This is a genomic window from Hyphomonas sediminis (assembly GCF_019679475.1).
GTDB classification, from domain to species: Bacteria; Pseudomonadota; Alphaproteobacteria; order Caulobacterales; family Hyphomonadaceae; genus Hyphomonas; species Hyphomonas sediminis.
Map to the genome: position 1 here is coordinate 394962 of NZ_JAIEZP010000001.1, position 54470 is coordinate 449431.

Consider the following 54470-nt stretch of genomic DNA (forward strand, 5'->3'; position numbering starts at 1 on the left):
AAGATCGAGCCGGGAGATGAGCACGAAATCACGAATGGAGACAGACAGTAGCATGGGGCGCTCATACCATGAGAACAAAAGCGGAACAACAAGATTCCTGCAGGCAACAAGAGGCTTGCATGCAAGGGCGGCTTGGCCCCATCCTGATCGCTCGCGCCCTGGGGAAGCGAAGCAGGAGGCGGGGTGCAGATCCGTCGCATACAGATCATGAAGTTCCTGAAAGGTGCGGGGCTGACGCTGGCCGCCCTCCTGATCGTTTGTTTCTGGTATATCGCTGCTGCCTGGATCTCTGGGAAACTCCCGGTCGGCGGACGCCCGCAGATCCACGAAGCCGGCCAGCTACCGACTTATCTGTGCGAAGCCCCGTTCCATACCGACATCGCCCTGCCGCTCTACGATCCAATGTTCGCATGGACCGGCGAGCTGAAGGATGAACTGCCGACATGGATGCCACCGGACACATATGTGCTCTTCGGCTGGGGCGACTCCGTCTTTTTCACCAGCGTCCTTCAACCCGAAGACATGACCCCCGGACGCGTCCTCAGCGCGCTTGCCGGCTTCAATCAGACAGCTGTCCGTATCGTTCCAGTCGATGGAGGCTCGGTTGAGGAATATTGTGAGCCCATCCCGGTCGACACCGAAGGCCGCGCCGCGCTGATCGAGCATATCCGCGAGACTTTCCTGCGTGACAACGAAGGTGAGCTTCACACCCTGCCAACGCCCGTCCCTGGTGAAATCCTGGTCAAGGCGAAAGGCCGCTATTCGATGTTCAACACCTGCAACCAGTGGACGGCCGCCGCTCTGGGCAAAGCGGGCCTTCCCCGCTCCCTGTTTGCGCCTTTCGCATGGAACGTTACGTCACCCTTGCAAGGACTGGAGGAGCCGAGTACCGAGGAGGTAACACTATACAACTAGATTAATGTGGGAGGAATGAAATGATTGGTCCAAATGGCCGCCAGTGTCCCGAATGGTTTGCCAAGCCGCAGCTGGGAATCTTTATCCACTGGGGCATGTTCGCCATTCCCGCATGGGCGCCGCGCGGTCGGGCCATCCACGAACTGTACGGCGAAGACTATTACCGCAGCGCCGTCATGACTCCCTATTCGGAATGGTATGATAATGCTGCCCGAGTTGACGGCAGCGAGACCCAGCTACGCCACAAGAAGCTTTATGGTGATAAACCGTACAAGGATTTCTTTCCGGAATTTGATGCAGCTTCGCAGAAGTTCGATGCCAACGCGTGGGCCGACTTCTTCGTCGAATGCGGCGCGACCCACTGCGTCTTCGTCACCAAGCATCATGATGGCCTCTGCCTCTGGCCAACGGAAGTCGAAAACCCCCACCGCCCCGGCTGGCATACAGAGCGCGACTTTGTCGGCGAACTCGCCGATGCCGTGCGCGCCCGCGGCCTGCGTTTCGGCCTCTATTATTCCGGCGGCCTCGACTGGACCTTCCGCGACACGCCGATTGCCAATATGGGCGACATGTTCGCCGCCGTACCCACCGAGCAGGACTATCGCGACTATGCCCTTGCCCAGGCCAAGGAACTGATTGACCGCTACAAGCCATCAATCTTCTGGAACGACATCTGCTGGCCCAATGGCGAGGATGTACCTGCCCTGCTGGACTATTATTACAAGGCCGTGCCCGATGGCGTCACCAATGATCGCTGGTTTGCGTCAGAGGATTTCTTCAATTCCCTGCGCGATGAAGGCTCCCGCAAGAGCTTCAATGATCTCATGAAGGCCCGCTCCGCTGAGCCGCAAGAAGAACATCCCGCCCCGTATGCGGACTATCGCTGCGTCGAATTCGGCCTGGGCGTCGTGCCGAAGGAACACAAATGGGAAGCCTGCCGCGGCCTTGGTCTCGGCTTCGGTTACAACTCTGCCGAAATCCCGGAAGACTATATGACCAGCGAAGACGTGATCGCCCTCTACAAGGACGTCACTTCAAAGCGCGGCAACCTGCTGATCAATATCGGCCCGCTGGCCGATGGCACGATCCCGGATCTGCAGAAGACGCCGCTGCGGGCCCTGGGCCAGTATCTGAAAGGTTGACGGCGGGGGGCCTTACCCCGCCTGCTCCACAATATCCGCCACCGGCCGGCGCCGCGCGCCGTGCCGGCCTTTGAACCGCACCCTCTGGCCCACCCGCACCGGTGTCCATCCGGGTGCCAGCCGAAACTGCACGGGGCTTTTCACGCGGTCACACCGGATGAGGCCCAACGCCTTGTACCGGTCCAGATGGATCACATTTCCGGAAACCCATTCCTCCGGGTCGAGTCCCGACCGCCGCGCCCTGACGCTCCGTGCGCCCTTTTCCAGCAATGCGGCACCAGCAGGAACCACCGTTTCGCTCTTTGCCGCGCCGGACGCAGCCCCCTCCTTACCCGATTTTCCCGCCGTCAGCCGCGCAATCACGATCAGCACCAGCTGCACCATCACGCCCGCCGCCAGAATGGCCAAAAGCAGCCGCAGGTCCTCACTCCAGCCCGCAGGCAGAAGCCCCATCGCAGGCTCCAGTATTTTCTGAATTTCCAAGTCTGCCTCCCTTAAGCAAACCCAGAATTAGACTGCCGCCAGCGCGCGCCAATGATCCGGTCACGATTTTCCAGCCAGAAAGAACACCCTGCCCGAAAATCAGGCAGAGACGGGTCCTTCAATGTCCCTCACCGCAGATACGGTCCATTTGAACCTGATAGTCTGCAAACGGAAGATCGATTCCGTAAGCCCGTCTGCGTAAGTCAACTTCATCGGCAGGCGCCTCAATTTCATTTGCCTCCCACGGCCTACCTGGCCGACAGGAGCCCTGCGTCCCGAAACGCTGCGGGCGGTTTGCCGCAGAGGCTATCCTGTCGGAAAGATAGGCCACGCTGGCGCCCTGAATTTCTCCTTGCTCAACCAGGGGCTCCATCAGGGAAAGCGCTTCCCGCTGGAAATCTCGGTCGGCATCGGCATGCTGAACCATCAGCCATACCTTGTCCGACACATCACGCCCCACCTCCGAAATGGTCCACCACATCCCATTTCGCATGGCCAGTTCCTGTTTGAGGAACGCGGTATTGCCCGCGTCGACATCCATCAGGCTGTAGAACAGGCGTTGCTGGAAATTGCGCGCCTGCGCCGGGTTCAGCTCCACGCCCAGCCCGACTGCCTGCTGGCCGGCCTCCTCGGGTGTAAAGGCGATGGCATAGCGGCCATATTGTTCCAGCGCCACGCGCGAATAGACTTCCTTCACGAAAGGGTCGTCGCTCTCCTCGGCCGCTTCCTCAGACGCAGCGTCCTCGCGCTCGCCTGCAAAGGAAGGCGCCGCAAAACCACCGAGCGCTGCCATCACCAGACCAATCAGGTGATACTTCATTCCTCAGTCTCCTGTGCCCGACGAGTATCAATCTAGCCGGACACACCCCCAAAACAAGGAAATATTTACTACCTTAGCGATCAATTATGATGCCTCAAACAAAAAACGCCCCAGCCTTCTGGGCCGGGGCGATTGGATATTTTCCAGGGCGGCAAAATCAGATTTTCGCACACGCCTTCTTCAGCCAGTCTTTCACCTCGCCCTCAAGCTTGCGGCCGAGCAGTTTCAGAACGCGCTTGTGATAGTCGTTCACATATTTGCGCTCATCCTTCGTCAGCATCTTCACATCGATCAGATCTCTGCTGAGCGGCGCGAAGGTCAGGCATTCAAAGCCGAGCATCGCAATCTCGCCGCCCGGAATATCCTCCGCAGGCGTTACATATTGCAGGTTCTCGATGCGGATGCCGTATTCGCCGGCCTTGTAGAAGCCCGGTTCATTGGACACGATCATGCCCGGCATCAGCGGAACAGCGTTCCACGGCTTGGCGATCCGGTGGGGGCCTTCATGCACGCCGAGATACACGCCGACGCCGTGGCCCGTACCGTGCTGGTAATCGAGCCCTGCCTGCCACAGCGCATGGCGTGCCAGCACATCAAGGTGTGTGCCCGTCGTGCCCGGTGGGAAACGCACCGCCGCCAAGGCAATGTGCCCCTTCAGAACGCGCGTATAATTGGCGCGCATTTCATCCGTCGGCGTACCGATGGCAACCGTGCGCGTCACATCGGTCGTCCCGTCGAGATATTGCCCCCCGGAATCGATCAGGAAAAGCGATCCCCGCTCCAGCTTGCGGTCGGACGCGGTAGAGACGCGGTAATGCGGCAGCGCGCCATGCGGCCCTGCCCCAGAGATCGACGGGAAGGATAGATCGTTCAGAGTGCCGAGTTCCTCGCGCAGGGTCTCCAGCTTGATCGTCGCCTCAATCTCGGTCACCTCGCCGCTTTGAGCTTCGGTATCGAGCCAATGAAGGAATTTCGTCAGCGCCACGCCGTCGCGCGCATGGGCCGCGGTCGTGCCCTTGATCTCGGCGGCATTCTTGCAGGCACGCGGGATCGCCACCGGGTCGCGCTGGCGCAGCACTTTGGCGCCGGCCGCTTTCAGCGCGTCGAAGAACCACGCAGAGGCGACATCCGGGTCCAGGCTCACCGTCTTGCCAGCCAGACCTTTCAGGCCTTCTTCCAGATTGCTCAGGGGGCGGAGCGTCACGCGGTTGCCCAGATGGCGGCGCAGCGCGGCGTCGGTCTTGGCCTCATCGATGAAGAGCTCAGCCGACCCGTCCGCATTGAGGATCGCCCGGCCAAGCGGCAGCGGCGTGCAGCTTACGTCTCCCCCGCGAATGTTGAACGCCCAGGCGAGCGAGGCCGGCGAAGTCAGCACGGCGGCGTCCGCCCCATCGCGGGCGAGCTGCGCGCCAACGGCTTCCAGCTTGTCAGTGTGGGCCATGCCGGCATGTTTGACGCTATGGGGAACCACCATCGCCATCGGCTGCGGCGGGCGATCTGCCCAGGCAAGGTCGATCGGGTTTTCTGCAACCGCCACCAGTTCGGCGCCGGCCTTCGCTGCGGCGGCGGCCAGCACAGCCACGTCATTCGGGCTCATCAGGCGTGGATCATACCCGACCTTCTTGCCCTTGAAGCTTTGCTGCGCCAGCCAGCCAAATGGCCCGGGGTCTGGAATACCCGCTACCTCAAACAGCGCCGGATCGGTCTGGTCGCCAGCCTGCAGCGTGTAGCGGCCATCGGCAAACAGCACCGCCTTGTCGGCGAACACGAAGGCAGAACCAAACGAGCCGGTAAAGCCGGTCGCCCAGGCCAGACGTTCATTCGCGTCGGGCAGGTACTCGTTCTGGTACTCATCGTCATGGGGCACGTAGAGGCCATCGAGGCCCTGGCGCTCAAGTTCGCGGCGAAGAAGCGGAAGATGGGCCCGGCCGTCCTGCGGCCCGCCCTTGATGTCGAATGTCTGTCTCATGGTTCCTTCTTAGCCTTTTAAGCAGGCACCGGAAAGCAAGCGAGCTATGCGAATTTACATAGAAAAATCGCGTTTCGTATACTGTTTTGTTTCACCTGCAACCTATATAGGCGGCATACAAACAAATGTTGCGCCGCAGCATTTATAAAAAAACAAGGGACTACCAATGAAAACCGAAATCAGCCTGTCCTCCACCACCGATATGGTGATCGAGAACGTTCTGCGCCCCGCCATGGTCAATGAACTGACCGGCGCAGCACCGGCTGCCCGCCGCCCGGCTCCGCAAGCCGAACCGGAAGTAAAACGCCTGCACATCCTGGCCCGTCGCCAGGAACGCTGGGACCGCCGCGCCGCGCGCGCCTGATCTCGCCAGCAATAAACGAACCCGCCTTCCAGCGTCCCCTCCCAGGAAGGCAGTCAGACCGCCCGAAGCCAGTCCTCCTCCCCCTCGGCGGCGCGCGGTCCCCTCCATGCCCATCCCCTTCCCGGGATGGGCCGGAGGGTAAGGGGCCCCTCGAAAACTAGGCTTTCTTCCGGAAAACGAGGCTCGACCAGCCGTCGCGCTTGATGCGTTTCTGGAACAGCATGCCATGGCCCTCAAAGGCGGCGCGCACCGGCGCTGCCTGATGGTGCAGCAGACCCGAGAGAATGATCACCGCGCCGGGCGCCGAAAGCCGCTCGATTTCCGGCGCAAGGCCGATCAGCGGCTTCATCAGAATATTGGCGAACACGGTGTCGTAAGGCCCGAGCCGGCGCATGTCCGGATTGTTGGCCCCGCGCACATGGTGGACGAAGAAGCGGCTGACATGGTTTTTCTTGCCATTCTCGCGCGCCACGAACACCGAGTCCCGGTCGATATCGGAGCCAACAGCCAATTCGGCGCCAACCTTCAGCGCGGCAATTGCCAGAACGCCCGACCCCGTGCCCAGGTCCAGCACGCGCCCCGGCTTGCGGTAGCGGCGCGCCTCGGCCAGCGCCAGCAGGCAGCCCAGCGTCGTGCCGTGATGGCCCGTGCCGAAAGCCGGGCCCGCTTCGATCAGCACGGAGATCTTTCCCGGCGAGGTTTTGGCCAGCGCATGGCTGCCCGCCACCACAAAAGGCCCTGCATTCACCGGCGGCAGGCCCTCCAGCGACATGGTCACCCAGTCGCGCTCCACGATTTCCTCGATCCGGGCGATCAGCTCGGGCGCGGCTTCCTGGATGATGGCGACGCACTCTTCGGCCTCTTCCATCGTTTCGCAGAAGGCGTCGATCCGCCATGCGCCGCGTGCATCTTCCTTGGCATCGACCGCGCCTGCGGGCGAGGGGTCCACCCAGGCGAGCGCGTCCCATGCCGTTTCCACTGGCCCCCGCGGGCCTCTTGCCGTGATCTGGTACATGGCCGCGGCCCTTAGCAGGCCACCCGGATATTGGGAAGCGCCCCGCGCCGCGTCAGGGCGCTGTGCCTTCCACGATCATCAGGCGCGAAACCGCGTTCTGGTGCCTCAGCGCGGCAATGGCGGCATATTCCGGCGAGTCGCTGAACCGCCGTGCCGCTTCAACACTGGGAAACTCCAGCACAACGATCCGCCCGCGCGGGATGTCCCCTTCCCGGCCTTCAGCCGCGCCACCGCGCACCACATAACGCCCGCCAAACGCGGCCACCATCGGCGTCACGGCCGCCACATATTCCTTGTAGGGCTCCGGATTGATCACCTCGATCTCGGCGATGATATACTCCTTCGCCGTCGCGGCAGGCTCCGCCTCCGGCGCCGGAGCGCTGACGCAGGCCACCAGCATGAAAACGGTTGCGGCCATCGCTGCCTGAACGATCCCTCTCATTGTCCCCTCCCGGACGATCTGTCGTCCAACCCTCTCACGCCCGCCCCCGCCTAACAATAATTAACACAACTCCCCGGTGCCCCATGCGTTGGTCCGGTACAGCAACCCCGAAAAGGAGGCCTAAAAATGCCGACCCAATCCGGCCATACCACCGCCATTCCCGCCAGCCGCACCATCGGCACCAGCGTTTTCAACTCTTCCGGCGACAAGATCGGCAAGGTTGAGGATGTGATGCTCGACAAGACGGACAATTCGATCCTCTACGCCGTTGTCGGTTTCGGCGGCTTCCTGGGCATGGGCGAAAAGTACCATCCGATCCCGTGGTCAACGCTCGACTACAGCAAGGACAAGGAAGGCTATGTCGTGCCCTTCACCAAAGACCAGCTGGAGAAGGCGCCCGCCGACTCGATCGAGCAGCTGACCCGCAATGACGGCCACGCCGCCCGGGATGCCGCCTACACCTACTACAAGGTCCAGCCTTACTGGCTCTAATCCCCTGCCAGCGGGCCTGGATAAAGGCGGCGGCTCCGGCTGCCGCCTTTTCCTTGTTGGCCGCAAGATCGGGCCTATCAAAATTTTTGCCGTTTTTCGATAAAAACCCTCTGGAAACTGCCTGCCGGGCTCCTATATGATTATCGATAAGACAAGGAGGAGCCGTAGCAACAATGGCCTTCACGACCGAAGACATGATCCTGATCGAGCAGCGCGCTGCCAATGAGAAGAAAAGCGCAGGCGCCGCCTACCTGCTCTGGTTCTTCCTGGGCTGGATTTCCGCGCACCGCTTCTATCTGGGCAAGCCTGTCACGGCCCTCCTCCAGATCGTCAGCTACTTCTTCCTCATCGGCTTTGTCTGGTGGCTTCTGGACCTGTTCCTGATCCCCGCCATCATTGACCAGAAGATGGATGCCGCCCGCTCGGACGCGGCCCACGCCATCCGCCGCGGCCGCTACGCTTACTAACGCCGCTGTCCTCCTCCCGCAGCGCGCGCTCAAGGCCCCGGAGTTCCCCCCACTCCGGGGCCTTTCACATCTGCCACTCTCGCTTGCCGTGACCGTGACGCGCCTGCGCCGCATGTTTCCGCTTGATCTTTTATTTTCACTTTTGTAGAAATATTATCACTTTAGGAAAGGAATAGGCCATGTCTGACCTTTACCGCGGAAAAGGAATTTCCAGCGCGCTTTGCTATGTTGATCCGAATGCGGCGTTTCGCTGGCTGGAAGAGGCGTTCGGGTTTGAGCCGCTGATGGTCATCCTCGACGAGAATGAACGTATCGCCCATTCGGAGATGAGGTTCGGAGAGGGCGTCATCATGGTCGGCAGCGAATGGTCAGACGATCATCGCAGCCCGAAGAACCTCTCCGGCAAGAACACGCAGACCGTTCATGTCCAGCTTGCCGAGGGTGACGACATCGACGCCCATTGCGCCCGCGCCCGAAAGGCCGGCGCGGAAATCCTTCAGGCACCGGACGACCAGTTCTATGGCGATCGCACTTATCGGGCGCGTGATCCCGAAGGCCATATCTGGACCTTCGGCGTCACGGTGAACCGCATGACGCCAGCCGAATGGGACGCAGCCGCTGGCGGCGGCCTCAAAACGCGGGACCGGTTGTGAACCAAGCGGCCCGGCTGGACGCCGTCTTTACTGCCCTGTCCGATCCAGACAGGCGCCGCGCGGTAGAGCTGCTGGGCGAGCGGCCGCGCAGCGCGGGCGAGCTTGCCGGCGCCCTCGGCCTCGCCGCCCCCGCAATGAGCCGCCATCTGCGCCTGCTCAAACAGGCCGGCCTTGCTGAAGAAAGCCATCCGGAATTTGATGCCCGTGTGCGGATCTACTCGCTCAAGGATGGCGCCATGACCGATCTCAAACTCTGGCTCAAGGAAACCGAAGCGCTTTGGAGCAACCAGCTCACTGCTTTCAAAGCCCATGTCGAGACCAAGGCCCGCGCCCGGAAGGCCCCGTGAGTGCGGTCATCGTCTCCCTTCGTGTGGCAACAACGCCGGAAGATGCCTTCGATATTTTCACGGGCGAGATCGGCCTCTGGTGGCAGCCCGGCGCGCTTTTCCAGTTGACCCCGCGCGGGGATGGCACCCTCAGCTTTGAAGGCGAAACCCGCCTAATCACTACGCTACCGAACGGCAAAGTGTTCGAGATCGGACATGTCACCGCCTGGGAGCGCGGCCAACGCCTCGGCTTTTCCTGGCGGCAGGCAACATTTTCGCCAGACCAGCTCACACAGGCCGAAGTCCGCTTCGAAGCCGTTGGCGAACAAACCCGGGTCACCGTGGAGCATCGCGGCTGGGACACGATCCCGCAGGATCATGTCGCCCGGCACGGCTTCCCCCTTGCTGCCACACAAATGCGCCTCGCAGAATATTGGCGCGCCCAGCTCGCTTCGCTCAGCCTGCGCCGTAAATTGCGGTGAAGTGATCCCACAGCGCCGCCCGTGTCGTCTGGAAGGCCTCGATCACCAACGCGTCGTCTGCTGCCACAGCGTCCGGCGCGGCCTCTTCCACAAAGATGTGCGAAGTCGGCACCGCCCAGTCCGGCGCGTCCAGCGTACCTGCACACAGGATCACCAGATCAGGCGCCACCTCCGGCCCATGCCACAGGCGCGTGCCACAATCCCGGCAGCGATAGATGGGAATGGTGTTGCCGCTTCCCCCGGTCCTGCGAAATACATCCAGATGCCCGGAATGGACATGAAAGCCCGCCTTGGAGACATGCAGGTAAACCCCAAACGGCCCGCCCGCCAGCCGCTTGCAATCGCCGCAATGACAGGCATTCACCGCCATCGGCCGGCGCGTCACCGAATACCGCACACGCCCGCAATGACAGCCGCCTTCCAGTGGCAAGTCAGGCAGTTTCGGGCGCTCCAGAGCAATACGTTTCATTGCGCCCCACCCTGCCCGCTCTTCCGTGCCCGGACAAGCCCCCGATTTTGAGCGCAGCACAGCGCCAGACATTGCCATTGACGCAACGCCGCCCCTCACCGACAGTTCTCGGCATGAAACGCCTCATCGCCCTCTCTGCCGCCCTGATGGGCGCCGCATGTGTCAGCGCCCCTGCCGCGCTGACTGAGCCCGCCCCGGAAGCCGCCCCTACCGCCGCGGCCCAGACCGATCCCGACTGGCGCGCCGTGGAGCCGGAAAATCTTGTGCTCATCACGCTGGAAACTGGCATGGTGGCAATCGAGCTTTTCCCGGAAGCGGCGCCCGCCCATGCCGCGCAGATCCGGGAAGCGGTCCGCGAGGGCTTTTATGATGACGAGTTCTTCTACCGCGTGGTGGAAGGCCATGTGGCGCAGGCGGGCCGCGAGTTTTCGATGGCCATCGCCGCCTGGCCGACCTTGCCTTTCGAGGCGGAGCGCGAAGTCCCGGCAGATGGCTTTGACCCGCAAGGCAATGCAGACCTCTTCGCCGCAGAAGCGGGCCACCGCGAAGGCTTCGCCGTGGGCCGTGAGAATGGCAAGGAATGGCTGCTCAATTGCCCTGGCAGCCTTGGCATGGCGCGCGACGCCAACCCGTCAAGCGGCTCGACGGAAATCTATATTCCGCTGCAGCCGAGGCGGTATCTGGACCGCAATTACACCCTCTTCGGCCGGGTGATCGACGGGATGGAATACATCCACCGCCTGCCGCGTGTCGATCCGTCGACGGAGGAAGAAGAAGGCGCCCTGTTCGGCGAGGACGAGGAACTCGCCTACCAGATCCGCCAGTATCGCCGTAGCAAGCTGGCGGGAAACCAGATCCTTTCGGCCCGCATGGCGGCAGACCTGCCCGCAGAGGACCGCCCCAGCTATGAGGTGATGCGCACGCCCTCGCCGGCGTGGGAAGCGTTGAAAGAGTCCAAGCGCGACTATTCGGCCGTTGACGCGTTTGCCTACACCCCGCCCAAGGTGCTGGATGTGTGCGCCCTGCCCGTGCCTGCCCGGCGCGTCGGCGAGTGATGCACAAACGGGCAGCGGGCCGGCCGGCCTGAACCTTACGCATTTATAATCTGGCACGAATCCAACGGGAAACAGAGCACTAGCCGGGGGCCTCGCCTGCCGGGCGAAAAGCCGTCCGTATCCTGCCTTGCCAGCCACCGGCCACCATAGTTTCGTCTGTGCAGAGGGTAACCGGAGCTCAGCCAGTCCGGACAAGGTGCGTTTGCGCCGGAGGCGGGCCGGGGACAGCTTCATGAGGCAGGGCTTGTGAGCATGGCGTTCGAAGGAAAGGCGCAGGGCGAAAGCCGCCCTGCCGAGCAGGAAGGCAAGGCCCAGACGGGACGGCGGTGTTTCGTCATCCTGCCCTGGAGCAATCCGGGCGACGCCGACGAGGGGCCGGAGCTGGACTTCGACAGCGTCTATGAAGAGCTGATCCGCCCGGTGATCGAAGACCTCAACCTCGACATCATCCGCGCCGACCGGGTGAGCCGGTCCGGCCTCATCCACAAGGAGATGATCGAGAACCTGCTGGAAGCTGATGTGGTGATTGCCGACGTGACACTCGGTTCGCCGGACGTGTTCTTCGAACTCGGCATCCGCCAGACCGCGCGCCGCGCTGGCACGGTGATCCTGCGCCATGCGCGCTCCACCTCGCCCTTCTCCATCTCCGGCATGCGGGCACTCGATTACGATTTCGAGCCGCGCGCCGGCGCCTCCCGCGCCCAGATGCTGGAAGACTGCCGCGCCCTGCTGCGCACGCATGTCAAGAACAGCCTCGACAATCCGAGCACGGATAGCCTTGTGCATACGCTGATGCCCGGCATGGAGGTCACCCTCCCCGGCCGGGTCATCCCGGAGCGGCGCTACATTTCCTACCGGGTCGGCCCGCAGGGGCCAAAGCCCTCAAAGCTCGTCGAACTCGTCACCGGCGACATTGCCGACATCGACGACATGGATGTGTGGGTGAACCCGGAAAACACCCGCATGGAGTTTGGCCGCTTCCATGAGCCCTCCGTCTCCGCCGCCATCCGCTATCTCGGCTCCCGGCGCGACCGGCATGGCTTTGTCCGCGACGACACCATCCTGCGCCTCCTCTTCCAGCGCGTTGGCGCTCACCAGCAGCGCACCGGGGTGGAGCCGGCCACCGCCATCCTCACCGGCGCGGGCATGCTGAAGAAGACCAACAAGGTCCGCCGCCTCGTTCACACCGCCGCCTATCAGGGCGAGCCCGGCCGGGGCTACCGGCTGATCGGGGCCTACCGCAAATGCGTCAGCAACGCGCTCGCCGCGGTGGACGAGGAGAACAACCAGTTCGGCATGAGCCCCAAACGGGCCTACAAATCGGTCCTCTTCCCCCTCTTCGGCACGCGCGGCGGCGGCGAAAGCCCGCATGAGCGGGCCCAGGGCCTGATCCAGACGGCCCACCAATACCTGCTCAACTGGCCCGAATCGAAAATCGAGCGGGTCGCCTTCCTCTGCCACACCCAGGCCGACCTTGAACTTGGCCAGGCAGCGCTATACCGCATGGGCCTGCGCTCGGTTACCGCCCCGCGCGGCGCCCGCTGACAGGCTTTGTTGTGAGTTTCGAGGGGTGCGGCAGACTGCACATCTTGCGGCATTAACCTATTTTAAGCACTATATGTGGTGTTCATTATGCCTGCCGAGGCCGGATTCGCTGGCCGCAACTGACCGATAGATGGAGCCCAGACCATGGCAACCGTAAGCAAAGATCGTCCCGGCCTGCTGACCCCCAGCCTCGCTTACAAGCCGTTCCGCTATCCGTGGGCCTATGAGTTCTGGAAGAAGCAGCAGCAGGTTCACTGGATGCCTGAGGAAGTCCCGCTGGGCGAGGACTGCAAGGACTGGGCGGTGAAACTCTCGGACGCCGAGCGCAACCTGCTGACCCAGATCTTCCGCTTCTTCACCCAGTCGGATGTCGAAGTCGGCGCCAACTATATGGAACACTACATGCCGCTGTTTAAGCCGGTGGAAGTGTCCATGATGCTGTCGTCCTTCTCCAATATGGAGACGATCCACATCGCGGCTTACGCCCTGCTGCTCGAAACCATCGGCATGCCGGACTCTGAATTCTCCGCCTTCATGGAATACAAGGAGATGGCCGCCAAGCACGACTATCTCGGCCAGTTCGGCACCGGCTCGAACGAGGACATCGCCGTTTCGATGGCCGTGTTCGGCGCCTTCACCGAAGGCCTGCAGCTGTTTGCCTCCTTCGCCATGCTGATGAACTTCCCGCGCTTCAACAAGATGAAGGGCATGGGCCAGATCGTTTCCTGGTCGGTGCGTGACGAGTCGCTGCACTGCGAAGGCATGATCAAGCTGTTCCACACCTTCTGCGCCGAAACCAACTGCATGACGGACGAGCTGCGCGAGCGCATCCGCGAGTGCTGCCGCACGGTGGTGAGCCTGGAAGACAAGTTCATCGAACTGGCCTTCGAAATGGGCCCGGTCGAGGGCATGACCGCCGACGACATCAAGCAATACATCCGCTACATCGCCGACTGGCGCCTCGGCCAGCTGAAGCTGGAGCCGATCTTCGGCATCACCAAGCACCCGATCCCCTGGCTGACCGAGATCCTCAACGGGGTCGAGCATGCCAACTTCTTCGAACAGCGCGCGACGGAATATTCCAAAGGCGCCACGAAGGGCGACTGGCATGGCGACCAGGGCGTCTGGGGCCGCTTCGACGCCCGCCAGACGAAAGAAGCCGACGGCGTTCCGGCGGAGTGATTGTCGCTCCGCGGCGATATTCTCGGCTGGGTCATCGGCCAGCTTAACGGCATCAAGGCAACTGATCCGGCCGCGCGCGGCGCCCTGTTCGAGGCGCTCCGCGCGCAGGTTGCGCGGGATGGCGCGTTCGGCGTGGGCCCGGCGGAGGCCCTGCCTCACCTTGAAAGCGCGATTGCCCGGCAGGAAATCTACTGGCTGTCCCAGGAGCCGCCCGCGCCAAGCCCGCCTGCGCCAGCGGCCAAACACCCTGCACCGACACTGCCGTCCTCCCCGCCCGCATGGCGCTGGCCGGCCGGCCTCAAGCCGCCCCGCCTGCCGCCCGAAGAAGTGGCCGGCGAGGCGGCCGGTCCGTACTCAGACCACATTTACGAAGATCTGTTGCTGGAAGTTCCAGGCGGATCGGCCCGACTGTCGGTCGGCTGGGCCTTCGACCCAGCCTGCAGCCTGACCGCCACAGCCGAAGAGATCGGCTTCACCTGCCAAGCCCGTACGGTGACGCTTTCGGGGGCGCTCGATTATCTGGAGGCCTGCCTGCGCAACGGCGGGCTTTGCCTCCCGGCCGAAGCCCGCACGCGTATCCGCTGATCCTGCCGGGGGGAGCGCTGATCTGGCATTTGCGCCCCCGCGCCTCCCCGGCTAATGTCCGGCCGGTCCATGAGCGCAGACGATTCCTCCACAGGCGATGACGCCACCGGCGCCCTTTTCGGGGGTGAGGACGCGCCTGCGCGCGGCAAGGCGTATGAGGTGCTGGCGCGCAAGTATCGCCCGCGCCGCTTCGAGGACCTGATCGGCCAGGAAGCGATGGTGCGCACCCTCTCGAACGCGTTCGAGACGGGCCGGATTGCCCATGGTTTCATGCTGACCGGCGTGCGCGGGGTGGGCAAGACGACCACCGCCCGCCTGCTGGCCCGCGCCCTGAATTACGAGCCTGCCGCTGACGCCAAAGGCAAGAAGGGCAAGTCGGGTGGCCCCTCAATCCACCTCGATCCGCCGGGCGAGCATTGCGAAGCCATCATGGCGAGCCGGCACCCGGATGTGCTGGAGCTGGACGCGGCCTCCCGCACGGGCGTGGCCGACATGCGCGACCTGCTGGACTCGGCCCGCTATGGCCCCGTCTCGGCGCGCTACAAAGTCTACATCATCGACGAAGTTCACATGCTGTCGAATGCGAGCTTCAACGCCCTGCTGAAGACGCTGGAAGAACCCCCGCCCCACCTCAAATTCATTTTCGCGACGACCGAGATCCGCAAGGTTCCCGTGACGGTTCTGTCGCGCTGCCAGCGGTTTGACCTGAAGCGCCTCGATACCGGCGAGCTGGCAAACCACCTTGGCAATGTGGCCGACAAGGAAGGGGCGAATGTCTCTGAAGAAGCCCTCGCGCTGATTGCGCGGGCGGCCGAAGGCTCTGTGCGGGACGCGCTCTCGCTGCTGGACCAGGCGATTGTTCAGACGACGGACGGCGAAGCCGTTTCGGGCGGCGCCGTGCGCCAGATGCTGGGCCTGGGCGACCGCGCCCGCCTGCTGGATGCCTTCGAAAAGGCCGTGACCGGCGACGCAAAAGGCGCCCTGGCTGAAGCGCGCGACCAGGTGGCGGGCGGAGCAGACCCGGCCGTCATCCTCAAGGACATCCTTGATATTGCAGCCGATATTTCTGTTGCGCAGGCAACGGGTGACGATTGGAGCCCGGCAGGCCCGGCCGACTGGGCCGACCGGACGCGGGCACTGGCCCAGCGCCTGACGCCGGCCCAGGCGGCGCGCAACTGGCAGCTGCTGCTGTCTGGCTATAACGACCTGATGATTGCGCCAGACCCGGCCACCGCCCTCAATATGGTGGTGATCCGGCTGGCAGCGGCCTCTACCCTTCCGTCTCCGGAGGAAGCGGCGCGGATGATTGCCGAGGGGTCCCGACCGCCGGGAAAGGACGCCAGCCCCCTTAAGGCTTCGCCGCAGGCGCCCGGCGGGGTGGAAAGCTTTGCCGACATGCTGGCCGCGATGGACGAGATGCGCGAAGTGGCCCTGCAGGTGGACGCCGAACGCTTCGTACGCACCGCGCATTTTTCGCCCGGAAAGCTCGCCTGCGCGCTGGCGCCCGGCGCGCCGCAAGGCCTGCTGGGGCGGCTGAAATCCTTCCTGGAAGACATCACCGAACTCGACTGGATCGTCGAGGAGACCGAGACTGACGCCGAATCCGTGCGCGAGCGCGAGCGGCGGGAAAAGGCCGAGCGGATTGAGGACGCCAAGCTGCACCCGACGATTGCGGCAACGCTGGCGGCGATCCCCGGCGCGGTGATCCTCGATGTGATCCTCGACGCTGTTCCGCTTGAAAATCAGGACGGCCAGGACAATCTGCCCAGCAATGTGATCCCCCTCAAGACGCGCCGCCCGGCCTGACACGGAAGTGACGGAGAAGACGCCATGAAAGACCTCGCCCAGATCATGCAGCAGGCCCAGGCCATGCAGGCCAAGATGGCCGAAGTGCAGCAGAAGATCGAAAACACCGAAGCCGATGGCGTGGCCGGGGCCGGCCTTGTGCGCGTGAAGCTGCGCGGCAAGGGCGAGCTGGTTTCCGTGAGCATCGACAAGAGCCTGATGGGCGACGATCCGGAAATCATCGAAGACCTGCTGAAAGCGGCGCATTCGGACGCCCGCAAGCGGCTGGACCAGGCGATGGAAGACGCGATGAAATCGGCAACCGCCGGCTTTGGCGGGATGCTGCCGGGCTTCAAGCTGCCGTTCTGATCGGCGCCGCACCACCCCACGTCACGCTCGATGGCCGCAAGGCCATCTGAGCGCCCAGCTCTTTTTCTCACCGCTGGACGCCGGGGAACTGGCGGGAGATAGGCCCTCAGATGGCCTTCCGGCCATCGAGGGTGACGTTAGTGGAGAGAGTATCCCGGATGGCCGCTTGACTGCTTCCAGGATGACATACCCCCCAGACTCAGGCAGAAGGCCTTCCCATGTCACAGCGTTCTGCCGGTCCTGAGCTTCTTCGATTGATCGACCTGATTGCCAAGCTGCCGGGGCTGGGGCCACGGTCGGCGCGGCGTGTGGCGTTGCACCTGCTGAAGCGGAACGACACGCTGCTGAAGCCGCTGGCCGAAGCGATGACGGAAGCCGGCGCCAAGATCCAGAAATGCCAGACCTGCGGAAACTACGACACCGTGCAGCCCTGCGCCGTGTGCCAGATGCCGGGGCGCGATGACGGGCTGATCTGCGTGGTGGAAGACGTGCCCGACCTGTGGGCGCTGGAACGGGGCGGCGCGTTTCGCGGGCGCTACCATGTGCTGGGGGGCGTGCTCTCGGCCATCGACGGCATCGGCCCGGAAGACCTTGGCATTGCGAGCCTTGTGGCGCGGATCGAGGCGGGCGGCATCCGCGAGGTGATCCTGGCGCTGAACGCCACGGTGGATGGTCAGACCACGGCGCATTATGTGGCCGACCTGCTGGCCGGGAAAGGCGTGGATGTGACGCGGCTCGCGCACGGAGTTCCCGTGGGCGGCGAGCTGGATCATCTGGATGATGGGACGCTGGCCGCGGCCCTGCGGGCACGGCGCGGCGTCTAGAGAAAACGGTGTTTGATCTAGCCCGTATCGGGCCAGAGCTGGGCGATCCCCTCGCCCACAATCAGCTGCAGTTTAAGCAGGATACGGTAATCCTGAGGATCGACGCCCGGTAGCGGCGTCGCCGGAACAGCAGCGCGCGCAAGGATTTTCCGCGGGCCTGAGGAGAGCAGGCGCTGCATGCGCAGGATATAGGCCTCCGGCCCGTCAAACACAGCTTCCAGTGCCTGAAGCCGGCGGACGAGGCGGGCGGCGGGGAGAAGCCCGCCGGCCCTGGCACCAGCACCGGCCCATTCGGCCTGAGCCGGATGGCGCGGCGCCGTATAAAGAGGAAATGCACCGGGCAGGCGCCGGGCGGGCTTTGCCCGCTCTGTCAGCCCGAAGCGCGGCGCGCGGGGCGGACCTGCAGGCTTTGCAGCAGGGCCGGGCTTTGCAGAGCTGGGCTTTGCAGAGCTGGGCTTTGCAGGCGGCGCAGGCAGGATGCCGCGGACAGCGGCAATCAGGAACAGCGCCCGGCGGACCAGCAATTCGATAAAGCCAAGCTCTGCGGCGATCGCCCGGTAGTCTGCCTTCGGAAGAAAGGCCGTGTGGCCGAAGCGGCCAAGGCCGAGCCGCGTGGCCAGCCCCAAAGCCAGATATTCCGCCGCCACCTGGGCAAAGCGGATGAGGCTGTTGGAGCTGTCGGCAAAGATGGCACGCATGAGGGGGAGAGTGCGGGACGCGCCCTTCCCCCGGATAAAATGTGAGCCGACCCGCCAAAATCCTGCGCTTTCAGGCAGATGGCGCGGGCGGCGTGTTGGAGAGGGCGGCGCTTTTCCAACAGGATTTGCCCGGCGCAGGGCGCGGCGCGGCCGGGCAGCGCCTTTCAGGGGCAGGACGTGCCTTTTCGGGGACAGGCCGTGTCATTTTGAGGACAAACGGGGACAGTTTGAGCCTCTTTGAATACATTTCCGGTCATTCCCGACACGGGCGCACCCAACGGGGGAGACTCAGGGGCAAATCGACCCCGGAATCGTCAGCATACCGCCGGTATGTTTCAACACCTGTTCAAAGATTGAGCAGGTTTGCCTGCCGCCTGCACATCTGATGAATGAATGACAGGTATTCCGTTCAGCATGGCGGCCATGTCATTGCCATGTCATGGAGGGCGGGTAATTGTTGCATTGCAGCATGAGCTGGGCCGCTCCGGTCAGGCCACGGTCTGCCAGCCCCGTCCACCGGGGCCGGCGGGAAACCGTACCGGAGCAGGATAAGACCCCAGACTGACTGCGGGAGGAGTTTCAGCCGGCGTATCCGGCGCTAACTCTGAAGGACTTATCCTATGCTGAAAGTTACCTCGACGATCCTGGCCGCTGCCATGGTTCTCACCCCTGTTGCGGTCGCCGGTCCGGTCAAGGAAGTGACCCTGAAAATGGACTATGACCCGGCCCTGCTCTCCACCGATACCGGCGTTGAAACGCTGGTTTCCGACCTGGAGACCAAAGCCCGCAAGATCTGCTCGCAGCGCATGCCCGCCGTCGGCTCGATCTATGTCGACACCGAATGCTCCGCCAATCTCGTGAAAGCGGCTGTGCAACAGATCCACGCCGACCAGAGCGAAGCTGGCCTGGACATCGCGCCGGGCTTCCAGACGCTCGCTGCTGTCGACTTCCCGCTCGCCAACTAAGGCGCGCCTCAGAATTTTGCGGAACAGCGCCAGACCAATGTTTCCTCCCGGTCCGCGGCGCTGGAGGGGCCATCCGAGGCCTAGGATGGCCCCTCGCTCCGCCTTTGCTTGCGAAGGTTGATAAGCGGGGCTCGCTTTTCGCTTGACGCTCCATGAAGTTTCCCTAGCGTAAAGATGGGCAGCGCGACGCTGTCCTCATCCGGACGGGCCGCAAGAGCCGCGCCGGAGCGCAAGCTGGAGGAAACAAGCTCATGTATCTGATGAATACCGGGCCTTCGCGCCTCAGCATCGCCGCCGTGCTGGCTGCGCCGCTGGTCTATGCCCTTTTCCTGGCCGCCAATGCGCTGATCACGGTTGAAGACGTGAGGCTGGTGGAGACGGAAAACCGCATCCTGGAAACCATCACGCCGTCCGATCCACCGTCGATGGAGGCGACCGTGCGTCCCAAGCCCGATTGGCTGAAGACAACCACGCCGCCCGCCGCCGAACGGCAGGCGCCGCCGCTCGTGCCCACACAAGGTTTTGGCGGCGTGTGGACCGGGGAAGTACCTGCGGAGGCAGGGCCCGTGCGCATCAAGTTCGATGTGGGGACGGTCAGCGCCGGGCCGCTGGACGGGCGCGTCCTGACGCCTGTGCGCCCGCCGGCACCGTCTATGCCTTCGGGGGCGGTCACGCGCGGGATTTCCGGGGAATGTGACGTGTATTTCGATGTCGACATCGCCGGGCGGCCGCAAAACGTGGTGGCGAAGTGTACGGACAATGTCTTCAAGAGCGAGGCAGAACGCGCCGTGCGGCAGGCGGAGTTCCTCCCCGCCATCCGCAATGGCCGGCCCGTCGAGCAGCAGAACGCGGTCTACCCGATCGTGTTCACTGTGAACTGACGGGCGCCGGGGCGGGCCTGCCTGCCCCGGCCTTCGCGGGCCTTGCGGCCTGCTGCGACCCGGAGGCGCCGATGGGCCACCCGGTGTTGACCCCGCAGGCGGCGCCGACAATATGGCGCCGGGCTGAAATTCGGGGCAGATTTTCATGAGTTTTATCCGGCACCTTGGGGCGTTCCTGTGCCTGCTGATACTGGCAGGAGGCGCGGCGCGGGCGCAGACTGAGGGCGCGGGCGAGCCCGTCTCTGCAAGTATGAGCCGGGCAGATCTGGCCGCGCAATGCGATGCGCGCGAGGCAAGCGCCTGTGTGGAACTGGGCGAGGCGATGCTGCTGGCGACCGAGGGCGCGCCGCAGGACCTGGCCGGGGCATTCAGCCTGTTCGACAAGGCCTGCTATACGCTGGAAGACGCTGCGGGCTGTTACAGCCTGGGCATCGTGTGGGCCGAGGGCATCGGCACCGACGCCAATGACATCCAGAGCTTTGCCGCCTTCCGAAAGGCCTGCACGCTGGGCCATGCGGGCGCCTGCGCGCGCGAGGCAGAGGCGCTCTATACCGGGCGCGGCATTGCGCCGAGCGAAGGCGGGGCGTTTGAGGTCTATGCCAAGGCCTGCGCGCTGGGACTGGGCGCGGCCTGCCGCGAGCTGGGCCGGCTGCATACCCAAGGCGAGGGCGCACCGAAGGATGAAGGCGCCGCGCAGGCGCGCTACCTGCAGGCCTGCGAACTGGAGGATGGCGAGGGGTGTTACCTCGCCGGGACGGCGGCCTACCAGGCCGGCGGGGGCGCGCCGGATGCTCCGCAGGCTGTGGACCTTTTTGGCAAGGGGTGTGACCTCGGCGTGGGCGCCTCCTGCCTGAGGCTGGGACAGGAGCTGGCCTTTCCCGACACAGGCGCGCCGGACGAGGCAGGCGCAGAGGCGGCTTATGCGGCGGCCTGCGCGCTGGGCGTGACGGCGGCGTGCGGACCAGAGGACGCGGCGCCTGTGGCGGAGACGGCTGAGGACGGCCCTGCGGAGATGGCTTCTCCGGAAGCGCCGCTGATTGTAGGCGTTGTTCCTCCGGCGGCGGAAGAAATCCCGCCCGTGATCGCCCAGACATTTTCGAGTGAAGCCCTGCCCGACCTCGATTTCGGTATCGAGGTTGCTGCCCCTGCGCCCCTACCCGAAACGGCAGACGGGGCGTCGCAAGGCACTGAAGCCGAGGGCGAGGCGGTTGCCGAGGCGGCAGAGCCTGCCGAGACGGCGGAAGACAAACTGCTGGCCGAGGAACGCCGCGCGATGGGCGAGGCCTGCGGGGCGGGCGATCTTTCCGCCTGCGAACTATATGCTGCCTGGCTGCGCGATGGAACGGGCGGCGCGGAGGACAGCGTGCGGGCGCGGCGGATCTTCTCGGTCATCTGCACCGAAGGCTCGGTGAAGGGCTGCTATGAGCTGGCCTGGATGATGTATGATGCCGGAACGAGCGAGCTGGAGATGTCGCGCGCGCGGTTCCTGTTTTCGGAAACCTGCCTGGCGGGCGAGAGCGAGGCCTGCCTGCAGGCCGCCGACATGCGCCGGTATGGCGAAGGCGGACGCACCGATGCGGCAAGCGCCGCGCGCTTCCTGTCATTTGCCTGCGAGGATGGCATCGAGACAGCCTGCACGGGCGCAGCCGAGATTGCGGCAGAGCTGGCGGCGGCAGCGGAAGTTTCAGATATTGCGGACACGGACGAACCTGCCTCCGAGGAGACAGGCGCGCCGGAAGATGAACCGGCAGGCGAGCCCGCGGACGGGACCGAGGCCGGATAGGCCAGCGGATTACTCGCTGGTGGGCGTCTGGTCTTTCTGGCGCGTCTTGCCGACGCCCACGACCATGCCGAACCCGATCAGCGTGATGGCGCCGACACCGATCCAGGCTGGCTACACGCCGAGCATGTAGGCGCCATAGGCAAGGCCCGACACGAACAGCAGGAAACCGATCAGGTAGATGGCGAAGGTAGACATGGTGAACTCCACACTTGCTGTGATGTGAGGTTCAACGCCGGCGCCGGGCGATGGTTCCGCCGCCACGGGATTCGGAAACGGCCCAGAAAAAAGCCCTCCCCGGTTCCGGAGAGGGTTTTTTCAGGTGAGCCGGGGCGCGTGGATTACGCGTCGGCGCTTTGCTTGGCGCGGCGCTTGCGCTCGTTCGGGTCGAGATAGATTTTCCGGAGACGGATGTTCTTCGGGGTGACCTCGACGAGTTCGTCGTCCGCGATATAGGCAAGCGATTTTTCCAGCGTCATCATCAGCGGCGGCGTGAGGCGGACAGCTTCGTCCGAGCCCGAGGCGCGCATGTTGGTGAGCTTCTTGCCCTTCAGGACGTTCACTTCCAGATCGTTGTCGCGGTTGTGTTCGCCGACGATCATGCCGCCATACACCTTGTCGCCCGGATGGATCATCATCGGGCCACGGTCTTCCAGGTTCCAGAGCGCGAAGGCAACCGCCTCGCCCTGGTCCATCGAGATCAGAACGCCGGTGTGGCGGCCCTGGATCTTGCCTTTGTGAGGCGCGTATTCGTGGAAGATGCGGTTCATGATGGCGGTACCGCGCGTATCCGACAGAAGCTCGCCCTGATACCCGATCAGGCCGCGCGTCGGCGCGTGGAACACAAGGCGCGTACGGCCAACGCCGGAGGGGCGCATGTCGAGCATGTCGGCCTTCCGCTCAGAGAGCTTCTGCACGACGATGCCGGAATGTTCGTCATCCACGTCGATGATGACTTCTTCGATCGGCTCAAGCTTTTCGCCGCTGGGGCCTTCCTGCATCACGACCTGCGGACGCAGCACGCCCAGCTCGAAGCCTTCGCGGCGCATGGTTTCGATGAGAACCGAGAGCTGGAGTTCGCCGCGGCCCGAAACGGTGAAGGCTTCGGCGTCGGTGGCGCGGTCAACCTTCAGGGCGACGTTGCCTTCAGCTTCTTTCAGCAGACGGTCCCAGATCATCCGGGAGGTGACTTTCGTGCCTTCGGTGCCGGCGAGCGGCGAATCGTTGACGCGGAAGGTCATCGAGATGGTCGGCGGGTCGATCGGCTGAGCGGCAAGCGGCGCGGTGACCGAAGGATCGCAGAAGGTGTCGGCAACGTTCGCCTTGGTCATGCCGGCCAGCGAGACAATATCGCCAGCGGAAGCTTCATCGACCGGGATACGCTCCAGGCCGCGGAAGGCGAGCACTTTGGAGACACGGCCCTGCTCGACCAGATTGCCTTCACGGTCGAGCACCTTGATCGACTGGTTCGGCTTGACCGAACCTGACGCGATGCGGCCCGTGAGAATGCGGCCAAGGAACGGGTCTGCCGAAATGGTGGTGGCCAGGAAGCGGAACGGGCCTTCGGAGACTTTCGGCGTCGGCACATGGTCGACCACCAGCTGGAAGAGCTCGTCCATGTTGGCGCGGGTCTCTTCATACTGCGTCGACATCCAGCCCATCTTGCCCGAGCCGTAGAGGACGGGGAAATCGAGCTGCTCATCGGTCGCGTCGAGGTTTGCGAAGAGATCGAAGACTTCGTTGAGCACTTCGTCCACGCGGCGCTCGGCCTTGTCGATCTTGTTGATGGCCACGATCGGGCGCAGGCCCAGCTTCAGGGCCTTGGAGACGACGAACTTGGTTTGCGGCATCGGGCCTTCGGCCGAGTCCACAAGCACGATCACGCCGTCCACCATGTCGAGAATACGCTCCACTTCCCCGCCGAAGTCGGCGTGGCCGGGGGTATCGACGATGTTGACGCGGTAGCCATTCCATTCGACCGAGGTGGTCTTGGCGAGGATGGTGATGCCCCGCTCTTTTTCCAGGTCGTTGGAGTCCATCATCCGTTCCTGCGTCTTTTCGTTGGCGCGGAAGGTTCCGGATTGTTTCAGGAGTTCGTCGACGAGCGTGGTCTTGCCATGGTCAACGTGTGCGATGATCGCAATATTGCGCATCTTTTCGAGCGGGGTCGTCATTTTGATATATGCTTTCCGGCGGGCGGCGCGACAGGGAGGAAAACAAGGCGCCGTCGGGTGGATTTGGCGCCCGCCTAGCAGACGAGACGGGCTTTGACTATGAAAAAGAGGCAGGTTTTCTGCCAGTTCCGCCGCGCTGCCCTTGCATTGGCCACATGCCGGGGCCACCGTCTGGCGGATGTCTCAGTCTCCCCCGTTTGCCTCCGCCCCCCTGCTGTCCGGTATTTCCGGGCTATCCCATGGTTTCTTTGGCCGCAAAGGCGGCGTTTCCGGCGGGATCTACGATAGCCTCAATTCCGGCGAGGGATCGGGCGACGATCCGCGCAATATTGCCGAAAACCGCGCCCGGATTGCCGCCGCGCTGGGGGCAAAATGGCTGCTGTCCTGCTATCAGGTGCATTCGCCGGACGTTGTGCGGGTGACCGGGCCGTGGAGCGAGCGGCCGCAGGCCGACGCGATGGTCACCAACCGGCCGGAACTGGGGCTCTGCGTCCTCTCGGCAGACTGTACGCCGGTTCTGTTTGCCGACCCGGAGGCGGGCGTGATCGGCGCAGCCCATGCCGGCTGGAAAGGCGCCCTTGCCGGCGTTCTGACCCGAACACTGGAAGAAATGGAAGCGCTGGGCGCCCGGCGCGCGCGCATCCGAGCGGCCATCGGCCCGACGATCGGTCCGGCGAGCTATGAGGTCGGCCCGGAATTCCGCGCGGCGTTCCTGGCCAAGGACGGCGCCAGCGAAGACCTGTTCACCCCCGGCAAGGGCGACCGGTTTCATTTCGACCTGCCGGGCTTTTGCGAACGCCAGCTGGTTTCCGCCGGGGCCGGCGGGGTGTTCAACCTGCGCCACGACACCTGCGCGATGGAAGACGCCTATTTTTCCAACCGCCGCCGCAACCTGCGCGGAGAACCCGATTACGGACGGAACGCAGCGGCAATCGTTCTGCTTGCATAAATCTCAGCGATTCCAGTTTCCTGTGGCTTGCGACTCGCGGCGGCGTGTTACAAAAGCGTCGCGAACCCGGCAGGCCACCAAGGGAGCGCCCCCATGAAGCTGATTTCCTGCAACGCAAATCGCCCCCTTTCGGACGCCATCGCAGACTATCTGGACATGCGGCTGACGCGCTCGGAGGTGAAAACCTTCGCCGACCAGGAAATCTTCGTTCGCATTGACGAGAATGTTCGCGGCGAGGACGTGTTTGTCATCCAGTCGACTTCCTACCCCGCCAATGACAACCTGATGCAGCTGCTGATCATGATGGACGCGCTGCGCCGCGCCTCGGCCCGCCGCATTACTGCCGTCCTCCCCTATTTCGGCTATGCCCGCCAGGACCGCAAAACCGATGGCCGCACGCCGATCTCCGCGAAGCTCGTGGCCAACCTGATCTCCACCGCCGGGGCCGACCGCGTACTGACGGTGGACCTGCATGCCGGCCAGATCCAGGGCTTCTTCGACATTCCGACCGACAACCTGTTCGGCGGCCCGGTGATGGTGGATGACATCAAGGAGCGTTACGGCAAGGAGAAGATCATTGTCGTCTCTCCCGACGTGGGCGGCGTGGTGCGCGCGCGCTCGCTGGCCAAACGGCTGAACGATGCCGACCTTGCTATCGTCGACAAGCGCCGCCCCGAAGCGGGCAAGTCGGAGGTGATGAACATCATCGGCGACGTGAAGGGCGCCCGCTGCATCATGCTGGACGACATGTGCGACTCCGGCGGCACGCTGGCGAACGCCGCAGCGGCACTGAAGGAGCATGGCGCAAGCTCGGTTTCAGCCTATGTCACGCATGGCGTACTTTCGGGCAATGCCGTGGAGCGGATCAGCAAATCCGTACTCGACGAACTGGTAATGACCGACACGATCCAGCCTTCGGAGGAAGCGCGCAAATCCAAGAAGATCCGCGTGCTGCCGATCGCTCCGCTGCTGGGCGAGGCGATCCGCCGGATTGCGAATGAGGAAAGCGTCTCGAAACTCTTCGACCGCTAGGGCCGCGTACCCTCCGAAAAAGAAAAAACCCGCTCTCCGGAGCGGGTTTTTTATTGCCGGAAACCGGATCAGGCAGGGCGGTTTATTCGACCGTCCAGCCGCGCGGGGTGCGGCGGGCTTCCAGGGTGATGGTGCCGTCGGACGGGGGGGACGTCGGGCGCGGGCGGCGCGGGGCCGCAAAGCGCATGGCGATGGCCGCCGCCGCCAGGGCCACACCGGCAATCGCGGTGATGATCGCAACGAGGCCCGCCACGAACAGGAGCATCAGGCCGGCGGTGAGCTGCACAAGGAAGGTCATTCCGGCGCGAAGGGCGGAAAGCAGGCCTGCAGCAGGGTTCGGATGGGCGTGTGTCTGTACCATGGATATCACCTTCGGCCCTCAAGATGGCGCGATGATGGCAGAGCGTCAACGGAGGTGCGGCAATCTCGGCGCCCATTTTGGGCAGCAGGGTTAATCCTGTTGCACCAGCAGGCCACGCTCCGCCCGGATCTGGGCATAGGCCGCCGTGATCGACGCGGCTTTGGAATGCACGCTGGTCTCAAACTCGCGCGGGGCGCCCTTATGGATAATCCGGTCAGGGTGATGGTCCGCCATCAGACGGCGATATGCCGTGCGGATGACCGCAAACTCTGCATCATGGGCAACGCCGAGCACATGGTAAGGATCGTCCCGGTCCGGCCCGAGATGGCTGGCACGGATGCGGCGGAAGGTGGCTTCACTGAAGCCAAAGGCATCAGACACGGTGCGCAGGTAGACCAGTTCCGGCTGGGTGACGACGCCATCTGCCCCGGCAATCTGGAACAGGCCGTCAAGCACGCCTTCGAGCAGGCAGGGCCGGTCGCTGTAGCGCTTGCCGATGCGGCGGGCATAGGATTCGTAGCCGCGCACGGTCTGGCGGGCGAGATTGAAGACGCGGCGGACATTATCCGCATCTTCCGGGCGGGCGCGGAAAACGCGCGAGAACACCATGATTTCCTGGTCTGTCACGAGCCCGTCGGCCATCGCCATCTTGGCGCTGAGGCCGACGACCGCGGCGGTAAAACCGACATCATTGGGATCTGGCTCGCAGCATTCTCCAGCCGGGTCCGGCTGAGGGGCCGGGTCCGGGCCATGGTCGAACAGGCGTTTGCCGCTCTCTAGAAGTGTGGTCCACAGGCTCATGATCTATCTCGGAGTATAACAGCTCTTGCCCATTCTTGGACAGAGAGCGTTTCTGACAAGCATGTGAAGTCTTTCCGCACAGCAGGGCTGCATACGGGTGGGGACGCGGAAAGTTGCGTCGCCGGAGCTGTATTAAGTATCCGTCATGGCGCAGATACGGGCCATTCCGGCGCCCGTGCCCGCTTTGGAGCCGGACGCCCGAGCCCCGGAAATTAACCAATTTGAAAGATTCTCGCCCCGTTTCGGGAACATTTCTTCCGGCACGCCGTTTGCTCTTCATCGAACACGAATCCGGACCGTCGCTGTCGGAGGAATGAAAGATGAAGACCTATGCCCTCGCCGCCCTTGCGGCCCTGATCCTCGCCCAGCCGGCCCTGGCTGATACCGACAGCAGCAGAAGCGCCGCCGCCGGCGTTGCGCTGGGAAGCGCCCGCGCCGTGGCCACAGCCCCTGCAGCGCAGAAGAGCGACGCGCTGGAGAAAGCTTCGCGCACCGGCAATTTCAAGACATTCCTTTCCGCCATCGACGCAGCAGGCATTGAAGGCGATCTTGGCCAGCTTGGCCCCTACACCCTGTTTGCGCCGACCGACGCGGCCTTTGCCAAGCTGCCCGCCGGCGCGATGGACCGCCTGATGCAGCCGGAAAACCGCGACCAGCTGATCGCGCTGATCCGCATGCATGTGGTGGCCGGCCAGGCGCTGACCGCCGACAAGATGGCCGGACAGCAGATGACCGCTGAAACCCTGAACGGCCCCGTGGCAATTGACGGAACAGACCCCTCTGCCGTGTGGATCAATGCCGTGACCGTTGAAGGCCCTGGCATTCGCGGCAAGGACGGCGTGGTGCTGGCCATCGACTCGCTGCTGCTGCCGTAAGCGATCCTGTTCTTCCGCAGGGGTCCCTCCCCCTTTGCGAGATGCCCGGTCTTCTTCCCGCAAGGCGTGAAGGCCGGGCTTTCTGCATTAAGGCCAGCGGAGACGCCGGGCGACACGGATTAAACATTGGTGAGGGGGCGGAACATCTGGCGGCGTGGCGCGTCAATTCCGCGAGGCCTGGTCAGGTCAGGTCCGGGCCTCGAGGAAAGACCCCCGTGTGGCCCCGCCCGGACTAGACATCCGGGTGGGGCAATTCGTTTGGGAATGTCAGTCTGCGGCGGTTGTGGTGTCCGACACGATGCGCCATTCGCCGTCGATCTTGCGCAGAACCAGCGTGTAGAGGCCCCAGGGCTGCTTGCCCTGCCAGTCGAGCTGCCATTTGCCATGGGCGATGGCGGCGTCGGCCGAGAGGATCACGATTTCATGGTCGCGGGTGGTCAGCGTGCCCATTTCCGCGCCGGTGCCGTAACGGGCCTTGTAGCGGGCGAGCGTTTCATCCCAGCCGCGCGTGATGTTGCCGCCGGACGCAAAGCGCAGATCCGGCGAGCGCCAGTAGCCCACCATGAAGCCTTCGATATCGCCTGCATTCCAGGCCACATCCTGCGCCTCGAGCAGGGAGAGGATGGCGGCTTCATCGGCCACGCGGGCCGCGCCGCCGGGCTGGGAGGACGCGGTGGCGCAGGCGGCAAGACCGAGGAACAGCGCGCCCGAAAGGGCGGCGGCAATCTTAGTTCGTGCGCTGAGGATCACGAAGCGGGTCTGCGTCTTCATCAGCCAGGTCACCATCCTCATCATAGGTTTCCTCTGTCGGCTCAGGCTCAATCTCAGGCTCAATCTCGGGCTCAGGCGCAGCGTAGGTCCGCTCATAGCTTGGCGGGGCTTGCGGTGGCTCAGGCTGAGGTTCGGGCTGGGGCTCCGGTTGGGGCTCTGCCTGGTAGACCGGCTGCGGCTCCGGCGCCATTGCGGGGGCCTCGGCCTCTGCTTCGTAGGCGGCGTCGTAGCCGGCGTCCTCTGACTCGTAGTCTTCAGCCGGGGTTTCTTCTTCCTGTTTCTTGCGGCCAAAGCCGAAGAAGCCGCCTTTGGCGTCGCCTTCCGGCTTTTCCTTTTTCACGCGGCGGCGGCCGAGGGGGCCGTGAACATCGGCGTGGCGATCATACTGCATGGAATAGTATTCCCAGGCCGTATGGGTCAGCGGGCGGGGCGTCAGCTCCAGGCCATACATCCGCAGGCGCTCGACGACTTCATCGCGCAGATGCATGTCCGGGAAGGCTTCGGCGCGGAACTGTTTTTCCTTCATCCAGTCGCGCACGGACCAGCTGCGCACGCGGCCGATTTCGCTGGGCAGCGCGCCCTTGTGCACTTCCCAGATGTAGAGGGCGGCAATGCCGTTGATGGCGGCGTCCATCGCATCGTCCAGCTCGGTCTCCGGCATCCGGCCCTGGGCGAGGATGGCGCGCAGGCCAAGCTTGCGGGCTTCCATCTCCTGATAGGTGTTGCCGAGGACGGCGATGCCGTTGCGGTTGGTGTTGATGAGCGAGCGGTTGACGCCGTCGAGCTGGGGACTGCGGATCGGCAGGAGCACATCCGGGCCGACGCCGGGATGCTGGGCGACCTGGGAGAGTTCGGAGATCATGCGGTGAAGGTTCACCCGCAGCTCATGCCCGACACCCGACAGCGCAGAGGCCGTGCCGAGGCGGGCCTCCTCACGGAGGCGCCAGAGATGCCAGGCGATAACCGTAAGAACCGCCAGCAACAGCGTCAGGCCGCCTGTCAGGAAGGTGTGAAATTGTGCTTCGCTCATTCTGAGTTCCCCTGAGGCCGCGCCGGTTCGTGGTGCTGCATCTGCCCGGCAAAGGCCAGACGTTACCAACTTCTAAACGCCGAGAACGCGGCCCGCAATCACCCGAAGCGTTTCCATTGCGAGAGGATCGCGTGCTGATTGAGTGGTGATCAGTGCAGAATCCAGACAGGTTTCAATTCCCTGGGGGGATGGAGTACGGATCGTGCCGTTCAAGCCGCTGGCGAGCCCCAGAATGGCTTTGCGGGCCAGCGCGGTGTTGTGCGCCATGATCTCGAGCACATTGGTGACGTTGACGGCTTCGGTATCCTCTCGCCAGCAATCATAATCGGTGACCATGGCGAGGGTCGCGTAGGGCAGCTCCGCCTCCCGGGCGAGCTTGGCTTCGGGCATATTGGTCATGCCGATCACATCGCAGCCCCATTGCCGGTAAAGATGGCTTTCGGCGCGGGAGGAGAATTGCGGGCCTTCCATGGCCAGATACGTGCCGCCGCGATGGACCCGGCCACCGACAGCTTCCATCGCCTCAGCGGCGAGCCCCGAAAGGCGGGCGCAAATGGGATCTGCCATCGAGACATGCGCCACGAGCCCGGCGCCGAAGAAGCTGGAGGCGCGGGCGACCGTGCGATCGATGAACTGATCGACTGCCACGATATGGCCCGGTGCGTACACCTCCTGCAGCGAGCCGCAGGCGGAGATGGAGAGGACATCGGTGACGCCGGCGATCTTCAGCGCGGCGATATTGGCGCGGTAGGGCACGTCTGTTGGCGAGAGAACATGGCCGCGGCCATGGCGCGGCAGGAAAACAAGCTCCACATCGCCAATACGGCCAGAGACGAGCTTGTCCGATGGCGCGCCCCAGGGCGTTTCGATCTCCAGCTCGCGCCGGTCTTCCAGCCCGTCGAGGGCGTAGAGGCCGGAGCCGCCAATGATGCCGAGTTTCCAGCCGTTCATACCGCGCCCTCCCCTGCCCGGAACCATTTACGCATGCCGAAGGGCGGCGGCGAGAGCGGATTGTGGGTCGTCAGGTCCACATCATCGGCGCGGACATAGCCAAGATCGGCATAGAAGCCGATGAGACGGGGCTGGTCCGCCCGGATGGCGAGCTGGGCGCCTTTGGCCCCCTGTTCCTGCCCCCAGGCTTCCAGTGCCGCGAGGACATGCGCGCCGAGGCCCTGACCGGTAAAGCCCGGCAACACGCCGATGCGTTTGACTTCCATCCAGCGCCCCTGCCCGCCGGGGCCGGGCACAGCGACCCAGCGGCCCGAACCGATCAGCGCGCCATCAGCCTCCAGCAGCACCGCCCCGCCTTTGGCGATCTGGGCGGCAACCGTTTCGGGCGTTTCGCGGAAGACAGTGGATTCTGGCGAGACCCGCCCCGTCCAGATGCGGCGCGTGATCCCCTCAACGAGAAAGCCATCCGAAGGGGTGGCCCTGCGGATGGCTATCGATTGGCTCATATTTCAGGCCGGTCTTCGGGTCAGAGCTTAGTGCTCAACCTTCCGCCAGACCTGCTTGTAGGAGAACCACAGCAGAACCGTGAGGATCAGAAGGAAGGCCATCACGCCGAGACCGGTGCGCTTGCGCGCTTCGAGTTTCGGCTCCGACGCCCAGGCAATGAACTGGGCAACGTCGTGGGCCATCTGATCAACAGTTGCTTCGGTGCCGTCGGTGTACTCGACGCGATCCTTGGTCAGCTGCGGCGCCATGGCGAGGAAGCCGCCGGGCGGCGCATGACGCGGATCGCCTTCGAAGTTCGGCTTGGTATCACCCGGGAAGTAGGGGTTGTAATACTGGCCGGCAGGCTGGACGAGGTAAGCGGAGTGCTCCGGCGTGTGGTCGCCCAGGGCCTCGAATTTCGAAACGTCGAGCACCTTCTGGTAAAGCGTCTCGCCGTCTTTTTGGACTTCACGGTCCTCGAACAGGGCCGGGTCCGGATAGCCGCTCATCAGGCTGTAGATGTAGCTGGCGCCGTTATGGCGGGCTTTCACCATGACCGAAAGATCTGGCGGCAGGGCGCCGCCATTGGCTGCGCGGGCAGCTGCTTCGTTCGGGAACGGGGCGCGGAAACGGTCTGCCGGAGATGCAGGACGCATCTCGTATTCGCCGGCATCGTTCGGCGTCTGGTTCATGATTTCGTTCTCGGCGGCCAGTGCCTTCACGAACGGGTTGTCGTTCGGGTTGGGATAGGCCGGGTCATAGAACGGGCCGCCCGGCTCACCGAGGTTACGGTAGCTGAGCAGGTTCATCGAGTGGCAGCTGGCACAGACCTGTTTGTAGACCTGGTAGCCGCGCTGGACCGATGCCTTGTCGTACTGGCCGGTGACGCCTTCGAACGGCCAGCCGCCTTCGGGGGCATGGGCGTGTTTCTGGGCGCCGCCAGCAGCGTGCGCGAGACCCGCGAAGGCAAGGCCAACGAGACCAGCAGCGAGGATGCGGAAGGTTTTCATGTTCTTTCTTTTCCCAGCTTGCAGCTTACTCAGCCGGCACTGCGTTGCCCGTATCCTTGGGCTTACGCTTCAGCACGGATTTATGGATCGATTCCGGCAGGGCCTTCGGCTTCTCGGTCAGGCCGATGAAGAACAGGGCCACGAAGTAACCGAAATACAGGAATGTCAGGATCAGCGACAGGTGACGGAAGGCGAAGGTCGGTGCCGGAACCGCAGCGAGGCTGGGGTTGGCGCCTGCCGGCAGGCTGGCCATGAAGGCGCGGGCCTGCTCGTACGCTTCTTCACCGCCCTTGTAGCTGGCCGAAGCGGGCGCGCCCTCAACGGTGTAGCTGACCAGGAGGCTCGGATCGCCCTGCAGCGCCGGGATGACCGCATCATCCGGGTTTGCCGCGCCGCACCAGCCAAGCAGGAAGCAGACAACGACAAAGCCGAAGAAGAACTGGCGGGCCACCGGGCGGTAGCGCATGGACTTCACCTTCGAGGTGTCGAGCCAGGGCAGCACGAAGAGCACTGCGATGGCGGCGAACATGAAGATGACGCCGAGCAGTTTCGCCGGGATCGGGCCGAGGTCGAAGGTGATGGCGCGCAGGATCGCGTAGAACGGCAGCAGATACCATTCCGGAACGATGTGGGCCGGCGTCACCAGCGGGTTGGCCTGGACGTAGTTGTCGGCGTGGCCAAGGACGTTCGGTGCGTAGAACACGAAGACGGCGAACATGATCAGGAAGATCGCGATGCCGAAGCCGTCCTTCACCGTGTAGTACGGGTGGAACGGAACGGTGTCTTTCTCGACATCCTGGACTTCAACGCCGGTCGGGTTGGTGTTGCCCGGAACGTGCAGCGCCCAGACGTGCAGGACCACAGCGCCGGCGATCATGAAGGGCAGCAGATAGTGCAGCGAGAAGAAGCGCTGCAGGGTCTGGTTGCCGATCGACGGGCCGCCCATGAGCCAGGTCTGGATGCTTTCGCCGACGAGCGGGATCGCGCCGAAGAGGCCGGTGATCACGTTCGAGCCGTGATAGGACATCTGGCCCCAGGGCAGCATGTAGCCGAGGAAGGCGGTGCCCATCATCAGGAGGTAGATAACGCAGCCAATGATCCACAGCACTTCGCGCGGGGCCTTGTAGGACCCGTAATAGAGGCCGCGGAACATGTGGAGGTAGACTGCGAGGAAGAACATCGAGGCGCCGTTGGCGTGGATGTACCGCAGCAGCCAGCCATAAGGCACGTCGCGCATGATGCGCTCGACCGAAGCGAAGGCACCATCGGTGCTGGCTTCGTAGTGCATGGCGAGGATGACACCGGTGATGATCTGAACCGCAAGGCAGACGGCCAGGATGCCGCCGAAGATGTACCAGTAGTTCAGGTTTTTCGGCGTCGGGAAATTGATCATCGTATCGCTGGCGAAGCGAATGACCGGAAGACGCTTGTCGAGCCAGCGCTCAAAGGCTGAGTTCGGCGTGTAGGTAGACTCATGTCCGCTCATCTAAAGGGATCCTTCTCAGAGGGAGATGTTGACGACCGAGTCAGAGACCCAGCGATAATTCGGGATGGGAAGATTCTTCGGCGCAGGACCTTTGCGGATGCGGCCGGAAGTATCGTAGTGCGAACCGTGGCAGGGGCAGTACCAGCCACCATAGTCACCGGTGTTGCCCTGAGCCGGGCCAACCGGGACGCAGCCAAGGTGGGTGCACGAGCCCGAGGTGATCAGGATGGCGCGGTTCAGCGTACCGTCAGCTTTCGGGTGAAGACGCTCATCATCGGTCTGCGGGTCCGGCAGGATCGCGATGTTCACCGATTCGGCGGCCGAGATTTCAGCCGGGGTGCGGTGGCGCACGAAGAACGGCTTGCCGCCGATCAGGATGCGGATTTCGCCGCCGAGCGGAACCTTGGACACGTCGACATCCAGAGCCGACGCTGCGCGCGTATCGGCAGCCGGGTTCCACTGATCAACGGCCACCCAGGCGAACATGGCAGCGCCGCCGAGCGCGACCGAGCCTGTGGCGATGTGAATAAAATTGCGGCGGTCTTCGTCGACCGCCTCGGCGTGGGTCTCTGTCGTCACGATTCTTGTCCGTCCCTGGTGCGTGGCGTTTGCCGCTGTCTTTACTAAAGCTGCGCTGGCCGCACATTGCGGCAAGTGGGCGCGGGGCGCGGCATTCCTGCGCGTCCTGCCCCCCTGTTCGCTCAGGCCGTTACCGCCGTTCCGCCCCTGTGACAACAGGGGACTTGCGAGGCAAAAGCCCACAGCGCAACTGTCAGGCATGACGATTGACACCGACACCGCCGACTTCACCGCACGTAAAGCCAGGGCAAGCGCCTGGTTTCGCGCCCTCCAGGAAGACATTATCGCCCGCTTCGAAGCCATTGAAGACGCCGCCCAGCCCCCGCTATATCGCGGCGCTGCCGGGCGATTCGAGCTGAAAGAGTGGCGCCGGGGCGATGGCAGCGAAGACCTTGGCGGGGGCCGGATGGGCCTGATGCGCGGCAAGGTGTTTGAAAAGGTGGGCGTGCACTTCTCCGAAGTGTTCGGCACCTTCTCCGAGGCGTTTGCTGCCCAGATTCCGGGCGCCGACAAATCCGATGGCCGCTTCTGGGCGAGCGGCATCTCGCTGATTGCGCACCCGGCGAACCCGCGCGTGCCAGCCGCGCACATGAATACGCGCATGCTGGTGACCAGCGAAGCCTGGTTTGGCGGCGGCGGCGACCTGACCCCCCTGCTCGCCTATCAGCGCGACGAATCCTTCGCCGATACGGTCGATTTCCACGCCGCCATGAAAGCGGCCTGCGACACCCATCCGGGCGCCGATTACGCCCATATGAAAGAGTATTGCGACACCTACTTCCACCTGCCCCACCGCCATGAACCGCGCGGGACCGGCGGCATCTTCTATGACCGGTTCAATACCGGCGACTGGGAACAGGACTTTGCCTTTACTCAAGCGGTGGGCCGGCAGTTTGCGGGAATTTATCCCGACCTCGTGCGCCGGCGGATGAATGAGCCGTGGAGCGAGGCTCAGCGGGAGGCCCAGCTGGTGCAGCGGGGGCGGTATGTCGAATACAACCTGCTGTATGACCGGGGCACGACCTTCGGCCTGAAGACGGGCGGTAATATCGAGAGCATCCTCTCATCCATGCCGCCTGTCGTGAAATGGCCCTGAAAAATCAGACTTTTTCGCAGGAACGGCGCAGCCAGCCAGCATAGATTTCCTCGGAAATCTCGCTGGCGGCCAGTCCGAAGGTCTGGACCGTTGCGTCCACCTCATCGGCGATCAACACCCAGCCATTAATCTCGAGAAACACGGCCGCTGCGAGAAATCCGGTGCGCTTGTTGCCATCCACAAAGGGATGATTTCTAACGATTCCAAAGGCATAGGCCGCCGCGAGATCAAACAGATCCGGCTCCCCATAGGCGAATAGGTTTTCCGGCCGGGCGAGTGCACTCTCGAAAAGGCCGCCGTCTCGAATGCCTGCCGCCCCGCCATGATCGGCAAGGCTTTCATCATGCAGGATCAACACAGCTTCCCGCCGAAGCCATTTCGGCGCAGGCCGGGCGGTCATTTCGCCAATTCACGCAGAGTGTTGCGATACCGGCGCGCGACGGAGCGACCGACCTCAACCTGTTCGGCAACAGATTCGTCATATACATCAAGGCGGAAGCCGTCCGGCGTGTCGCTCAGGATAACGGTATCGCCTTGCGCAATCTTCTTTCTGGCGAGCGCCTCAGCCGGCAACACGACGCCGAGGGAATTGCCGATTTTGCGGATCTTCAGCTTGGTCATGGGGGCCTCCGGATGGAATAACATGCGTTATAACATGGGAGGGCGCGCAAAGGAACCAAGAGCGCCCCTGGAGTGTCAAACCGTGTATTTTTGAGGACAAAACGGGACGCTTTGCGCCTTTTGAGGGACACTTCGGGTCATTTCAGGCGTGAGAGCAGGTCTTCCCGGGACAGGCGGAAGGCAGACGCGATCCAGGCCTCTTCGAGGGCTTTCAGGCGCTTGCCGATCTCCGGCCCCCTGAGGCCGGCGGCGAGCGCGTCATCCCCGCCGATGGGGAAAACGGGGCGCACCCAGGCATGCCGGTCGGCGAGGATAGAGGCGAGGGTATCCTCCCCCCCGCTGGCCACTTCGATCACGGCGCGGTCGACTACCGCGTCGGGGCCGAACCTGTAGAAGGCTTCGCGCCGGGCCGTCGGGCTGAGGCCGAGGACATGGCCGAGAGCCGGATCGGCCCAGGCGATGAGCCGGGCGGCTTCCTGATTGGAGAGGCGCAGGCTGCTGGCGGCAGCGGACACATCGCTCTGGCGGCGGGTGAGCATGGCCATCAGGCGCAGGAGCGGATCGGGCGTCAGATCATGGGCCGCCTCGATTTCCACGAGAGCCGGAAGGAAGGCCGAAGCGGCGCCCGGCAGCAGCACGGCGAGAACGCCGGCGTCTTCCATCGCGATGAAGGCGGCGGAGGGATCGGGCGCAGCGAGGGTGCGCTTCAGCTCCTTCCAGATCCGCTCGGCAGCGATCTTCTTCAGCCCTTCGCGCTGGCGGGCGCAGGCGCCCTGCCCTGTCTGGTCGATACCGGCGCCATACCAGGCATTGAAGCGGTAGAAGCGGAGGATGCGGAGATAATCCTCGATCAGGCGCTCATCGGCCGCGCCAATGAAGATGACGCGCCCGGCGATCGCATCCTCGATCGAGCCGGGGATGACTTCGTAAAGTTCTCCCTCCGGCCCGGCATAGATGGCGTTCATGCGGAAATCGCGGCGGGCGGCGTCTTCGGCCCAATCCTGCGTGAAGGCGACGACGGCGCGGCGACCATCGGTTTCGACATCCCGGCGCAGGGTGGTGATCTCCACCGGCACGCCTTTGTAGAAGGCAGTGACGGTGCCGTGTTCGATGCCGGTGGGAATGACGCGGATGCCGGCAGCTTCCAGCGCGGCAACGGTTTCTTCCGGCAGGAGCTGGGTGGCGATATCGACATCATCGGCAGAAAGCCCGCGCAGCGTGTTGCGCACCGAGCCGCCAACATAGCGGGAGGCCCCTTTGCGGGCCGTTTCCAATGCACTCATCACGGCGCGGCTTGAGGGCGCCTCCAGCCAGCTTGCCGAGATGCGCTCAGGTCGGGTCATCGGCAGGCGGGGTCTCTGCGGGCGCGGTGCGGTCACGCTGGATGCCGACATCCTCGGTGTGACGCTCGCAAGGATAAGTGCGCTGCGGGATGAGCTGGCCATTCTCGTAGCGGGCAGGCTCGACACAGGTGCCCCGGTCGCGCGGCTCCAGCGCGATCAGGAGGAACCAGACAGCCGTGGCAAGACCGAGGCCGATGAGGAACAGCATCTGGATAGGCCATTTGCGCGCGCCGGCCTCTTCCGCAGAGCGGGTTGCCAGCAGGTAGATGCCGAACACCAGGAAGGGCAGAGAGAACACAAAGACTTCAAACAGGAGGCGGCCGGCCATGACGGTGGGGTCTCCCCGTAACTTCAGATGCTCAGACCTACATAAGCACCTGAAAGGGTTTGAGAAACCCTGAAGGGCGCAGATCAGTCGCTTTCGTAAAGCGTCTGGTAGAGCCGGCGGATGATGCCGGCGGTGACGCCCCAGATGCGATAGCCATTATACGGCATCTCATAATATTCGCGGTGGGCGCCTTTATAGAAGGCGCTGCCGGTCTGGTAGTTTTTCGGGTTCATCAGGAGTTCAAGCGGGGTTTCGAAGATCGCGGCAACCTCGCCGGGCTCTGCCACGGGCACGAAATCGTGCGGCAGCAGGCCGACAACCGGCGTGATGCGATAGCGCGTGCCGGTGATGTAGGCCGAACCCTTGCCCAGCACATCGACATCATCGGGATGGGCGCCGACTTCCTCATGCGCCTCGCGCAGGGCGGCGGCAACTTCATCCAGATCGATCGGATCGACCTTGCCGCCGGGCAGCGCGACCTGGCCGGCATGATCGGCCATCGTCTGCGGGCGCAGGGTGAGCAGCAGGGTTGGCCCCTCATTGCGCGGGATGACGCCGAAGAGCACGGCGGCGGGCCGGATGATCGCGACTTCCTCGGGCGTGAGGAAATCCATGTCGCCCATATCCTCAAGCCGCCCCTGCCCGGCGGGCGGGTCGAGCTTGGCGGTCACGCGCTCAATGAAGTCATCAAGATTGCGAAAGGACATTGCCAGCCTATGCCGCAGGTCCGAGCGGAAAGAAAACCCCCTTGCTCCAGACCCCGAGCACATTCTCGTCATCCGGCGAGGGCTCGGCGAGGCCTGCGAGTTCGTAGAAAACCGGTCGGGCGAGCTTTGCCTCCAGGCGGCCACGCACGAGGACGTATGGCGCAGGCTCGCCGGTTTCGGCGTCCGTTTCGACGCGGAGGGGGCAATCGGGGCCAGCGAAGGTGACGTCGCCAAGCGTGGTGACGAAGCCGAGCTGCTGATCCCTTCCCGGCGCGCCGAGAACATCCATGCGGCCCGCGATGAACGGGGCGTCTTCCACATGCACGATCACTTTCTCGTAGGGCGTGACGAGGAAGGTGCGCCCGTCGGCGTCCTTGCGCAGGATGCGGGCGAAGAGTTTGACCAGCCGGTCGCGCTTGATCTGGCCGCCCTCGTGCCACCAGCTGCCATCGGCGCGGATTTCCATGCCGATATCCTTCTCTCCGGAAGGATTCCATTTCTCCACAGGCGGGAGATCAGCGCCAAACTTGCCTTCCGGCAGGATCGCCTTAAGCGTTTCTTCCACGCTCAGAATTGTGCCGGGACTGGAAGTCACACCTATCTCCGCCAAAAAGACGCCTTAGACATAGGCTTGATAGCCAGAGACGTGAAGCCGGAGGCACCTCTACACATGGCCGATACCACAATGAATGCCGAAACCCCTGTTGCCGATGCAGAAGCTGCCGCAGAGGCGCTGGCCCGTGTGAAGACGGAAATCGGCAAGGCCGTGTTCGGCCAGGAGAAGGTGATCGAGCTGTCGCTCGCTGCCGTGCTGGCCGGGGGACATGCCCTGCTGATCGGCGCGCCGGGCCTTGCCAAGACGCGCCTGGTGGAAGCGATGGGCACGGCGCTGGGCCTGGCCAACCAGCGCATCCAGTTCACGCCCGACCTGATGCCCTCCGATATTCTCGGCTCCGAAGTGCTGAATGAAGGCCCGGATGGGGAGCGCAGCTTCCGCTTCATCAAGGGGCCGGTGTTTACCCAGCTGCTGATGGCCGACGAGATCAACCGGGCGAGCCCGCGCACCCAGTCTGCGCTTCTCCAGGCGATGCAGGAGAAACATGTGACCGTGGCGGGCGCGCGCCATGACCTGCCTGCGCCGTTCCATGTGCTGGCGACGCAGAACCCGATCGAGCAGGAGGGCACCTATCCCCTGCCCGAAGCCCAGCTCGACCGTTTCCTCTTGAAGGTGGATGTTTCCTATCCCGATCTCGACACCGAGCGGCGCATCCTGATCGAGACGACGCGCGGGGCCGAGGCGCCGGTGAAAGCCGCGCTGAGCCCGGCGGAGCTGATGAAGATCCAGGCGCTGGTGCGCCAGATGCCGGTGGGCGAAAAGCTGGTGGCGACGATCCTGAACCTCATCCGCGAAGCGCGGCCCGAGCAGACCTCGGATGCGCGCGTGAAGCGGCTGGTCGATTGGGGACCTTCGCCAAGGGCGGGACAGGCGCTGATGCTGGCAGCGCGGGCACGCGCCCTGCTGCGCGGACGGCTGGCGCCGTCGATGGAAGACATCGAAGCCCTGGCCGAGCCCTGCCTCGGTCACCGGATGGCGATGCGCTATGACCCGACCGGGGACGCGCCGAAGCTCAGTGACCTGATCAATGACCTTGTGAGGAAGGCTGCATGAAGTTTCGCATTCTTGTCGGCGCTGGACTCGGATTGCTGGCGACGGCCTGCGCGCACCTGCCGGGAGGCAGCGCCGCGCCCGCCGCCTGCGCGAGCCAGCTGGCCGAGAGCGCCGCTTACCTGCAGCAGCATGTGGACGCGCGCGAAGAGAAGCTGAAGGTAATCCGCTTTGCTTCGGAAGAAGCGATGAACGCCTATAACGACAAGACAACCGGATACGATTCTGCCCGCATCGACTTCATTGCCATGGGCAACATCATCGAGGCGGCCTACGGCCTGCCGGAGGCGACGGGGACGGCGCCCTTTGATCACACCACGGATGAAGAAGCTGATGCCCGCATCGCCGAAGGCAAGAGCTGCGCCGCACCCCTGCTCGAATGACAACGCGGATAAGGACAAAAAGCATGATCGGCAAGGCAACGGCTTCGTTGATTGCGGTTACCATGGCTTACTCAGCCATGGTAACTGCTTACCCGGAAGAACAAAAAATTTCGCCCGAGGAGACAGCGCAACTCCATTGTCTCGCAGACTATGTCGCCATGAGAATCTCCGCCACGTATGCACTATTTTCCGAACCCCATACGGATGAGCGGATCAAACAAGACTTAGCCGTTATGGTGTTGAATTATGAGTTTGAGCTTGCAGCAGAACATCTAGACGGTTTCCCTCAGCAGTTCTCAGTTTTCAAAACACGGTTTGAAGAAGCCTTAAAAATTACCAACCGCCTCCCGACAGGGGGCGTGGCGGAGCTTGCTCAATTCACGAAGCACGCGAAGACGTGCGAAAAGTGGAAGCGCCCAGAGTCCAAATGACCCTGCCTGCCGACCTGCGCGCCGAAGCGGAGAGCCTGGCACGGCAGTTGCCGGGGCTGAACTTCAAGGCGGAAGCCTCCGAAGCCGCGCATATCGGCTCGGCCGGGCGGCGGCGCGCGGGCACGGGCGAGAATTTCTGGCAGTATCGCCGCTTCATGCAGGAAGATGCGCCGGGGCGTATTCACTGGCGCCGATCGGCCAAGGGCAATGACCTGTTCGTGCGCGAGAGCGAGCTGGAAACGGCGCGCACCGTGCTGTTCTGGGCCGATGACGCGGCCGGCTTCCGCTGGAAGGGCAAGGACGACCTGCGCACCAAGGCGGAAGAATCCATCCTCCTGATGCTGACGATGGCGATCCTGATGTCCAAGGATGGCGAGCGGATCGGCGCGCTGGGATCTGGCCGCACGCCGAGCTTTGGCAAGCGGGCGGTGGAGCGCCTGATGGACGACCTGCTGCGCGGCACGAAGGGCGCCTTTCCGCCGCCGCCGAAAACCAGCGCGACGATGCTGGTCGCCTCCGACTTCTATGACCCGATTGCCGAGTGGCAGGCAAAGCTGGCCCCGCTGGCGGCGCGCTGCCCGGAAGGCATCCTGCTGGCAGTTTCTGCCCCGGTGGAGATTGCGTTTCCCTTTGAGGGCCGCACGAAACTTTCCCGCCCCGGCACAGGCGAGGAGCGCATCCTGGGCCGCGCCGAGACGATGCGCGAGGAATATATGCGCCGCTTTACCGAGCAGCGCGAGGCGCTTTCGGCGCTCGCCGCGCGGATGGGCTGGGCGCTGGTGACGCATGTGACGGGCAGCCCGGCGCTGTCTGGCGCGGCGCGGCTGAAGGCGGAAATCGAACGGTTTGGAGCGGCGCGGTGACGGCACTGGGGCCTTTCCTGCTGGGCGCGCCGCTGGCGCTGTTTGCGCTGCTGGCGCTGCCGCTGATCTGGTGGGTGCTGCGGGCGACGCCGCCGGCGCCGAAGGAGGCCGAGCTGCCTTCCCTGCGCCTGCTGGACGGGGCAGAGCCCGAGGAAGAGACGCCGGCGCGCACGCCCTGGTGGGTGTGGCTGATCCGTACACTGGCGGTTGTGGCGGCGATCCTCGGCCTCTCCCAGCCTGTGTGGGCGCCGGGCGCGCGCAGCGCCGGGACGGGCGATACCGGGCCGCTGCTGATCGTGATCGACAATGGCTGGGCCTCTGCCCCGCGCTGGAGCGAGCTGGTCAATGCGGCGAGCGCGACGCTGGACGCGGGCGACCGCGACGGGGCCGCGCATCTGTTGCTGACGGCGCCGCGAAAGCTGAACGCGGACCCGGCCGAACGCATGTCCCGCGCCGATATGGGCAAGCGGCTGTCGAGCCTTGACCCGCAGCCCTGGGCGACGGACCGGGCCGACGCGCTGGCGCGGCTGGACGCCTCCAAACTGCAACCGGCCCGGATCTTCTATGCAAGCGACGGGCTGGAGGCCGAAGGCGGCGCCGCCTTTGCCGCGGCGCTGGCGAGCCGCGCGCCCCTGACTGTGTTTGCTGCCCCGCCCGAAGGCCCCGCCGTGATCACCGGGCTCTCGGCGCAGACGGACGCGGTGACCGTGCGCCTTGCGCGGGCCGACCCACGCGGCAGCGCGCGGGCGTTCGTCTCGGCCCTGACACAGGACGGCTCGGCGCTCGGCTCCGCCGAAGTGAGCTTTGCCGAAGGCGTGCGCGAGGGCGAGGCGACGTTTTCCATTCCGGCTGCCGCGCTGGCACGGATTGCACGGTTCAATGTGACCGGGCGGGCGGGCGCAGGCACCGTCTGGCTGTGGGACTCGGCAGAGCGCACGCGGCGCGTCGGCATTGTCGATATGGGGCCATCGGCCCAGCCGCTGCTCTCGGACATGCATTATGTTCGCAAGGCGCTGGAGCCGTTCGCCTCGATCTCGACCGGGGATATCGAGACGCTGGTGGCCGCCGCGCCCGACGCAATCATTCTGGCCGACGTTGGCCAGATCGCCAAAGCCGACACCGAACGCCTGACGCAATGGGTGGAGAATGGCGGCGCGCTGATCCGCTTTGCCGGGCCGAGGCTGGCCGCGCAGGGCGACGACCTGTTGCCGGTAACGCTGCGCCGGTCTTCCCGCGCGATTGGCGGGGCGCTGGCGTGGGAGGAGCCGCAGGGCCTTGCCCCCTTCCCCGAGACCTCGCCCTTTGCCGGCCTCTCCATTCCGCCGGATGTCCGTGTACGCCAGCAGGTACTGGCGCGGCCAGAGCCCGACCTTGCGCGCAAGACATGGGCGCGCCTCACCGATGGATCACCGCTGGTGACCGCCGACAGCCGGGGCGAGGGAACGCTGGTTCTCTTCCACATCACCGCCGGGCCGGACTGGGGCGACCTGGCCTATTCGGGCTTGTTTGAACAGATGCTGCGCCGCGCGATTGCTGCCGGGCGCGGCGAAGCAGTGGAAGATGGCGACGGCACCTATATGCCCCAGCTGTCGCTGGACGGCTTTGGCCGCCTGACACCGGCCAGCCAAAGCGCCGCGCCGATCAAGGCGGCAGACTTTGCCGGGCTGAAACCTTCTGAAATCCATCCGCCGGGGCTTTACCAGGGCCCGTCCGGCTCGCGCGCGCTGAACATTGGCGAGGGCGCCGCGCCGCGCCTGATGACCGAATGGCCCGCCTCCGCCCGCCTGCTGGGCGATGCAGAAGCGCGCTCCCTGCGCCTGGCCGGGCCGCTGCTGGCCGTGGCGGCGTTCCTGCTGGCGCTGGACCTGTTTATTGCGCTCTATGTGGCCGGGCGGCTGCGCGGGCTGATGCGGCGGGGCAAGGCGGGGGCCGGAGTGGCCGGCGCGTTGCTGCTGGCGTTTGCCGTCCTTTCGCCGGAGAGCGCACATGCTCAGGGCACGTATGAACTGATGCCGGATGGCAATTACCGGTTCGTGCAGACGCCTTCGAGCCGCGTTGTGCCCCTGCCCCCCGGCAAGGCGAGCCAGAAGGAAATCGACGCCGCGCTGACCATGCGCCTTGGCTATGTGGAGACCGGCGACCCGGCCCTGAACCAGCGCACACGCGCGGGCCTGCAGGGCCTTTCCAACATTCTGAACATGCGCACCTCGGTGGAGCCCGCCTCCCCGCACGCGCTGAACCTCGAAACCGATGCGCTGGAACTCTACCCGCTGATCTATTTCAATGTGCCCGACAATGCCGCGCCGCTGTCAGACATCGCCGTGCAGCGCCTGAACGCCTATCTGCGCGTGGGCGGCGCATTGGTGATCGACACGCGGGCGGGCGGCGACGCCGCTTCGCAGACGGACGTATCGCGGCTGGAAACGCTGCTGGAGGGGCTGGACGCGCCGCCGCTGCAGACCGTGCCGGACAATCACGTTCTCTCGCGCAGCTATTACCTGATCAAGGATTTCCCCGGCCGGTTTGCCGGGCGGCGGCTGTGGATCGAGCAGGCCGCCCAGCCGGGCGGCAGCCGGGGCGACGGGGTTTCCCGCCTGTTCATCGGCGACGCCGACTGGGCCTCGGCCTGGGCCGTGGATGAGAATGGGCGCGACCTCTATTCCGTTGACGGAGGGCCGACACAGCGCGAAGCGGCGCGCCGGTTTGGCGTCAACCTCGTGATGTATGTACTGACGGGCAGCTACAAGGACGACCAGGTGCATATTCCCGCCCTTCTGGAGCGGCTGGGCGAGCAGAATGACGCGCCCGAGCCCCTGTTGCCGAATGGCAACCTGCTGGACGGAGGGCCGCAATGACTGAAGCGGTTCGCCTGAGCCTTGAGCCTTTCCTTGGCTGGCCGCTCGTCTGGGCGCTGGCGGCGCTGACGATTGGCGCGTGGATCTGTTACTTCTTCCTGCGCGGGCGCGCCTGGCTGACACGGGCCGTTAGCCTGCTGGTGGTGAGCGCGGCGCTGATCAATCCGACGCTGGTGCATGAGGAGCGCGAGCCCCTGCCCTCGGTGGCGGCGCTGATCCTCGACCGGTCCGAAAGCATGCAGTTTGGCGAACGCGACGAGGCGGCCGCGGCAGCCTATGAGGCGCTGAAAGCAAAGCTGGCTGAAGACCCGTCCCTGGAAGTGCGCACGCTGGAGACAAGCCCCGGCGACGATGGCACCTACCTTTACAGCGCGCTGGAAGGTCTGATGGCGGATGTTCCGCGCGACCGGATTGCCGGTGCGATCATGGTGACAGATGGGCAGGTGCATGACCTGCCTGACCCGGCCAAGACACAAGGCATCATCGGGCCGCTGCATGGCCTGATCGCGGGCGATGAAAACCTAGGCGACCGGCGGATCGAAATCGTCAACGCGCCGAATTTCGGCATCGTGGGCGAGACGGCAAACCTTGTGGTGCGCGCCGAGGACCCGCGCGGCGGGACGATTGATCTCGATATCTCGCTGAATGGCGGGACGCCCGAACGCGTGCGCGTCGAGACCGGCAAGGACACGGCCGTGCCCATCGAAATCGAGCGGCGCGGCGAGAATATGGTGGTGATCGAAGCGCCGCCCGGCCCCGAGGAACTGACGCTGGCGAACAACCGTACGGCCACCTCGATTGCGGGCGTGCGCGACCGGTTGCGCGTGCTGCTGGTAACGGGCAAGCCAAACCAGGCAGGGCGCGTGTGGCGCGACCTGCTGAAGTCCGATCCATCCGTGGACCTCGTTCACTTCACCATCCTGCGCCCGCCATTCAAGGTGGACTATGCGCGCCCCGATGAGCTGGCGCTGATCGAGTTTCCGACAGAGGAACTGTTCGAGCAGAAGCTGACCGAATTCGACCTCATCATCTTCGACCAGTATGAGCGCCAGGGCGTGATTACGCAGGCCTATCTTGCCAACATGTCCCGCTATGTGGCCGATGGCGGCGCGCTGCTGATCGTGGCGGGCGAGCAGTTTGCCGGGCCGGCGAGCCTTGCGCGGTCGCCGCTGGCCTCCGTGCTGCCCGCCTCCCCGACCGGCGTGATCCGCACCGGCGAGTTCGTGCCGCAACTTACCGCGCCGGGCAAGCGCCATGCCGTGACCGCGCCGCTGGACGGGCAAAGCTGGGGCGGGTGGATGCGCTATATCGAGGCAGATGCGGTGGCCGGGGACGTGCTGATGGCTGGCCCGAACGGGCGACCGCTGCTGATCGTGGACCGGGTTTCCAAGGGCCGGGTGGGCATGCTGATGTCCGACCAGATCTGGCTGTGGGCGGGCGGCTATGATGGCGGCGGTCCGTTTGCGGAGCTTATCCGCCGCGTGGTGCACTGGATGATGAAGGAGCCCGAACTGGAGGAGCGCCGCCTGGCGCTGACCATCGAGGGCGGACAGGCGAAGATCGAGCTGCGCACGCTGCTGGACGCGGCCCCGCCGCTGGAAGTGCAGACGCCGGAGGGCGATGTGATGACGCCGCGCTGGAGCCCGGCCGGGCCCGGCACCTTCGTGGCGGAAGCCCCGGTTGAGGAACTCGGCATCTACCGCGCGCGCTCGGGCGGGCTGGAAGCGATTGCGCTGAGCGGGCCGGAGAACCCGAAGGAATACGCAAATCTTGAATCGACGACGGCCGTGATCGAGCCGGTAGCTCAGGCGACGGGCGGCGGCGTGTTCCGATTGAACGAGACAGGCAGCAATATTCCCGATGTGCGCCGGGTAAGCGCGGGGCAGAAGAATGCCGCCGGTGCCAACTGGCTGGGCCTGCGTGAGCGGGGCGCCTATGCGGTGCGTTCGTCCACCAGCCAGGGCCTGTTGCCGGGCATCCTGGCGGCGGGCGCGCTGATGCTGTTCCTGCTGCTGGCCTGGCGGCGCGAGGGACGCTGAGCGCCCCTGCCCTAAAGCGGGGTCTGCGCCATCCGGCGCGCTCGCCGGACCACCAGCCAGATAAGGATCAAGGGCGGGATGGCCGCCAGCGGGCTGAAGGCAAAGTAGAGCGCGAACCCGCCCATCGATGAGCCGGCCACACTTTGCAACAGCGTGACGCCGAGGCCCGCAAAGCCGCCGAGGAAACCGCTGAGCAGCGACATCAGGGAAGAGAGCAGCGCAAACTGCGCGGCAGTGGCCACCGGATTGGTGAGCCGGCTGGCCCAGGCGACGATGGACGCCATGGCGAGGCCGCCGCTGAAGCCTTCAACGACCGTGATGCCCGCCCAGATGACCTTCGAGCCGCCCGACAGCGCGAGAATGCAGAAGCCAAGATTGGAGAGCCCTGCAAGGCCAACGCCCACGGCCATGGCCGCCAGCGTGCCATAGCGCAGGCCGATCAGACCGGCGGCGACGACACCGCCCAGCGTTGCGGGAAAGCCGATTGCGGTGCGCATGCCGGCGATCTCGGCAGTGGAGAAACCCAGATCGATATAGAGCGGACCGACCATCGGCACGATCAGGCCATCGGGCAGGAAAAAGAGCGCAATCAACGGCAGGAAGATGTAAAGGCCAGTGCCGTGGTCCTGCCAGAATACCTTCAGGGGGCGGATGAGCGCGGCGCCGACAGAGCCAAGGCCTGTGAGGGGCGCAAAGTCGCGCGGCTTGGCCGGCTCGCGCGCCAGCAACAAGGCTGACAGCCCGGCAATGCCGCCAAGCGAGGCAAAAGCATACGCCGCCTGCCAGCCGATAATGCCGGAAGCGGCAAGGATGGGCACGTTGCCGAGGAAATAGCCCGAGCGGAGGCCGAGGATATAGGCCGAGGCCATGAGATCCTGTTCCTCATCGCGCGCGCTTTCGATGCGCCAGGCGTCCACGGCAATATCCTGCGTGGCGGCGGCAAAGGAGGTGAGCATCGCAAAGCCGGCGAAGACGGCGAGCCCGCCTGAGGGCCCGGCGAAGGCCATGCCCAGTGTGCCGATCGTTACGAAGATCTGCCCAAGGAGCATCCAGGAGCGGCGATGGCCCAGCAGCCTGCCGATGACCGGAAGCCTGATCCAGTCAACAAAGGGCGCCCAGAGGAACTTCGCCGAGACGAAGATGCCGACCCAGGCCATGAAGCCGATGGCGGTGAGCGCGACGCCTTCCTGGCGCAGCCAATAGCCAAGCGTGACCCCCACCATGACAGGCGGCATACCCGTGGCGATGCCAAAGACCATCGCAATGGCGACTTTCGGCTGGCGGAGTGATCCCAGAACCTCGCGCAGCCCGGCGCTCGGCCGGACAGGCTCGTCCTGGCCGGTCACAATGTCGGCCATACTTCCTCCCTGAACGCGTTATCTGCCCTCCCGCCTCATTGCCGGGCGGGTTCAGAGTGGGCAGATCAGGCGCGCTGGGCAGATAGTGTCAGGCAGGGGCAACCCCGGCAACCTTAAATCACGGAGCTGTGACCAGGCCTTCGAGGAGGCTGGCGTCGCCCGCAAGGTCGCGGACCATGACGCGGGAGGGGTCCTGGGGCCCTGGGAATGTCAGCCGGTTCTTCGGCGTGACGGTGAAGCCGACCTTGCCGAACAGGCTGAAGGCGCCGATCAGCACGGCGGCGGGCCAGCCGGCATCCTTGCCGGCTTCAAGCGCGGCTTCTGTAATCTTCAGGCTGAGGAAGTTGCCGCGATAGGCCGGATCGACCGCCACCGGGCCGTAGAACAGCGCCGGCATGCGCGCCGGGCCAACCACCAACGGCCAGACGCGGCAAACGCCGATCACCTTGTCGTCTTCCACCGCGACGCGGTTTATCTCCGGCAGGGAGCGCGAATATTCGCGCAGACGCTCTGCCGTCTTGGCAAAGTGGCCGGGACCGAAGGTGCGGTCGAAGAGAGCTTCGATCGCTTCGGCATGCAGAGCTGGGTTTTCGGGCACAATCTCGATCATGGCGGCGCGCTCTAGGGCGCAATTGCCCCCCTCGCAAGCATTGATGTGTGAAGGCCCCTGCCCGGCTCTGTTTACACAGGCCGGAAGACGGCGTCGGGATCTGACAGCAGCGTGTAGGCGACGTGTGCTTTCAGGGCCTCAGTGACAGTTGCCGGCTCTCCCGCCAGCGCCTTGGGATCGATCGCCTCCCCAAAGGTCATCTGGAACTTCGAGCCGCGCTTGTTCAGCAGCTCATTGAAGAGGGTAATGTCGCGCAGCTCGTTGGAGAGGTCGCAGAAGAGATAGTAGAGGGCCGAATTGCGGGCATCGAGGTTCAGAGGGATGACCGGAGCGGCCTGTTTGCGGGCAAGGCCGGCGACCGTGGGGAACCAGTCCTTCTCGATCATCCGCCCATCCTGCTTCAGAGCGAGGCGGCCGGAGGGAAAAATGACGACGCATTTTTCTTCCGCGAAGGCGGCTGCGGCGCGTTTCAGGGTTTCGCGCGTCTTGGCGGGGGAGCGCTTTTCCTGCACCCATTCGACCGGGATGATCACATCCTCAAAGCGCGGGTTGACCCGGATCGCGTCCGCATTGGCGAAAAACACGATGTCGTCGCGCTTTTTCTTGAGCACATCCCAGACCGCAACGCCGTCAGCCAGGCCCGTCGGGTGATTCGCAGCGACGATGCAGCGGCCCTTCTCCGGAAGGCGGTCCAGCCGGTTAATCGAAATATCGAAGGCAAGCTGGCGCGAAAGACGGTCAAAACTCTCCCGGCCTGAAAGCTGGATGAGTTCATCCGCCATTTTCCGGGCCTTGCCGTAACCAAGAATGGAATAGAGCAGCGGCCGGGCCAGCGGCCAGGCGGGACTGGCCCGCAGGCGGGGGCAGCGCTCCTCGATCAGCACGTCGACAATATGCGCGTCATCCCGCTCTGTTTCCGGGAGGAAGGCAGCCATGCCTGTTGTGGCCACAGGCTTTGCGGCAGAATCATCTGTCATATGCGGCGACCGGCCTTCCACCCTTAATAGTTAAGCCGAAAAGAATACGACCGGGCGCAAAAAACTGGAAGACTGGCCCCACATTCCCTTAGGGACACCCCCTAAATCCGTAGGAATTTCAATACTTCGGAAAGTTTCGCTTTACCAAGACGCAAGACGCGCATGGCATTGTGAACGTCAGACGGGCGGCGGCTTAACACCTCTGGCCCAGCAAGCAGTCAAACTTTCAACGGGGTTCTAGTTCATGAAAGTGCTTTGGGTCGAAGATCACGAACCGGTGCGTACGATGCTGACGCATGCTGCCGACAAGGCCGCGCGCGCCCGTATTCCGGTCGATCTCGTAATGGCGGAGGGCCTGCTGGCCGCCGAGCGCCGCCTGCGCCTTGAGCGCTTTGATCTCGTGATCGTTGACCTGCAGCTGCCGGAAACCGGCGATGATGTGGATATGGCCGTGGCGCGCATTGCCAATATGGGCAAGCATCGCATTGCGGTCTCCTCTTCCCGGCCAGAGCGCGACGATGTTGTTGCCTCCGCCGTGCGTTGCGGGGCCAATATCCATCCTGTCGCCGTGTTCAAGGCTGGCCTGAACTTCAACCGGTTTATCCAGCGCCCGGAGTCCTTCGAGGATTTCCTGCTGGAACTGATGCCGGCTGCCGGCGCCCGCAGCACGGCCAGCCGCGCGGCCTGATAAAAGCGCCCGGCGCTTGCCCCCTACGCCATCCAGTTGCTAAGCCGCCCGGAGGCGCTCCGGGCGGTTTTCAGTTTTTGAGGAAAAGACAGACGCATGCCAGACATCTTTTCCTATCCTGCCTCGCTGACGTTGATCGTTCTCAACGTGTTTGCGAGCCTGATTGCCTTCCGCAACCAGGCTTTCAACGAACAGAACATCCTGTGGGTCGGCCCGATGCAGGAGGCAGGCGAATGGCATCGCCTGATCAGCTCCGGCTTCCTGCATGTGAATGGGCCGCACCTGGTCCTGAACATGTATGGCCTCTTCATGTTCGGCCCGGTGATCGAGCACTATCTGGGCGGCGTGAACTTCCTCATCATCTACATTGCCTCCCTGATCGGGGGCAGCGTGTGGGCCTATGTGTGGAACAAGAACAATCCGCAATATCGCGCTGCGGGCGCCTCAGGCGCGCTTTCCGGCATCATCCTTGCCTTCTGCCTGATCGATCCGTTCTCTGTGCTGCTGTTCCTGTTCGTCATTCCGATGTGGGGCATCGTGTTCGGCATTGCCTTCGTGGTGCTGAGCTATGTGTTCTCCCAGCGCGCCAACCGCGTGATCGGGCATGAAGCCCATCTTGGCGGCGCAGTGACAGGCATTGTCACGACGCTGCTGGTAGCGCCGCAGGTGTGGACGCATTTCCTGCTGCAGATCTCGCAGAAATTCGGCTGAGATCGGGGCGGCAGATGGGCGGTGTGCGCGCAAAGTATGAGGCGAAGGTGACCAGCGGCGCGCTGGCGACAGACCCGGCGCAGGCTGAGGCCGCCGCATTGCTGGACGGATTGGCCCAGCGCCTGGCGCGCCAGCCAAAGCCCGGCCTTTTTTCAAAGCCGGAGCCGGTGACCGGGCTTTACCTCTGGGGCGGGGTTGGCCGGGGCAAATCCATGCTGATGGACCTGTTCTTCGGCGAGGCCGTGACACGCCCCAAACGCCGCGTGCACTTCCACGAATTCATGGCCGAAGTGCATGAGCGCCTCGGCGCCTGGCGCAAGATGACCGACCAGGAGAAGAAGCGCTCCGAATGGCGGGTGAAGTCTGCCGGTGACGACCCGATCCCGCCAGTGGCCAAGCAGATTGCAGCTGAAGCCAAGTTGCTGTGCTTCGACGAGTTCCAGGTAACGCAGATTGCAGACGCCATGATCCTTGGGCGACTGTTTGACCAGCTGTTCCAGCGCGGCGTGACGGTGGTGGCCACCTCCAATCGCCACCCGGATGATCTCTACAAGGACGGCATCAACCGGCAGCTTTTCCTGCCCTTCATTGCCGAGCTGAAATCGCGCTGCCAGGTGATGCAGCTGGTCTCCGCGCGTGATTACCGGCTGGACCGGCTGGTGGAAGCGCCGGTCTGGTATGCGCCGCTGGACGCGGGCAGCGCCGCTGCGCTGGACCGGGCCTGGGACCGGCTGACGCTGGGCGCCGAGGCGCAACACTGCACACTGACGGTCAAGGGACGGAAGCTGGAGGTGAACCGCGAGGCCGCAGGCGTCGCCCGCTTTACCTTTGACGAGCTGTGCGCCCGCCCACTCGGCCCACTCGACTATCTGATGATTGCGGGCACATTCCACACAATCATCCTTGAGGGTATCCCCCTGCTCTCGCCGGAGAAGCGCAATGAGGCGATGCGGTTCGTCAGCCTGATCGATGCGCTTTATGAGGCAAAAGTGAAACTGGTGGCGAGCGCGGAGGCCGAGCCCGGCGCGCTTTATCCGCAAGGCGACGGCGCTTTCGAGTTTGAGCGCACGGCCAGCCGCCTGTTCGAAATGCGGTCCAAGGACTATCTTGGCCAGGAGCGGAAAGATGTGGATCTCTCCGGCGCGGCGGCCAAGTAGAGGCGTATTGGGACGCATAGGTACATTTCCGGAGGCTGAAGCCGGATGCTTGCACCGGCTGATCCTGCTCCTACATGACAGTCAGGTAAGGCGGGCCGCCCGGCCCCGGACCTGCGACAACACGAAGATGTGACACTGGCCGGAATACCGCGCCGGCCCCTCTTCCATATGCTTGCCTCAATTCCTATTTATGCATCTGCGCGATGAGTGAATTGCGCGCGCCCGGTGAGGACGCCGCCGCTTAGCGGGGCTAAAACTCCGGGTGAGCTCTGAGGAAAAGGGAAGGTTGCCGGCAAGACGGGACCAGACCCGAAAAGGAGGAATGAACATGGCCAACACGACCGCAAGAAGCAGTTCCGTTGCCCTCAGCCCCGAACAGGGCCTGAGCCGCTATCTCAGCGAAATCCGCAAGTTCCCGATGCTCGAGAAGAACGAGGAATTCATGCTGGCGCGCCGGTGGCGCGAACATGAAGACACCGACGCTGCCGAGAAGATGGTGACCTCCCACCTGCGCCTCGTGGCGAAGATCGCCATGGGCTATCGCGGCTACGGCCTGCCGATGGCTGAAGTGATCTCCGAGGGCAATGTGGGCCTGATGCAGGCCGTCAAGAAATTCGACCCGGACAAGGGCTTCCGCCTCGCCACCTATGCGATGTGGTGGATCCGCGCAGCCATCCAGGAATACATCCTGCGCAGCTGGAGCCTCGTCAAACTCGGCACCACCGCCGCCCAGAAGAAGCTGTTCTTCAACCTGCGCCGCCTGAAAGGCGAAATCCAGGCGCTAGACGACGGCGACCTGAAGCCGGAACAAGCCCGCCTGATCGCCGAAAAGCTGAACGTCACCGAGGAGGAAGTCTACTCGATGAACGGCCGCATGAGCGGCTCGGACGCTTCGCTGAACGTGCCGATGGGCCAGGACGGCGACATGGAGTGGCAGGACTGGCTGGCTGATGACGAGCCTGGCACGGCGGAGACCTTCGCCAACCGCCAGGAACTCGACGCCCGGATGGAACTGCTGACCCAGGCGATGGAAGACCTCTCCGAACGGGAACGCCACATCCTGACCGAGCGCCGCCTGATCGACGAGCCCAAGACGCTCGAAGAGCTGTCCGAGCAGTATAATGTCAGCCGGGAACGCATCCGCCAGATCGAGGTGCGCGCCTTCGAAAAGCTCCAGAAAGCCATGAAGCGCATGGCCAAGGAGCAAGGCATGCCAGTCGGCGCATGACAGAAAATTGAGGGAACACCTGCCGTGTTTGCGGGTTAAAGACCCGCAATAACGAAAGGAGGCGCACCATGTCTCTCAAGACCCTTACCTTCATGCTGGCCGGAGCCATGGGCACCGGTTTGGCCGCCTATGCGGACCCGCCGCACAATCGCGGTTACGACCTGCCGCCCGGCCTTGCCAAACAGGGCAAGATCCCGCCGGGCCATGCCAAGAAGATCTGGGGCAAAGGCCAGTATCTTCCGGTCGAATACCGTGAGGTCTATGTGCGCGACTGGCGCGATTATGATCTGCGCGAGCCGCCGCGCGGCTATCGCTGGGTGCATGTCGATCAGGATGCCTATCTGGTCGAGATCGCCAGCGGCCTGATCGCCGATGTGCTGGTCGACGCCCTGCTGAACTAACACGGCATTTCTTTGAATGGGCCCGCGGGAGCAAGCCTCTCGCGGGCCTTTCTTATTTGAGGGCCAGACACGGAACTTCCGGCACATCTCGGCGTTGGTCGCCAGAAGATGTGAAGGGGAAGCCCGTGTTCATGAGGGTCGTGATCGTATTGCTGGCGAGCGCCATGGGGGCAGGCTCCTGCGCCATTGCCCAGACGCCCGCTGGGTGCGCGTAGACCGGGGCGCGTATCGCGTCAGGGCGGAGGATGGCTATATCGCTGAAGCGATTTTCGGACTGCCATCGAACTGAGCCGTTTCGCGCCGCTTGACCGCGCACGGATTTACGCCCCTAACGCACGCAGGCTTTTAACCGGACCAGGCCGTTGCCCCGTACGTTTGCGATCACTCCCATTTCAGACCCGGCAGACCCGAGGGTCGACGCCTATACCTCCATCCGCGAGCGCGACCTGACCAATGGGCATGGCGGGCGTTTCATTGCCGAAGGCAAGGTGACGCTGGAGATCCTGCTGCGGCGCGGGCGGTTCGAGGTGGAAAGCCTGTTCCTGTGCGAAACACGGCTGGAACCGCTCGCCGGAATGCTGGCGCTGGTGCCCGAAGGTGTACCGGTCTATGTGGCGCCCCAGGGCGTGATGGACGCGGTGGCGGGCTTTCCGATACATCGCGGCGTGCTCGCCTGCGGGCGCAAGGGCGCGGCGCGCACGCCGCAGGATGTTCTGCCTAAGGATGGACCTTCCACGGCGCTGCTGCTGTCAGAGCTTTCCAATCACGACAATGTGGGCGCGTGTTTCCGCAATG

Annotated in this window: 62 protein-coding genes (2 of these 62 cut by a window edge); 34 read left to right on the forward strand and 28 right to left on the reverse strand. The window is 64.1% G+C overall.

What is annotated here, in order from left to right; genetic code table 11:
- A protein-coding gene (locus K1X12_RS01900) for a DNA repair protein RecN (RefSeq protein WP_220985951.1) crosses the window boundary here: on the reverse strand, positions 1-54 show its beginning. Its footprint begins 1635 nt before the window's first position; only the first 54 of its 1689 coding nucleotides appear in the window; it begins with the start codon at positions 52-54; its stop codon lies beyond the left edge, outside the window.
- A gap of 129 nt (positions 55-183) precedes the next feature.
- Here K1X12_RS01900 and K1X12_RS01905 point away from each other — a divergent pair, with 129 nt between their 5' ends.
- Positions 184-915 (forward strand): DUF2459 domain-containing protein, encoded by a 732-nt coding sequence (locus K1X12_RS01905; RefSeq protein ID WP_220985952.1) that lies wholly within the window; start codon positions 184-186, stop codon positions 913-915.
- Positions 916-935: 20 nt separating this feature from the next.
- On the forward strand, positions 936-2057 hold the full coding sequence (locus K1X12_RS01910; protein ID WP_220985953.1) for an alpha-L-fucosidase: 1122 nt from the start codon (positions 936-938) through the stop codon (positions 2055-2057).
- A gap of 12 nt (positions 2058-2069) precedes the next feature.
- On the opposite strand, the gene K1X12_RS01915 is transcribed toward K1X12_RS01910, so the two are convergent.
- The 3 genes from K1X12_RS01915 to K1X12_RS01925 all read right to left on the reverse strand — a co-directional run bounded on the left by K1X12_RS01915 (position 2070) and on the right by K1X12_RS01925 (position 5329).
- Positions 2070-2540 carry a hypothetical protein gene (locus tag K1X12_RS01915; RefSeq protein ID WP_220985954.1) on the reverse strand — a complete coding sequence of 157 codons (471 nt, stop codon included), beginning with the start codon at positions 2538-2540 and terminating at the stop codon, positions 2070-2072.
- Between the two features lie 118 nt (positions 2541-2658).
- Positions 2659-3360, reverse strand: coding sequence for a DUF6624 domain-containing protein (locus K1X12_RS01920; protein WP_220985955.1), 702 nt, complete (start codon positions 3358-3360; stop codon positions 2659-2661).
- Positions 3361-3517: 157 nt separating this feature from the next.
- Complete coding sequence (locus K1X12_RS01925; protein WP_220985956.1) at positions 3518-5329, reverse strand: aminopeptidase P family protein; 1812 nt, start codon at positions 5327-5329, stop codon at positions 3518-3520.
- A gap of 166 nt (positions 5330-5495) precedes the next feature.
- Between K1X12_RS01925 and K1X12_RS01930 the strand changes: the two genes are divergently transcribed.
- Positions 5496-5693 (forward strand): hypothetical protein, encoded by a 198-nt coding sequence (locus tag K1X12_RS01930; RefSeq protein WP_220985957.1) that lies wholly within the window; start codon positions 5496-5498, stop codon positions 5691-5693.
- Between the two features lie 157 nt (positions 5694-5850).
- Here K1X12_RS01930 and K1X12_RS01935 read toward each other — a convergent pair whose 3' ends face one another.
- Both K1X12_RS01935 and K1X12_RS01940 read right to left on the reverse strand, forming a co-directional pair.
- Positions 5851-6672 (reverse strand): 50S ribosomal protein L11 methyltransferase, encoded by an 822-nt coding sequence (locus tag K1X12_RS01935; RefSeq protein WP_369426047.1) that lies wholly within the window; start codon positions 6670-6672, stop codon positions 5851-5853.
- Between the two features lie 88 nt (positions 6673-6760).
- Complete coding sequence (locus K1X12_RS01940) at positions 6761-7150, reverse strand: DUF1330 domain-containing protein (protein WP_220985959.1); 390 nt, start codon at positions 7148-7150, stop codon at positions 6761-6763.
- Positions 7151-7276: 126 nt separating this feature from the next.
- Between K1X12_RS01940 and K1X12_RS01945 the strand changes: the two genes are divergently transcribed.
- The 5 genes from K1X12_RS01945 to K1X12_RS01965 all read left to right on the forward strand — a co-directional run bounded on the left by K1X12_RS01945 (position 7277) and on the right by K1X12_RS01965 (position 9570).
- On the forward strand, positions 7277-7642 hold the full coding sequence (locus tag K1X12_RS01945; protein WP_220985960.1) for a PRC-barrel domain-containing protein: 366 nt from the start codon (positions 7277-7279) through the stop codon (positions 7640-7642).
- 173 nt (positions 7643-7815) lie between these two features.
- Positions 7816-8109: a TM2 domain-containing protein gene (locus tag K1X12_RS01950; protein WP_225907832.1), complete on the forward strand. Its 294-nt coding sequence runs from the start codon at positions 7816-7818 to the stop codon at positions 8107-8109.
- 179 nt (positions 8110-8288) lie between these two features.
- Positions 8289-8762, forward strand: coding sequence for a VOC family protein (locus tag K1X12_RS01955; protein WP_220985961.1), 474 nt, complete (start codon positions 8289-8291; stop codon positions 8760-8762).
- Positions 8759-9109 carry an ArsR/SmtB family transcription factor gene (locus tag K1X12_RS01960; RefSeq protein ID WP_220985962.1) on the forward strand — a complete coding sequence of 117 codons (351 nt, stop codon included), beginning with the start codon at positions 8759-8761 and terminating at the stop codon, positions 9107-9109. The genes K1X12_RS01955 and K1X12_RS01960 overlap by 4 nt, the downstream gene beginning before the upstream one ends.
- Positions 9106-9570 (forward strand): SRPBCC domain-containing protein, encoded by a 465-nt coding sequence (locus tag K1X12_RS01965; protein WP_220985963.1) that lies wholly within the window; start codon positions 9106-9108, stop codon positions 9568-9570. Before K1X12_RS01960 ends, K1X12_RS01965 begins: the two co-directional genes overlap by 4 nt.
- On the opposite strand, the gene K1X12_RS01970 is transcribed toward K1X12_RS01965, so the two are convergent.
- Positions 9545-10039 (reverse strand): GFA family protein, encoded by a 495-nt coding sequence (locus K1X12_RS01970; RefSeq protein ID WP_220985964.1) that lies wholly within the window; start codon positions 10037-10039, stop codon positions 9545-9547. The genes K1X12_RS01965 and K1X12_RS01970 overlap by 26 nt on opposite strands.
- Before the next feature lie 113 nt (positions 10040-10152).
- Between K1X12_RS01970 and K1X12_RS01975 the strand changes: the two genes are divergently transcribed.
- From K1X12_RS01975 to recR, 7 genes are all read left to right on the forward strand, one after another.
- Positions 10153-11094 carry a peptidylprolyl isomerase gene (locus K1X12_RS01975; protein ID WP_220985965.1) on the forward strand — a complete coding sequence of 314 codons (942 nt, stop codon included), beginning with the start codon at positions 10153-10155 and terminating at the stop codon, positions 11092-11094.
- A 252-nt stretch (positions 11095-11346) separates the two neighbouring features.
- Positions 11347-12639 carry a macro domain-containing protein gene (locus K1X12_RS01980; RefSeq protein ID WP_220985966.1) on the forward strand — a complete coding sequence of 431 codons (1293 nt, stop codon included), beginning with the start codon at positions 11347-11349 and terminating at the stop codon, positions 12637-12639.
- Between the two features lie 144 nt (positions 12640-12783).
- Entirely contained in the window at positions 12784-13821 is a 1038-nt protein-coding gene (locus K1X12_RS01985) for a ribonucleotide-diphosphate reductase subunit beta (RefSeq protein ID WP_220985967.1), read from the forward strand.
- Positions 13822-14406 (forward strand): hypothetical protein, encoded by a 585-nt coding sequence (locus K1X12_RS01990; RefSeq protein WP_220985968.1) that lies wholly within the window; start codon positions 13822-13824, stop codon positions 14404-14406.
- 69 nt (positions 14407-14475) lie between these two features.
- A complete protein-coding gene (locus tag K1X12_RS01995) occupies positions 14476-16212 on the forward strand; it encodes a DNA polymerase III subunit gamma/tau (RefSeq protein ID WP_220985969.1) in 1737 nt (578 codons plus the stop codon).
- 24 nt (positions 16213-16236) lie between these two features.
- Positions 16237-16560 carry a YbaB/EbfC family nucleoid-associated protein gene (locus tag K1X12_RS02000; RefSeq protein ID WP_220985970.1) on the forward strand — a complete coding sequence of 108 codons (324 nt, stop codon included), beginning with the start codon at positions 16237-16239 and terminating at the stop codon, positions 16558-16560.
- 218 nt (positions 16561-16778) lie between these two features.
- The gene (gene recR / locus K1X12_RS02005) at positions 16779-17384 is read left to right on the forward strand and encodes a recombination mediator RecR (protein WP_220985971.1); all 606 of its coding nucleotides are present in this window, start codon (positions 16779-16781) and stop codon (positions 17382-17384) included.
- 17 nt (positions 17385-17401) lie between these two features.
- Here recR and K1X12_RS02010 read toward each other — a convergent pair whose 3' ends face one another.
- Entirely contained in the window at positions 17402-18082 is a 681-nt protein-coding gene (locus tag K1X12_RS02010) for a hypothetical protein (protein WP_220985972.1), read from the reverse strand.
- Positions 18083-18702: 620 nt separating this feature from the next.
- On the opposite strand from K1X12_RS02010, the gene K1X12_RS02015 reads away from it, so the two are divergent.
- The 3 genes from K1X12_RS02015 to K1X12_RS02025 all read left to right on the forward strand — a co-directional run bounded on the left by K1X12_RS02015 (position 18703) and on the right by K1X12_RS02025 (position 21711).
- Positions 18703-19047 (forward strand): UrcA family protein, encoded by a 345-nt coding sequence (locus tag K1X12_RS02015; protein ID WP_220985973.1) that lies wholly within the window; start codon positions 18703-18705, stop codon positions 19045-19047.
- Between the two features lie 251 nt (positions 19048-19298).
- Entirely contained in the window at positions 19299-19928 is a 630-nt protein-coding gene (locus K1X12_RS02020; protein ID WP_220985974.1) for an energy transducer TonB, read from the forward strand.
- A gap of 145 nt (positions 19929-20073) precedes the next feature.
- Positions 20074-21711: a tetratricopeptide repeat protein gene (locus K1X12_RS02025; RefSeq protein ID WP_220985975.1), complete on the forward strand. Its 1638-nt coding sequence runs from the start codon at positions 20074-20076 to the stop codon at positions 21709-21711.
- 111 nt (positions 21712-21822) lie between these two features.
- Here the strand turns inward: K1X12_RS02025 and K1X12_RS16870 are convergent, their stop codons facing one another.
- Complete coding sequence (locus K1X12_RS16870; protein WP_225907835.1) at positions 21823-21972, reverse strand: hypothetical protein; 150 nt, start codon at positions 21970-21972, stop codon at positions 21823-21825.
- 77 nt (positions 21973-22049) lie between these two features.
- Positions 22050-23882 (reverse strand): translational GTPase TypA, encoded by a 1833-nt coding sequence (gene typA, locus K1X12_RS02035; RefSeq protein WP_220985976.1) that lies wholly within the window; start codon positions 23880-23882, stop codon positions 22050-22052.
- Between the two features lie 178 nt (positions 23883-24060).
- On the opposite strand from typA, the gene pgeF reads away from it, so the two are divergent.
- On the forward strand, positions 24061-24831 hold the full coding sequence (pgeF, locus tag K1X12_RS02040) for a peptidoglycan editing factor PgeF (protein WP_220985977.1): 771 nt from the start codon (positions 24061-24063) through the stop codon (positions 24829-24831).
- A 93-nt stretch (positions 24832-24924) separates the two neighbouring features.
- Positions 24925-25863 carry a ribose-phosphate pyrophosphokinase gene (locus tag K1X12_RS02045; RefSeq protein ID WP_220985978.1) on the forward strand — a complete coding sequence of 313 codons (939 nt, stop codon included), beginning with the start codon at positions 24925-24927 and terminating at the stop codon, positions 25861-25863.
- A gap of 82 nt (positions 25864-25945) precedes the next feature.
- Here K1X12_RS02045 and K1X12_RS02050 read toward each other — a convergent pair whose 3' ends face one another.
- Together K1X12_RS02050 and K1X12_RS02055 are read right to left on the reverse strand one after the other, a co-directional pair.
- Positions 25946-26224: a hypothetical protein gene (locus tag K1X12_RS02050; protein ID WP_220985979.1), complete on the reverse strand. Its 279-nt coding sequence runs from the start codon at positions 26222-26224 to the stop codon at positions 25946-25948.
- A 90-nt stretch (positions 26225-26314) separates the two neighbouring features.
- Complete coding sequence (locus K1X12_RS02055; protein ID WP_220985980.1) at positions 26315-27025, reverse strand: molecular chaperone DjiA; 711 nt, start codon at positions 27023-27025, stop codon at positions 26315-26317.
- 320 nt (positions 27026-27345) lie between these two features.
- Here K1X12_RS02055 and K1X12_RS02060 point away from each other — a divergent pair, with 320 nt between their 5' ends.
- Complete coding sequence (locus K1X12_RS02060; protein WP_220985981.1) at positions 27346-27900, forward strand: fasciclin domain-containing protein; 555 nt, start codon at positions 27346-27348, stop codon at positions 27898-27900.
- A gap of 267 nt (positions 27901-28167) precedes the next feature.
- On the opposite strand, the gene K1X12_RS02065 is transcribed toward K1X12_RS02060, so the two are convergent.
- The 7 genes from K1X12_RS02065 to petA all read right to left on the reverse strand — a co-directional run bounded on the left by K1X12_RS02065 (position 28168) and on the right by petA (position 34213).
- The gene (locus K1X12_RS02065) at positions 28168-28671 is read right to left on the reverse strand and encodes a YybH family protein (protein WP_220985982.1); all 504 of its coding nucleotides are present in this window, start codon (positions 28669-28671) and stop codon (positions 28168-28170) included.
- A complete protein-coding gene (locus K1X12_RS02070) occupies positions 28628-29701 on the reverse strand; it encodes a hypothetical protein (RefSeq protein ID WP_220985983.1) in 1074 nt (357 codons plus the stop codon). Before K1X12_RS02070 ends, K1X12_RS02065 begins: the two co-directional genes overlap by 44 nt.
- 72 nt (positions 29702-29773) lie before the next feature.
- On the reverse strand, positions 29774-30652 hold the full coding sequence (gene mtnP / locus K1X12_RS02075; RefSeq protein ID WP_220985984.1) for an S-methyl-5'-thioadenosine phosphorylase: 879 nt from the start codon (positions 30650-30652) through the stop codon (positions 29774-29776).
- The gene (locus tag K1X12_RS02080) at positions 30649-31158 is read right to left on the reverse strand and encodes a GNAT family N-acetyltransferase (RefSeq protein ID WP_220985985.1); all 510 of its coding nucleotides are present in this window, start codon (positions 31156-31158) and stop codon (positions 30649-30651) included. Before K1X12_RS02080 ends, mtnP begins: the two co-directional genes overlap by 4 nt.
- 27 nt (positions 31159-31185) lie before the next feature.
- Positions 31186-32148 carry a cytochrome c1 gene (locus tag K1X12_RS02085; protein ID WP_220985986.1) on the reverse strand — a complete coding sequence of 321 codons (963 nt, stop codon included), beginning with the start codon at positions 32146-32148 and terminating at the stop codon, positions 31186-31188.
- A 25-nt stretch (positions 32149-32173) separates the two neighbouring features.
- Positions 32174-33634, reverse strand: coding sequence for a cytochrome b (locus K1X12_RS02090; protein WP_220985987.1), 1461 nt, complete (start codon positions 33632-33634; stop codon positions 32174-32176).
- A gap of 15 nt (positions 33635-33649) precedes the next feature.
- Positions 33650-34213, reverse strand: a complete 564-nt coding sequence (gene petA / locus K1X12_RS02095; RefSeq protein ID WP_220985988.1) for a ubiquinol-cytochrome c reductase iron-sulfur subunit — start codon at positions 34211-34213, stop codon at positions 33650-33652.
- Positions 34214-34412: 199 nt separating this feature from the next.
- Between petA and hemF the strand changes: the two genes are divergently transcribed.
- On the forward strand, positions 34413-35309 hold the full coding sequence (gene hemF, locus K1X12_RS02100; RefSeq protein WP_220985989.1) for an oxygen-dependent coproporphyrinogen oxidase: 897 nt from the start codon (positions 34413-34415) through the stop codon (positions 35307-35309).
- Positions 35310-35313: 4 nt separating this feature from the next.
- Here the strand turns inward: hemF and K1X12_RS02105 are convergent, their stop codons facing one another.
- The 6 genes from K1X12_RS02105 to K1X12_RS02130 form a co-directional block, all read right to left on the reverse strand.
- On the reverse strand, positions 35314-35709 hold the full coding sequence (locus K1X12_RS02105) for a type II toxin-antitoxin system death-on-curing family toxin (protein ID WP_220985990.1): 396 nt from the start codon (positions 35707-35709) through the stop codon (positions 35314-35316).
- Positions 35706-35930 (reverse strand): AbrB/MazE/SpoVT family DNA-binding domain-containing protein, encoded by a 225-nt coding sequence (locus K1X12_RS02110; RefSeq protein WP_220985991.1) that lies wholly within the window; start codon positions 35928-35930, stop codon positions 35706-35708. Before K1X12_RS02110 ends, K1X12_RS02105 begins: the two co-directional genes overlap by 4 nt.
- Before the next feature lie 137 nt (positions 35931-36067).
- On the reverse strand, positions 36068-37273 hold the full coding sequence (locus K1X12_RS02115; protein ID WP_225907837.1) for a CCA tRNA nucleotidyltransferase: 1206 nt from the start codon (positions 37271-37273) through the stop codon (positions 36068-36070).
- Positions 37260-37601 carry a DUF6111 family protein gene (locus K1X12_RS02120; protein ID WP_220985992.1) on the reverse strand — a complete coding sequence of 114 codons (342 nt, stop codon included), beginning with the start codon at positions 37599-37601 and terminating at the stop codon, positions 37260-37262. Before K1X12_RS02120 ends, K1X12_RS02115 begins: the two co-directional genes overlap by 14 nt.
- A gap of 83 nt (positions 37602-37684) precedes the next feature.
- Complete coding sequence (locus tag K1X12_RS02125) at positions 37685-38308, reverse strand: CoA pyrophosphatase (protein ID WP_220985993.1); 624 nt, start codon at positions 38306-38308, stop codon at positions 37685-37687.
- Positions 38309-38315: 7 nt separating this feature from the next.
- The gene (locus K1X12_RS02130; RefSeq protein WP_220985994.1) at positions 38316-38903 is read right to left on the reverse strand and encodes a DUF1285 domain-containing protein; all 588 of its coding nucleotides are present in this window, start codon (positions 38901-38903) and stop codon (positions 38316-38318) included.
- A 75-nt stretch (positions 38904-38978) separates the two neighbouring features.
- On the opposite strand from K1X12_RS02130, the gene K1X12_RS02135 reads away from it, so the two are divergent.
- The 6 genes from K1X12_RS02135 to K1X12_RS02160 are packed head-to-tail and all read left to right on the forward strand — an operon-like array spanning position 38979 to position 46545.
- On the forward strand, positions 38979-39977 hold the full coding sequence (locus K1X12_RS02135) for an AAA family ATPase (protein WP_220985995.1): 999 nt from the start codon (positions 38979-38981) through the stop codon (positions 39975-39977).
- Positions 39974-40357 (forward strand): hypothetical protein, encoded by a 384-nt coding sequence (locus K1X12_RS02140; RefSeq protein WP_220985996.1) that lies wholly within the window; start codon positions 39974-39976, stop codon positions 40355-40357. Before K1X12_RS02135 ends, K1X12_RS02140 begins: the two co-directional genes overlap by 4 nt.
- A gap of 23 nt (positions 40358-40380) precedes the next feature.
- Positions 40381-40788, forward strand: coding sequence for a hypothetical protein (locus K1X12_RS02145; protein ID WP_220985997.1), 408 nt, complete (start codon positions 40381-40383; stop codon positions 40786-40788).
- Positions 40785-41651, forward strand: a complete 867-nt coding sequence (locus K1X12_RS02150; RefSeq protein WP_220985998.1) for a DUF58 domain-containing protein — start codon at positions 40785-40787, stop codon at positions 41649-41651. The genes K1X12_RS02145 and K1X12_RS02150 overlap by 4 nt, the downstream gene beginning before the upstream one ends.
- Positions 41648-44506 (forward strand): DUF4159 domain-containing protein, encoded by a 2859-nt coding sequence (locus K1X12_RS02155; protein ID WP_220985999.1) that lies wholly within the window; start codon positions 41648-41650, stop codon positions 44504-44506. Before K1X12_RS02150 ends, K1X12_RS02155 begins: the two co-directional genes overlap by 4 nt.
- The gene (locus K1X12_RS02160) at positions 44503-46545 is read left to right on the forward strand and encodes a hypothetical protein (protein ID WP_220986000.1); all 2043 of its coding nucleotides are present in this window, start codon (positions 44503-44505) and stop codon (positions 46543-46545) included. The genes K1X12_RS02155 and K1X12_RS02160 overlap by 4 nt, the downstream gene beginning before the upstream one ends.
- Before the next feature lie 11 nt (positions 46546-46556).
- Here the strand turns inward: K1X12_RS02160 and K1X12_RS02165 are convergent, their stop codons facing one another.
- From K1X12_RS02165 to K1X12_RS02175, 3 genes are all read right to left on the reverse strand, one after another.
- Positions 46557-47903 (reverse strand): MFS transporter, encoded by a 1347-nt coding sequence (locus K1X12_RS02165; RefSeq protein WP_220986001.1) that lies wholly within the window; start codon positions 47901-47903, stop codon positions 46557-46559.
- A 118-nt stretch (positions 47904-48021) separates the two neighbouring features.
- Positions 48022-48513, reverse strand: coding sequence for a GNAT family N-acetyltransferase (locus tag K1X12_RS02170; RefSeq protein WP_220986002.1), 492 nt, complete (start codon positions 48511-48513; stop codon positions 48022-48024).
- A gap of 71 nt (positions 48514-48584) precedes the next feature.
- Positions 48585-49490, reverse strand: coding sequence for a GNAT family N-acetyltransferase (locus tag K1X12_RS02175; protein ID WP_220986003.1), 906 nt, complete (start codon positions 49488-49490; stop codon positions 48585-48587).
- A 244-nt stretch (positions 49491-49734) separates the two neighbouring features.
- Here K1X12_RS02175 and K1X12_RS02180 point away from each other — a divergent pair, with 244 nt between their 5' ends.
- From K1X12_RS02180 to K1X12_RS02205, 6 genes are all read left to right on the forward strand, one after another.
- A complete protein-coding gene (locus tag K1X12_RS02180; RefSeq protein ID WP_220986004.1) occupies positions 49735-50178 on the forward strand; it encodes a response regulator in 444 nt (147 codons plus the stop codon).
- Positions 50179-50274: 96 nt separating this feature from the next.
- Positions 50275-50889, forward strand: coding sequence for a rhomboid family intramembrane serine protease (locus K1X12_RS02185; RefSeq protein ID WP_220986005.1), 615 nt, complete (start codon positions 50275-50277; stop codon positions 50887-50889).
- A gap of 14 nt (positions 50890-50903) precedes the next feature.
- Positions 50904-52046, forward strand: a complete 1143-nt coding sequence (gene zapE / locus K1X12_RS02190; RefSeq protein WP_220986006.1) for a cell division protein ZapE — start codon at positions 50904-50906, stop codon at positions 52044-52046.
- Positions 52047-52374: 328 nt separating this feature from the next.
- Positions 52375-53274: an RNA polymerase sigma factor RpoH gene (gene rpoH / locus K1X12_RS02195; RefSeq protein WP_220986007.1), complete on the forward strand. Its 900-nt coding sequence runs from the start codon at positions 52375-52377 to the stop codon at positions 53272-53274.
- Between the two features lie 68 nt (positions 53275-53342).
- Complete coding sequence (locus tag K1X12_RS02200; protein WP_220986008.1) at positions 53343-53675, forward strand: RcnB family protein; 333 nt, start codon at positions 53343-53345, stop codon at positions 53673-53675.
- 362 nt (positions 53676-54037) lie between these two features.
- Positions 54038-54470, forward strand: the 5' portion of a protein-coding gene (locus K1X12_RS02205; protein ID WP_225907839.1) for a TrmH family RNA methyltransferase. It continues 389 nt past the right edge of the window; 433 of the gene's 822 nt are visible here — the first part of the coding sequence; it begins with the start codon at positions 54038-54040; the stop codon falls past the right edge of the window.

Coding starts and splice junctions, on each gene's coding strand:
- K1X12_RS01910 (WP_220985953.1), top strand. CDS start 936: ATGATTGGTCCAAATGGCCGCCAGTGTCCCGAATGGTTTGCCAAGCCG.
- K1X12_RS01920 (WP_220985955.1), bottom strand. CDS start 3,360: ATGAAGTATCACCTGATTGGTCTGGTGATGGCAGCGCTCGGTGGTTTT.
- K1X12_RS01925 (WP_220985956.1), bottom strand. CDS start 5,329: ATGAGACAGACATTCGACATCAAGGGCGGGCCGCAGGACGGCCGGGCC.
- K1X12_RS01930 (WP_220985957.1), top strand. CDS start 5,496: ATGAAAACCGAAATCAGCCTGTCCTCCACCACCGATATGGTGATCGAG.
- K1X12_RS01940 (WP_220985959.1), bottom strand. CDS start 7,150: ATGAGAGGGATCGTTCAGGCAGCGATGGCCGCAACCGTTTTCATGCTG.
- K1X12_RS01945 (WP_220985960.1), top strand. CDS start 7,277: ATGCCGACCCAATCCGGCCATACCACCGCCATTCCCGCCAGCCGCACC.
- K1X12_RS01950 (WP_225907832.1), top strand. CDS start 7,816: ATGGCCTTCACGACCGAAGACATGATCCTGATCGAGCAGCGCGCTGCC.
- K1X12_RS01955 (WP_220985961.1), top strand. CDS start 8,289: ATGTCTGACCTTTACCGCGGAAAAGGAATTTCCAGCGCGCTTTGCTAT.
- K1X12_RS01970 (WP_220985964.1), bottom strand. CDS start 10,039: ATGAAACGTATTGCTCTGGAGCGCCCGAAACTGCCTGACTTGCCACTG.
- K1X12_RS01975 (WP_220985965.1), top strand. CDS start 10,153: ATGAAACGCCTCATCGCCCTCTCTGCCGCCCTGATGGGCGCCGCATGT.
- K1X12_RS01980 (WP_220985966.1), top strand. CDS start 11,347: ATGGCGTTCGAAGGAAAGGCGCAGGGCGAAAGCCGCCCTGCCGAGCAG.
- K1X12_RS01985 (WP_220985967.1), top strand. CDS start 12,784: ATGGCAACCGTAAGCAAAGATCGTCCCGGCCTGCTGACCCCCAGCCTC.
- K1X12_RS01995 (WP_220985969.1), top strand. CDS start 14,476: ATGAGCGCAGACGATTCCTCCACAGGCGATGACGCCACCGGCGCCCTT.
- K1X12_RS02000 (WP_220985970.1), top strand. CDS start 16,237: ATGAAAGACCTCGCCCAGATCATGCAGCAGGCCCAGGCCATGCAGGCC.
- recR (WP_220985971.1), top strand. CDS start 16,779: ATGTCACAGCGTTCTGCCGGTCCTGAGCTTCTTCGATTGATCGACCTG.
- K1X12_RS02010 (WP_220985972.1), bottom strand. CDS start 18,082: ATGCGTGCCATCTTTGCCGACAGCTCCAACAGCCTCATCCGCTTTGCC.
- K1X12_RS02015 (WP_220985973.1), top strand. CDS start 18,703: ATGCTGAAAGTTACCTCGACGATCCTGGCCGCTGCCATGGTTCTCACC.
- K1X12_RS02020 (WP_220985974.1), top strand. CDS start 19,299: ATGTATCTGATGAATACCGGGCCTTCGCGCCTCAGCATCGCCGCCGTG.
- K1X12_RS02025 (WP_220985975.1), top strand. CDS start 20,074: ATGAGTTTTATCCGGCACCTTGGGGCGTTCCTGTGCCTGCTGATACTG.
- typA (WP_220985976.1), bottom strand. CDS start 23,882: ATGACGACCCCGCTCGAAAAGATGCGCAATATTGCGATCATCGCACAC.
- pgeF (WP_220985977.1), top strand. CDS start 24,061: ATGTCTCAGTCTCCCCCGTTTGCCTCCGCCCCCCTGCTGTCCGGTATT.
- K1X12_RS02045 (WP_220985978.1), top strand. CDS start 24,925: ATGAAGCTGATTTCCTGCAACGCAAATCGCCCCCTTTCGGACGCCATC.
- K1X12_RS02050 (WP_220985979.1), bottom strand. CDS start 26,224: ATGGTACAGACACACGCCCATCCGAACCCTGCTGCAGGCCTGCTTTCC.
- K1X12_RS02055 (WP_220985980.1), bottom strand. CDS start 27,025: ATGAGCCTGTGGACCACACTTCTAGAGAGCGGCAAACGCCTGTTCGAC.
- K1X12_RS02060 (WP_220985981.1), top strand. CDS start 27,346: ATGAAGACCTATGCCCTCGCCGCCCTTGCGGCCCTGATCCTCGCCCAG.
- K1X12_RS02065 (WP_220985982.1), bottom strand. CDS start 28,671: ATGAAGACGCAGACCCGCTTCGTGATCCTCAGCGCACGAACTAAGATT.
- K1X12_RS02070 (WP_220985983.1), bottom strand. CDS start 29,701: ATGAGCGAAGCACAATTTCACACCTTCCTGACAGGCGGCCTGACGCTG.
- mtnP (WP_220985984.1), bottom strand. CDS start 30,652: ATGAACGGCTGGAAACTCGGCATCATTGGCGGCTCCGGCCTCTACGCC.
- K1X12_RS02080 (WP_220985985.1), bottom strand. CDS start 31,158: ATGAGCCAATCGATAGCCATCCGCAGGGCCACCCCTTCGGATGGCTTT.
- K1X12_RS02085 (WP_220985986.1), bottom strand. CDS start 32,148: ATGAAAACCTTCCGCATCCTCGCTGCTGGTCTCGTTGGCCTTGCCTTC.
- K1X12_RS02090 (WP_220985987.1), bottom strand. CDS start 33,634: ATGAGCGGACATGAGTCTACCTACACGCCGAACTCAGCCTTTGAGCGC.
- hemF (WP_220985989.1), top strand. CDS start 34,413: ATGACGATTGACACCGACACCGCCGACTTCACCGCACGTAAAGCCAGG.
- K1X12_RS02105 (WP_220985990.1), bottom strand. CDS start 35,709: ATGACCGCCCGGCCTGCGCCGAAATGGCTTCGGCGGGAAGCTGTGTTG.
- K1X12_RS02110 (WP_220985991.1), bottom strand. CDS start 35,930: ATGACCAAGCTGAAGATCCGCAAAATCGGCAATTCCCTCGGCGTCGTG.
- K1X12_RS02115 (WP_225907837.1), bottom strand. CDS start 37,273: ATGACCCGACCTGAGCGCATCTCGGCAAGCTGGCTGGAGGCGCCCTCA.
- K1X12_RS02120 (WP_220985992.1), bottom strand. CDS start 37,601: ATGGCCGGCCGCCTCCTGTTTGAAGTCTTTGTGTTCTCTCTGCCCTTC.
- K1X12_RS02125 (WP_220985993.1), bottom strand. CDS start 38,308: ATGTCCTTTCGCAATCTTGATGACTTCATTGAGCGCGTGACCGCCAAG.
- K1X12_RS02135 (WP_220985995.1), top strand. CDS start 38,979: ATGGCCGATACCACAATGAATGCCGAAACCCCTGTTGCCGATGCAGAA.
- K1X12_RS02140 (WP_220985996.1), top strand. CDS start 39,974: ATGAAGTTTCGCATTCTTGTCGGCGCTGGACTCGGATTGCTGGCGACG.
- K1X12_RS02145 (WP_220985997.1), top strand. CDS start 40,381: ATGATCGGCAAGGCAACGGCTTCGTTGATTGCGGTTACCATGGCTTAC.
- K1X12_RS02150 (WP_220985998.1), top strand. CDS start 40,785: ATGACCCTGCCTGCCGACCTGCGCGCCGAAGCGGAGAGCCTGGCACGG.
- K1X12_RS02160 (WP_220986000.1), top strand. CDS start 44,503: ATGACTGAAGCGGTTCGCCTGAGCCTTGAGCCTTTCCTTGGCTGGCCG.
- K1X12_RS02165 (WP_220986001.1), bottom strand. CDS start 47,903: ATGGCCGACATTGTGACCGGCCAGGACGAGCCTGTCCGGCCGAGCGCC.
- K1X12_RS02170 (WP_220986002.1), bottom strand. CDS start 48,513: ATGATCGAGATTGTGCCCGAAAACCCAGCTCTGCATGCCGAAGCGATC.
- K1X12_RS02175 (WP_220986003.1), bottom strand. CDS start 49,490: ATGACAGATGATTCTGCCGCAAAGCCTGTGGCCACAACAGGCATGGCT.
- K1X12_RS02180 (WP_220986004.1), top strand. CDS start 49,735: ATGAAAGTGCTTTGGGTCGAAGATCACGAACCGGTGCGTACGATGCTG.
- K1X12_RS02185 (WP_220986005.1), top strand. CDS start 50,275: ATGCCAGACATCTTTTCCTATCCTGCCTCGCTGACGTTGATCGTTCTC.
- zapE (WP_220986006.1), top strand. CDS start 50,904: ATGGGCGGTGTGCGCGCAAAGTATGAGGCGAAGGTGACCAGCGGCGCG.
- rpoH (WP_220986007.1), top strand. CDS start 52,375: ATGGCCAACACGACCGCAAGAAGCAGTTCCGTTGCCCTCAGCCCCGAA.
- K1X12_RS02200 (WP_220986008.1), top strand. CDS start 53,343: ATGTCTCTCAAGACCCTTACCTTCATGCTGGCCGGAGCCATGGGCACC.